Raw genomic sequence first — 57,671 nt, 5'->3', positions numbered from 1 at the left:
GGATTTTTATCGCTCCGCTTGTCGGCGGGCAAGAACCGAAAAAGCAAGGGTTGCTTGTTGATTTGCTCTTCTGGGCGCTTGTTGTCCTTGTCGCCGGCAGCATGATCGGCCAATGGCTTGGCGTCAACGGCTATTTAGGAAACGAATGGTTCCTGTTTGGCCATCAAGGTTGGGAATACATTGAGCTCGGCCGTATTTGGCAAATCATTTTGGTGGTCGGCATGCTCCTTTGGCTGTTCATCGTCTTCCGCGGCGTCAAGCGCGGGCTGAAGCGGGAAAGCGACAAAGGCGGGCTCATCCACTTGCTGTTTTACTCAGCCATTGCCGTTCCGTTCTTTTACATCTTCGCGTTCTTTATCCAGCCGGACACGAACTTTACGATGGCTGACTTCTGGCGCTGGTGGATCATCCACTTGTGGGTAGAAGGCATTTTCGAAGTGTTCGCCGTTGTCGTCATCGGGTTCTTGCTCGTACAAATGAGATTGGTGACGAAAAAGTCGACGGTCAGAGCGCTATACTTCCAATTCACGCTTTTATTGGGCAGCGGTGTCATCGGCATCGGCCACCACTATTATTACAACGGTTCGCCGGAAGTATGGATCGCTCTTGGCGCGGTGTTCTCGGCGCTTGAAGTCATTCCGCTTACGCTCCTTATTTTAGAAGCGTACGAACAATATAAAATGATGCGCGACGGCGGAGTCAACTTCCCGTATAAAGCTACATTCTGGTTCTTGATTTCCACAGCGATCTGGAACTTGGTCGGTGCAGGGGTGCTCGGCTTTCTGATCAACTTGCCGGCGGTCAACTACTTTGAACACGGTCAATTCTTAACGCCGGCTCACGGCCACGGAGCGATGATGGGCGTGTATGGCATGTTTGCGATCGCCGTGCTCCTTTACTCGCTGCGCAACATTGTCAAACCAGAGGCGTGGAATGACAAATGGTTGAAGTTCTCATGCTGGATGTTAAACATTGGATTGGCCGGCATGATCGCCATCACGCTGCTTCCGGTCGGGATTTTGCAAATTAAGGAAGCGTTTGTCAATGGTTATTGGGCATCGCGTTCGCCTTCGTTCTTACAACAAGATATCGTCCAGACCTTGCTGCTTGTCCGCTTTGTTCCGGATACGATCTTTTTGATCGGCGTCGTCGCGTTGCTTGTCTTTGCCATCAAAGTGCTGTTCCATTTGCGCAAGCCAACGCACGGCGAAGGGGAAGAGCTGCCGGTGGCGAATTTGGCGGAAGAAGAATAACAAATAGGCACAGCGGAATGCCGCTGTGCCTTTCATTTGTGAACGTTTTCAACTACTTGCGACATTGATCGGGCTTGGCGTGTTCTTTCTCCTTTTGCTTTTCATGGCAGGGAAAACAGTACAACGTCTCCTTTCCTTCGCTGATGACGCCGTTTAAAAACCCATGCAAACAATGGATTGGCTTGCCGCATTGCGCACAAAAGCCAACAAGCTCTTCCAACCGCCATTTCTCCTTTCACGGGAATTGAAAATGTTCACCAGCCGACTGTGATGCTCGTCACTACCGTCCTAGGTGAAAGCGGCTATGATAAGTATATAATTCATTATACTACAAAGGAGGCCAACGTTATGAGCCAATTTGCTGCAAAAATCCATGCTCCGGATTATCCGCCGCGCGATCGCCATCCCGCGATTTTCCGGCTGTTTGACAGCCTAAAGCCGGGGGAAGTGATGGAGCTTGTCAACGACCATGACCCGCGTCCGTTGCAATACCAATTTATGATGGAGCGTCCGGATCAGTTTACGTGGGAGTACTTAGAGGAAGGGCCGGACGTCTGGCGGGTGGCCATCGGCAAAAAATAACTCATCTAGGATTTCCGTCGGCAGGCGGAAATCTTTTTTTTCGCCGGTTCGTATGGTACGGTAGGAACAGACGAGGTCCGGAAGGGGGATCGTGATGAAACAAACGATTGCCGGAGTGGTGCTGGCCGGCGGCCAGTCGCGCCGGTTCGGGCGGCCAAAGGCGTTCGCGTTGCATCAAGGCGCGCCGTTTTTCGCCTGGTCTGTCGCCGCGCTGGCTCCGATCGCCGATGAGTTGTATCTCATCAGCCATCCGGCGCTTGTCGGCGAGTTTCGTCGGCGAACGGACATCCCGGTGCTGCTCGATGCGGAGCGTTACCGCGGTTCTGGGCCGCTTGCCGGCATTTACACTGCCATGGAACAGAGCCGATCCGATTGGGTGTTCATCCTGCCGTGCGACATGCCGTATATGAACAAGGACGTAACGGAACGGCTCGCCGCCTATGCCGATCCGTCCTTTGACGCCGTCGTCCCGCTCCATGACGGCCGCCCGGAGCCATTGGTCGCCCTGTACCACCGGAGGCTTCGCCCGATGATCGCCAAGCTGCTCGATGCCGGCGAACGACGGATGGTTTCGCTTCTTGACGGCGCCCGCGTCCGCTATGTTGACGCCCAACCGCTTGCCGCGGATGAAACCGTATGGCGCAATGTCAATACGGAGGAAGAGTATCGGTAAGATGAGAGGATCCATCTTTTGCTGATCGGAAGAGCGGTCCTTGACCACCCGGCTCTTCACAACCAAATGTGCTTGATACAGAAAGACGCTCATGATGTGCAAGGTAAAAATGATTTCACCTGTCCAATAACGTTCCGTTGTCAATGAAAGGTCAATGATGAAACGGCAACAGTGCGAAAAAAAAGAACCGAACGACCTCGGATCTTTTGCGTTATTGGACTGGAGGTTGATTTTGGTCCATTGCTTTCGCCAATTCTGCCACTTCGGCGACAGTTAGCCCCGTTCGTTTCGCGACTTCGTGAATCGGCAGGACGTCAAGAAAGTTTTTCGCGATTTCGATGGCTTTTTGTTTTTCGGCTTCTTTGACCGCCTTCTCTTTTTCCTGTTCTAGAAGGCCGGTGAAAAACGGCTGCCACGAGCAAATCAGCGGCATCTCGCCAAAAAAGAAGGCTGATTTCGCCAGGTTTTTCTAACTGAGAAACAGATGGAATAGCACTATTTTGTACTAAATCACCGCCCCTCTAGGATCTCGGTGAAATTCATACGATCGGCGCCTTTTGCGAAAGCGGTCAAGCGCTCTTGATTACAGGGAGAAAGGTGCGCTCGCTCCATCGGTTCCGAAACAAGAAACTCGCCGAAATTCAACGGCGGCAAGCGAAATGCCAAAAAGGCTCCCGCCGCTGGAAGAAATACGAACGAGCCAAACGATACCTCTTATCCAAATCGGAACGTCAACTGCGGGATGCGCTTCATAAAACGACCAAGCCATTCGTCGATTGGTGCCTTGCGCAATCCGTGTCGGATGTGTACATCGGAAATGTCGAAGGAGTCGAGCGATACACGAGAAAGAAAAAGAAAGTCCACCGGAAACAAGCACAAAAACTCTCCAACTGGTCTTTTGGGAAAGTCAAGCAATATCTCGCCGATAAATTAGCCCAACAAGGTATTCGTTTGAAAGAAATTGATGAGTCGTATACAAGTCAGACATGTCCTGTCTGCCAAAAAAGACAAAAAGGTTCCCGGCGAATCTTTGCTTGTTCTTGCGGGTATCAAGAACATCGGGACATTCATGGCGCCCGCAACATTTTGAGCAAGGCGCTCTACCAAGAGATCGTTCCTTGGGATGTGCCAACGACGCTCACGTATCTACGGATTGCGTAAGCAAGAAGTAGTAGACGGGTGGGACCGCCCCATCGGTGACCTACCGATGTTGTTTACCGAATCGGTCGGGAAGACTTCCGATCCTCCTATCGAGCCGAAGAAGACCACCTTCTTCTGCGTTGAAGCTTCTTCGATCGAGTAGTAAGAAACTCCCACCTCTAAGCGAAGTGTAGGTGGGAGAGGTTCATTATTGAAGATACTTCAAATGGTTGTCAATGAATCGTTCGTTGCTTTCGTACTCAAGAAGCAAAATGGAATCGTCTTCGAGAAGAAACACGGTGTCGGCGCGTTTGTCATCTGCCCGTACAGACGGAAATTCGTTCGGCAGCAGCGCTTTGATTCGCGGGAGTCCGTGAAGTCCGTACACATCGAGGGCTTGGTTTTGGTACAATGCACTGAGCGATTTGAACAAAATGCCTTTGGCGTGGTATCTGGCATCGTCTCATCTACATTATATTATACCGCTTGTTCAGACGGCTGTCATCTCCGCTCGTGGCACGATCGCCGTCGGTTGTGGCGCCGCTGTGAATGTGATGGATATCACATAACGCGTCCAGCCATTGCGGTACAATGGAGGCCAAGGAGGGAATGGTATGCGCGATTTCAATGAAAATCCGTTTATTGTGATTTGGGAATTAACCAGGGCGTGTCAATTAAAATGCCTTCATTGCCGTGCCGAGGCGCAATATCACCGCGACCCGCGCGAGTTGACGTTTGAGGAAGGGAAAAAGCTCATTGACGAGATTTACGATATGGATCAGCCGATGCTCGTTTTTACCGGCGGTGATCCGCTCATGCGGCCGGATGTGTACGATTTGGCGAAATATGCGATCGATAAAGGGTTGCGCGTGTCAATGACGCCAAGCGCGACGCCCAACGTGACGAAAGAGGCGATCCGCAAGGCGAAAGAAGTCGGCTTGGCGCGCTGGGCGTTCAGCCTTGACGGACCGAACGCCGAGATTCACGACCATTTCCGCGGCACGAGCGGCTCGTTTGCTTTGACGATCCGTGCGATTCAATACTTGCATGAGCTCGACATTCCCGTGCAAATCAACACCGTCATTTCGCGGTACAACGTTCATGTGCTTGATGAAATGGTGGAATTGGTTGAGAAGCTGAAATGCGTTCTTTGGAGCGTCTTTTTCCTCGTCCCGACCGGAAGAGGAAAAGAATCGGATATGATTTCCCCCGTCGAGCATGAGCGGGTGTTCCGCTGGCTGTATGAAACGAGCAAACGTGTTCCGTTTGACATTAAAACGACGGCCGGCCAGCATTACCGCCGCGTTGTGCTGCAGGCGAAAATGCGCGAAGGAAAAACGGCGAACAACGGCATTCACTACGAAGATGTCTTGAATAAAGGATTAACTGGGCAAGTCGACGGGCTTGGCCGCGCGCCGAGAGGGGTGAATGACGGCAACGGCTTCGTCTTTATTTCCCATATTGGCGACGTCTACCCGAGCGGATTGTTGCCGGTCAAAGCCGGGAACGTCCGGGAAACGCCGCTGGCGGACATTTACCGGCATTCGCCGATTTTCCAAGACTTGCGCAATCCGGACAAATACAAAGGAAAATGCGGCGTCTGCGAATTTCGCCACGTGTGCGGCGGCTCGCGTTCACGCGCTTACGCCGTAACGGGCGACTATTTGGAAAGCGAACCGTACTGCATCTATATTCCGAAGGCGCTGCGAAACAAAGAAGCAAACCGCCGCTAGGCCAACGGGGGCGGCTGTCCCCGGCTTGGCTTGCCGCCCCCGGACGCAGCGGGGGCTTTTTTTTTTTTTTTTTTGCGGCGGCGGATGGATGAATGAGCGAGCGACACGGGCCGCTGGCCTGTGGCAAAAGGGGGGGCTTTGGCGTCTATTCGTGTTTGAGATCGACAATAAACGTTTCCGGCCCGGTCGGTGTCACGCTTCCCCCTTTTGGTTCGAGGCTCGCTTTAACTTGTTTGAACCGTTTGACGTCCTCGCCGGTGATCAAAATGCGCGATGCCCCATGGCGGATCGTCAATAGCTCTCCTTTCATCTTTTTGGCGCAAAACAAATCCATTTGGCTTTCTCCGGCGTATACGGAATGAAAAACAAGGAGAGGAGTGAAACATGGTGCAAAAACGAGCAGCGATGGTTTTTGTCATGGTGTTGACGCTCTTTTCCCTTTTTCTTCCGATCCTCCCGACATCGGCGGCGAGCGGTGTTGTTCTCTTTACGCCGTACACCGGGCTTTCCGTGACGCCGGGGGAGACGATCAGTTATACGGTGAATGTCATTAACAACAGTTCAACGATTGAAAACCTCACGTTTTCCTTTGATCACTTGCCGAAAGGATGGTCGACATCGGTCGTCGCCGGAGGGAGAAACATTGAGCAGCTGTCTGTGAGAGATGGAAAAGAGGAAGAGATCAATGTGGAGGTGACGGTGCCTCTTGATGTTGACAAAGGGGACTACCGTTTTTCACTTGTCGCGAAAGGGGGGAGCGGTGTCTCTAAATTGCCGTTGCTTGTCCGCGTGACGGAACAAGGTTCGTTTAAGACCGAACTGACGTCAGATCAAACGAACCTTGAAGGGCATGCCGATTCGAGCTTCACGTATGATGTCACGCTGAAAAACCGAACGGCCAAAACGCAAAATTACGCGCTAAGTTCGGCGGCGAAAAAAGGCTGGCAAGTTTCCTTCAAGTCAGGCGGCGATTCGATTACATCGGTCAAGCTCGAGCCGAATGAGTCCAAAGACATCACCGTAGAGGTGAAACCGCCGGAACAGGTGAAAGCGGGCATGTACAAAATTTCGATCAAGGCGCAAACGAGCGATACATCGGCCGAGCTGACATTAGAGGCGGTCATCACCGGCACGTATGAGCTGAAACTGACGACGCCATCAGGAAACTTGAGCACGGATGTGACGGCTGGAAATGAAAAGGTAGTCGATCTTGTCGTCAAAAACACCGGAAGCGCCCCGCTTCTAGATGTCAATATGACGGCCGACACTCCGCCTGATTGGGAAGTTGAATTTGACCAAAGCACGATCGCTCAACTGAATCCGGGCGATTCGAAGACAATCAAGGCGAAGATCAAAGCATCGGATGAGGCCATCGCCGGGGATTATGTCGTTAACTTCCGAGCGCAAACCGCGGAAGCGTCGGCGGAGGCTGTGTTTCGGGTTTCCGTCAAAACATCGACGCTTTGGGGCGTCGTAGCGGTGCTGATCATTGTCGCAGTGGCAGGAGGGCTCTACTATTTAGTGAAAAAATACGGGAGGAGGTAAGCATGGAGGCACCTACTGTCATCGAGCTGAACAACCTTTCGAAAAGGTACGGGGACTACCGGGCGGTTGACCGTTTGTCCCTCTCCATTCGCAAAGGGGAGATTTTCGGGCTTCTCGGCCCGAATGGGGCGGGAAAGACGACGACGATTTTGATGATGCTTGGGCTCACCGAGCCGACGTCCGGTTCGGTGAGCGTATGCGGCATCGACCCGGTGCGAAATCCGATTGACGTCAAACGGAAAGTCGGATACTTGCCGGATGATGTCGGGTTTTACCATCACATGACAGGCTTGGAGAACTTGCTGTATACGGCGGCGTTAAACGGCATCCCTCGCACTGAGGCGGAAAAGCGGGCATGGGAGCTGCTCGAGAAGGTGAATTTGACTGATGCAGCCCATAAAAAAGCGGGAAAATACTCGCGGGGGATGAGGCAGCGGCTCGGTTTGGCCGATGTGTTGATCAAGCGCCCGGAAGTGATCATTTTGGATGAGCCGACGCTAGGCATCGATCCAGAGGGGGTGCGTGAGTTGCTGCGGCTGATCCACGATTTGAGCCGCCATGAAGGCATTACGGTATTGCTGTCCTCGCACCAATTGCATCATGTGCAACAAATTTGCGACCGGGTTGGCTTGTTCGTTGATGGGAAATTGCTGGCCGAAGGGAATATGGAATGTCTCGCGCAACAGCTGTTTTTGCAGGATGCCTATGTCATCCATGTGGCCGCTTCACCGCTTGACGCCTCCTTACGGGCCAAAATCGAGGCGATTCCGGGCGTCAACAAGGTGGAGCGAACGGGAAATGGGGTGGACGTCTATTGTCAGACTGACGTGAGCGCTCATATCAGCCGAACGATCGTCGAGTCGAATGCCTCTCTGTTCCATCTCAGCCGCCGTGATTTCGGGCTTGATGAAATTTACCACCGCTACTTTGAGGGGAGGGAGGCACGTGAAGGCAAGTAAGGCCCAACAATGGGCAAAAGACATTTGGCAAGGGGCAAGACGATGGACGGAACGGGTGGAAGGCAAAGCAGCTAGGGAAACAAAGGAAACGGGCGGGACGGTGAGCGCCTTTGGGGCGATGGTGAAGAAGGAACTGGCTGATTACTTGACAAGCTGGCGCATTATTATTTTGGTGGCCATCATTTTATTGACGTGTTTCGGCTCGCTTTACACCGCCATGACAACGATTCGCGAGGCGCTCGATTCCTCGGAAGAGGCGAAAGAAATCGCCAAAGGTTCGTATTTGTTTTTAAAACTGTTCACCGTCTCTGACGGAACATTGCCTTCGTTTATCACCTTCGTTAGTTTTCTCGGACCGCTGCTTGGCATCGCGCTCGGATTTGACGCCATCAATTCGGAGCGGAATCGCGGGACGCTGAGCCGGCTCATGGCGCAGCCGATTCCGCGCGACTATGTGATCAACGGCAAGTTTGTCGCCGCGTTGTTGTTGAATGCGGTGTTGTTTCTTTCCCTCGGCTTGCTTGTGACGGCATTAGGCATTTTGATCTTGGGGATTCCGCCTACTTTCGAAGAGTTTGCCCGCATGGTCTGCTTTTTGTTGCTATGCCTTGTGTATATCGCCTTTTGGCTGAATGTTGGCATTTTGTTTTCCGTCGTCTTCCGCCAAGCGGCGACATCCGCGTGATCGTCGCTCGCCGTGTGGCTGTTTTTCCATTTGTTTTACTCGATGATTGTTGAAATGTTTGCCAAATCGTTTTTGCAATCTAGTTCGATCACATCCGTTGAGCAGGCCGTCGGCCGGCAAGAATTGGTGCTCGGGTTGATGCGTCTGTCTCCGGGCTACCTGTTCAGCGAATCAACGGCAGCGCTGCTTTCACCGGATGTCCGGACGTTGGGCATCGTTACAGTGGAACAAACGGCTGGCGCCATTGCGGGGCCGCTTCCATTTTCGCAAAGCTTGCTGCTCATTTGGCCGCAGGCAACCGCCCTTGTCGCCGCCACCCTTATTTGTTTTGCGGCCGCCTATCTGCTGTTTATGAGGCAGGAGATACGGGCGAGCGGGTGAGCAATCCAAGGTGATGGCGATTCCATAGCCACCTTGATATTTACGTCACGATGGAATGTCCTTGAAGCAATGCAAAAAATCCCCCTACTAGGCAAGTGTCCCCGAAGGATGGGGGCACTTTTTTATGCCATAAATAAAATCATTCATTCAAGAATATTTTTTGTATCGATCCTTTAAGGATAAACGGTCTCCTAGAGCGTCCTCTTTGTTAGTTTTTCTCATACATACAGTGTATGGATAACCCAAAAATAAAGTTAGGGAGCCAATTTTGACAAAACAATGACACCAACAAAAAATGTGATAAACCTCACAAACATTCCTCCTTCGGTCACGTATGATGAAACTACAAACGATGCTTTGCATTTACGAGTAGAGTCGAGGGGAAAAAGGAGGGCTTTTTATGAATAAACAAAAAGCATTGCTGCCGATCACAACATTGGCCATGACGTTTTCATTCGCGGTTTGGGCCGTCTTTTCGCCGCTGGCGAGCACGTTTCAAGAAATGTACGGCCTGACATCGACGCAAAAAAGCATTTTAGTCGCCATTCCGGTGCTGCTCGGTTCAGTCATGCGCCTGCCGCTTGGCATTTGGACGGACCGGATCGGCGGACGAAGGCTGTTTTCGCTGCTGCTGCTGTTTTTAATCGTTCCGCTCATCGGCGCAGGGTTTGCGGATTCGTATGCGATGTTAATGTTTTGGGCGTTTTTCATCGGTATGGCTGGGACATCGTTCGCGATCTCGGTAACGTTCGTGTCGCGCTTGACTCCGCCGGAAAAGCAAGGAACAGCGCTTGGGATTAACGCGATGGGCAACTTCGGCACAGCGGTCGCCAGCTTTTCGGTTCCATCGATCGCTGCCGCTTTCGGGGTTTCGTGGGCGTTTTGGGGAATGATCATTCCGATCGTCATCATGCTTATTCTCGTTTGGTTTTTCACACCCGATATGCCGAAGCCAAAGCAACAAAAAACGATGCGCGAATCGCTGTCAGTGTTGAAATACAAACATACGTGGACATTGTCGCTGTTTTACTTCGTCACATTCGGAGCATTTGTCGCCTTTGGCATTTACTTGCCGTCGCTCCTCGTTGACTTGTATGGGTTGACACCGGTCGATGCCGGGATGCGCGCGGCTGGGTTTACCGTACTCGCCACACTCGCGCGGCCGATCGGGGGCAACCTCGGCGATAAAATCGGCGCCGAGCGGGTATTGACGTTCGTCTACGCTGGAATGACGATCGGCGCGTTGACGATCGCGTTTGGAATGGAAAACATTTGGATAATGACGGTATCCTGCCTGTTATTGGCGGTGATGTCCGGATTAGGAAACGGTGCGGTCTTCAAGCTCGTGCCGCAGCTGTTCCCAGCGGAAACGGGCGCCGTCACCGGCCTTGTCGGCGCATGGGGCGGACTGGGCGGCTTTTTCCCGCCGATTTTAATGGGCATCATCAAAGATGTGACTGGTTCTTACGTGCTCGGGTTTATGCTTCTTAGCTTATTTACGTTGATCTGCTTCTTATTGAATCGAATCGTCTTTGGCAAAAAAGCAGGCGAACCGGCAAATCGGTACGCATCGTAACACCTTAAAGAGGTCAAAAGCATGTGCTTTTGGCCTCTTTTTCATTTGGGAAGACGACGGATTTAACGAAAGAAAGACAAGTGACGGAGGCGGAGATGATCAAGAGGCGAAGGAGGGTTTTCCGTTAGCCAACGTGAGAACGCCCATTATCGTTTTCACAGTAGTGATAAAACGTATTGCTCACTGTTTCACAAACCCTTCAAATATGCGTGTTCATTGGTGATAAAAATCACTAGGGGGAAAGCGAAAATGGCGTACGCTCAAGGTGTAAACGAATTTCGCTAGAGGGGGGAAGAACGATGAACCGAAATGTATATGCAGTGTTGTCGACCGTGTTAGCCGCCTCACTTTTAGCGGCGTGCAACAGCGGGGGGGAACAGGTGAAGGCAGAAAGCAAGAACAAAACGGCAGCCACGCAACAGTCGGAGCCGAATGTTTTAGCGGCGCACAAAGGGGTGAATCAAGCACCGGTGCCGTTAAAAATGGAGCGGGTCGGCCCTCATGATGTCCACATCGAAATGACAGCGCAAATCACCGACATTGAAATTGACAAAGGGAAAATTTACAAAGCATGGACATTTAACGGTCAAGCTCCCGGACCGCTCGTCGTTGTCAATGAAGGGGATACGATCCATTTTACGTTGAAAAATATGGACCCGGTCGTCCCGCACAGCATGGATTTTCACGCCGTTCACGCTTCACCGTCAAAAGATTTTATTGATGTGATGCCGAACAAATCGGGAACGTTCACCTATCCGGCAAATAAACCAGGTGTGTTTATGTACCATTGCGGTACGAAGCCAGTCTTGCAGCATATCGCCAACGGCATGCACGGCGTGATCATTGTCAAGCCAAAAAACGGTTATCCGACCGACAAGGAAGTAGATCGTGAATATGTGCTCATCCAAAATGAATGGTATAAATACAACGATATGAACGATTTCCAAAACGGTGTGCCAAGCTATGTCGTCTTCTCGTCCAAAGCGCTCAAACCTGGTGATCCAAATACGAACGGGGACACATTTACCCTTAAAGAAAAGCCATTATTGGCGAAAGTCGGTGAGAAAATCCGCTTGTATATCAACAATGTCGGTCCGAACGAAGTAAGCTCATTCCATGTTGTTGGTACAGTATTCGATGATGTGTACCTTGATGGCAACCCGAACAACCATTTGCAAGGGATGCAGACGGTGATGCTTCCGGCGAGCGGCGGTGCCGTTGTCGAATTTACTGTCACTCGACCGGGAACGTATCCGATCGTTACTCATCAGTTTAATCATGCACAAAAAGGAGCCGTCGCCATGCTGAAGGTGACCGAAACCGGCGAAGACGACGGCGCGGAAACGAGCGGACATTGATCGATCCTGTTCCACAAACAAGATGGATGCCGCCCAAAGCCTTATATTTCTTAATTATAGAGAGATTGAGAGAAAACGAAGTGATGCATGTCACTTTCCATCAAAAAAGAAAAAAGCGTCCGCAGTTGTTTGTTGGCCGGCGCTTTTTGCATTAAAGGTAAGTCAACGGGTCAAAATGGCTTGATCGTTGCTTTGTCCGGGGGGAACGATCGGATAGACGTTTTCTTCCTCAGCAATATTGAAATCAAGCAAGACTGGCCCATCGTTTGTTAACGCGTTTTTGATGATCCTTTCCGCCTCTTCTTCCGAATCGGCTGCAGATCCTATGGCTCCGTACGCTTTGGCAAGCTTGACAAAATCCGGGGATGTAATCTTTACTGCTGAATAACGCCCTTGGTAAAACAGTTCCTGCCATTGACGCACCATTCCTAAGTAGCCGTTGTTCAAAACGGCGATTTTAATCGGGAATATGTCGAGATCGGGAGCGTATAAATGATCGTTCGGTGAGGGCCGTCCAATAATGACAAGGAGCGGTACAGAATCGCTTAAGGCGGTGGCGATTCCAGTAATGCTGTTTGTGATTCCCGACCCGATGATCGCCACGCCGAGTCTCCCTGAAGCGCGGGCGTAGCCGTCTGCGGCATGAACAACCGCCTGTTCATGTTTCATTTCGATATATGACAGGCAAGGATAAGAGTGTAGCGCATAACGGACAGGCAGCATGCTTTCATGGCAGCAGCCAAACATATGGGTGATCCCTTGAACAGCCAACGATTCGAGAAGTACATCGACTCCAAGGCGTGTAAGAGGATGAACCATTTCGTCACCTTCTTTTTAATTTTCTTATATTTTAAACAACTAATATGCGCAATGTATGTGAATATCGTCACATAGAAATATAAGGAATATCTTTTTTCGTTTCTGCATAATTTGTTCGTTGTTTGGAAATTGTAGGTGAATAGAGGAAATCGGTACAAATAGGGAAGTGAGATGATGAAATGAGCGGACCGTCACTAAGAAAATTGGAAGCGCATCGTTCTATTCATCATGGCGCCTTTGCCGAAGCGAAGCGCCTGACTGAACTGTTGGAAACATTGTATACCGATGGGCGTTGTGAGCATGCCGCTGAAGTGGCGGATGCCCTTGTAGAGCACTGGGAAACACGGATCATTGCTCATGCGGAAGCAGAAGAAGAAGGCTTTTACCGCGAAAAAGCAGAGGAGAGAAAGGAGTTGTCCGAAACGATCGCGCAGCTCAAACGTGACCATGACATGATGAGAACGTTAATTGCTGAAATTAGGCAGCGGTTGTCAGAACAGATTGACCGCGAGGTGTTGACCCGCTTTCACGCATTGCTTCACATTAACCGCATCCATAGCGCTGATGAAGAGGCATTGCTCTTTTAGTTCAAGGGAAAGAAAGGAGAGATAAACCAAAATGAACGAAAAACCTGCCCCGCTTTTGCGCAAACTGAAGTATTTCGGTCGGTCGGGAAAAATCGCCGGCCACGCCGAGTTGTCGCCATACGGGCGGGACGTAGAGAAAACATACCGCCGCCGCTGGCAACATGATAAAGTGGTTCGTACAACCCATGGGGTCAATTGCACAGGTTCGTGCAGCTGGAAAGTGCATGTGAAAGACGGCATAATCGCATGGGAGACGCAGCAAACCGACTACCCGACAACAGGCCCCGATATGCCGGAGTATGAGCCGCGCGGCTGTCCGAGGGGAGCGAGTTTTTCCTGGTATACATACAGCCCGCTTCGCGTCCGCTATCCGTATGTGCGCGGGGTGCTGTTGCGGCTTTGGAAAGAAGCGCTGCAACAAGAAGGTGATCCCGTAGCCGCGTGGAAGTCGATTGTCGAAGATCCGGGAAAAGCGAAACGGTATAAACGCGCCCGTGGAAAAGGCGGGTTCGTGCGGGCGAAATGGGATGACGTTTATACGATGATCGCCGCGTCACTGATGTATACGATTCAAACGTACGGGCCGGATCGCATTTTTGGGTTTTCACCAATTCCGGCGATGTCGATGGTCAGCTATGCGGCCGGGGCGCGGTTTTTGAATTTGATCGGCGGCGCCTTGCTCAGCTTTTATGACTGGTATGCCGATTTGCCGCCGGCTTCTCCGCAAATATGGGGGGAACAGACAGACGTCCCGGAAAGTTCAGACTGGTTTAACTCAAGCTACATGATTGTCTGGGGATCGAACTTGCCGCAAACGCGCACCCCGGATGCCCATTTTTACGTTGAGGTGCGCTACCGGGGGACAAAAGTCGTCGCTATTAGCCCTGACTATGCTGAATTTGTGAAGTTTGCCGACAACTGGCTGCCGGTGCAGCCGGGAATGGACGGAGCGTTGGCAATGGCGATGACCCACGTCATTTTAAAAGAGTTTTATGTCGATCAATCCGCTGATTATTTTTCTGATTATGTTAAAACATACACCGATTTGCCCTTTTTAGTCATGCTGAACAAACAGGGGGATCGTTATACCGCCGGCCGCTTTTTGCGGGCGAGCGACCTTGGCATGCCGCTTCAGTATGCGGAATGGAAAACGATTGTTTGGGATGAGCAATCAAAGACGTTTGCCGTGCCGAACGGGACGATTGGCCATCGTTGGGAGAACAGCGGGAATTGGAATTTGCAGCTGAACGATATGGACAATAAACGAATCGGAATCCGCCCGGCTTTGACGTTCCTTGGCCAGCAAGATGATGTCGTCGTCGTGCAGTTTCCGCACTTTGAGGCAGGAAATAAGACGGTGTTCGAACGCGGAGTGCCGGTCAAGGCCATTAAGCAAAACGGGGAGACGGTGTATGTCACGACAGTATTTGACTTGTTGCTTGCCAAAATGGGCGTCAACCGCGGGCTGCCTGGTGATTATCCGGCCGATTACGATGACATGAAGCCATACACGCCGGCATGGCAGGAGGCGATCACTGGCATTGATCGAAAGACGGCGGCGCAAATTGCCCGCGAGTTTGCCCAAAATGCCCTCGATTCCAAAGGACGCTCCATGATCGTCATGGGATCGGGCATTAACCATTGGTATCATTCCGATACCATCTACCGGGCAATTTTAAACCTTGTCTTGTTGACCGGATCACAAGGAGTTAACGGCGGCGGCTGGGCGCATTATGTCGGTCAAGAAAAAGTGCGCCCGCTTGAGGGCTGGCAGACGATCGCCATGGCCCGTGACTGGGGAGGACCGCCGCGGCTGCAAAACGGGACGTCGTTTTTCTACTTTGTCACCGAACAGTGGAAATATGAAGATCAAAGCATGGATGAACACGTCTCCCCGCTCGTTGACAAGCCGCGCTACCAACATGGCGGCGATTACAATTATTTGGCCGCCCGGCTAGGCTGGCTTCCGTTTTATCCGCAGTTTAACGCCAACAGCATTGCGCTAGTGGAACAGGCGAACGCAAAGACGAACGAGGAAGCGGTTCAATATGTCGTTCAGCAAATCAAAAAAGGAAACATTAAATTTGCCATTGAAAACCCGTCCGATCCGATTAATTTTCCGCGCGTGATGTTTGTCTGGCGCGCAAATCTCATCGGCAGTTCGGCAAAAGGGCATGAATACTTTTTAAAACATTTGCTCGGCACCCATCATGCGAATTTCAGCGAACAAAATGATGACTTGAAAACGAGTGAGATCGTTTGGGATGAGAACGCGCCGGAAGGCAAACTGGATTTAATGGTCAATATCGATTTCCGCATGGCCGGAACCGGACTGTATTCGGACATCGTTCTCCCGGCCGCGACATGGTATGAGAAGTATGATGTCAGCAGCACGGACATGCACCCGTTTGTCCATCCGTTCAATCCCGCCATTGCCCCACCGTGGGAAGCAAAATCGGATTGGGACTTTTTTAAAGGATTAGCCAAAACATTTTCTGAGCTGGCTGTCCGCTATTTTTCTAAGCCGGTGTCAGATGTTGTCGCTACCCCGCTGTTGCATGATACGCGCGATGAGATCGCACAGCCGTTTGGGGTCGTAAACGATTGGAAAGAAGGAGCGGCAGAGCCGGTTCCGGGGGTGAATTTCCCGCGCTTGCATATTGTAGAGCGGGATTATAAGGAAGTATACAACAAGTTTGTGGCGCTTGGTCCGATGGTTCGTGAACAAATCGGGGCGAAAGGGCTCAGCTGGGACGCCAGGGAAGAATACAAATGGCTACTTGATACGCTCGGCTCTTCGGCGTTGGAAGGTCCGTATAAAGATTGTCCGAGTTTGTTGACAGACCGGGATGCTGCCGAAGCTATTTTGGCGCTTTCAAGTACAACGAACGGTTCCTTAGCGCTCAAGGCATGGGGAGAAATGGAGAAAAAGACGATGCAGCCGTTAAAAGATTTAGTCATTGAGCGGGCTGAGGAACATATTACCTTTCAGGCGATCACTGCCCAACCGCGGCAAGTGTTGACCACTCCTGTCTTTAGCGGAAGCGAAACCGGAAACCGTCGCTACTCTCCGTTTACGACGAACGTCGAACGGTTGATTCCTTGGCGGACGTTGACAGGAAGGCAGCATTTTTACTTGGATCATGAGCTTATGTTTGAGTTTGGAGAAGAATTGCCGACGTTTAAAGCGCCGCTCAGAAAGCTTGCTTTTTACGGCCATGACCGGCGTCCGGAAGTCAGCGGCAAAGAACTCACTCTTCGTTATTTGACGCCACACTTTAAGTGGTCATACCACAGCACATACGGAGATACCCTGCCGATGCTGACGATGTTCCGCGGCGGTCCACATGTCTGGATGAACAAAGAAGATGCCGCAGAAGCCGGCATTGCTGACAACGACTGGATCGAAATGTACAACCGCAACGGGGTGGTCGTTGCCCGGGCGGTCGTCAGCCATCGCTTGCCGCGTGGGGTCGCGTTTATGTACCATGTGCAGGAACGTCATATTAACGTGCCCGGCTCGCCAATCAGCAAACTGCGCGGCGGCACGTTCAACAGCCCAACCCGCATCCATGTCAAACCGACGCAAATGATCGGCGGTTATGCACAATTAAGCTATGGCTTCAATTATTATGGACCGACAGGAAATCAGCGGGATGAGCAAGTGATGATCCGCAAACTTGAAAAAAGGGAAGTGGATTGGCTTGAGAGTTAGAGCGCAGTTCGGGATGGTCATGAATTTGGACAAGTGCATCGGTTGCCACACATGCAGCATTACATGCAACAATACATGGACGAACCGCCCTGGGGCGGAATATATGTGGTGGAACAATGTGGAAACAAAACCGGGCATCGGTTATCCGAAAGAATGGGAAAACCAGGACGGGCATAAAGGCGGCTGGGTGCTCAAAGATGGGAAGCTCGAGCTGCGCGCCGGCGGCCGGGTGAATAAACTGTTAAACCTGTTTTACAACCCGAATATGACGGTGATCGACGATTACTATGAGCCTTGGACATACGATTATGAACAGCTGATCAATCGTCCGGAAGGGGAGCACCAGCCTGTCGCCCGGCCTAAGTCACAGCTGACCGGCGAATACATGGACATCACGTGGGGGCCGAACTGGGAAGACGACTTGGCCGGGGTATATGAAACAGGAAAACGCGATCCGAACGTAAAAGGCATTGAAGAAAAAGTGAAATTTGAGTTCGAACAAACGTTTATGATGTATTTGCCGCGCATTTGCGAACATTGTTTAAACCCGCCTTGCGTCTCTTCTTGTCCGTCAGGGGCGATTTATAAGCGGGATGAGGACGGCATTGTGCTTGTTGACCATGACGCGTGCCGGAGCTGGCGGTTTTGTGTGACCGGCTGTCCGTATAAAAAAGTATACTTTAATTGGAAAACGCATAAGGCGGAGAAATGCACGTTTTGTTTTCCGCGTATGGAAGCAGGATTGCCGACAGTTTGTTCAGAAACGTGCGTCGGCCGGCTCCGTTACATCGGCATCGTGTTTTACGATTTGGATCAAGTCGAGGCGGCCGCTTCGGTCCAAGATGAAAAAGAGCTGTACCATGCCCATTTGCGCATCTTTTTAAATCCGTATGATCCAGACGTGATTGAAGCAGCACGTGAAGCGGGGTATACGGACGATTGGATTGAAGCAGCGCAACGCTCACCGGTTTATAAACTTGCCGTCGAGCAAAAGATCGCGCTCCCGCTTCACCCGGAATACCGGACGTTGCCAATGGTTTGGTACATTCCGCCGCTCAGTCCGATCATGGGGGCGTTTGACGGCGGGTTGGACGACATTCATCCGCATGTCATTTTTCCGGCGATTGACCAAATGCGCATTCCAATTGAGTATTTGGCTAATTTGTTGGCTGCCGGTGACACGGAGGTCATCCGCACGGTGCTGAAAAAAATGGTGGCCATGCGCAGCTACATGCGGGCGGTAAACCTAGGAAAAGAGCCAGACCGGAGTATCCTCGAGAAAGTCGGCATGGATGAACATACGGTCAAGGAAATGTATAAGCTTTCGGCTGTCGCGAAATATTCCGACCGTTATGTCATTCCGTCTTCCCATCGGGAAAAGGCCGGCAACGCGTTTTACGGTCAAGGGACGGCCGGCTATGCGTTTATGGAGTCTTGTTCCGGTTGCTCTGAATATGATGCGGAACGTTTTTACTCGTTTGATTGGGGGGATGAGGGTGGAAGAGCATCAGAAACTATGTAAGCTCGCTTCCATTTTGCTGCAGTACCCGGAACGAGAATGGCTGGAAGATGAGCAGCTGTTTTATGAAATTTCCAAGCTCGCCAACCATACAGCCCGCAAACGGTTTTTACAGTTTCTTGACCACGCGAAAACAAAAGCGATCGACGAGCTGTGCGAGCTCTATGTGCGAACATTTGATTTGAGCGATCGAACGACGATGTATCTTACGTACTACTTGTTTGGCGATCAAAAAGAGCGCGGCCAAGCGCTGTTAAAACTAAAAGAAGCATTTCGTCGTGCAGGTTTGGAATTGACAGAGGATGAGCTGCCGGATTACTTGCCGCTTATGCTCGAGTTTGCCGCTGTCGCCCCAGTCAACGATGCGAAAAACGTCCTTCTCGCCCACCACAAAGCCATCAAGGGGTTGGCGGACAGGCTGCAGGAGGTTAACCACCCGTATTTCTTTGTTTTGGACGGCTGTCTTGCAGGCATGGACGCATTTCTGGAAGAAACAAATGGGGCGGATATTCCAATGAGAGCGGAGGAGGCCACATGACGTTGCTTGACCAGTTCCTTTGGGTGATCTATCCGTATATTATGTTGACATTATTTGTTGCCGGCCATATTTACCGTTACAATACTGATCAGTTTGGCTGGTCGGCGAAGTCAAGTGAGTTTCTTGAGAAACGGCGGTTGCGTTGGGGAAGCGTTCTGTTTCATTGGGGCATTCTCTTCGTGTTTCTTGGCCATGTTGCCGGCATTTTAGTTCCAAAGGCATTTTATGAATCAATCGGGATTACAGAGGAGATGTACCATTTTGGGGCGGTCTGGTTTGGCGGCGCCGCCGGGGTCGCGACTGTGATTGGGGTGGTGTTGCTTTTATGGCGGCGGTTGAGCGTTCGCCGCCTTCTCCGCCATAGCAGCAAAAGCGATCTTGTTGTATTGCTGCTATTAACGATAGTCATTTTGACAGGGTTTACAAATACGGTTGGATATACAGCGACCGGTGGGACGTTTGACTATCGGGATACGATCGGCCCTTGGTTTCGCGGTATTTTAACGTTTCGGCCGCTGCCGCAGCTCGTCAGCGATGCGCCGATTGGATTTCAAATTCATATTCTCTCTGCCTTGCTGTTATTTGGCATTTGGCCGTTCACCCGCCTCGTTCATGTATGGAGCGTCCCGCTGACATATTTAAACCGGCATTACGTCGTCTATCGCCGGATGCGGGCGAAAAAAATTTAGTGAAAGAGCAGGGCTGTCCATAAAGAGCCGCTTGGCAACTCTTTTATGACAGCCCGCTAAATTTCATTCAATGCAGCAAATATCTGGTGGGCAATCTTCGCATTGGATTTCCGTTTTTAAATAGTTCAAGTCGTGGATGGTGATTCTCCCCCTCTTCATGGAAATAACCCCATCTTGCTTTAACGCATTGAGCATCCGATTGACGCTTTCGCGTGTCGTGCCGCAAAAGTTGGCTAAGTCTTGGTTTTTTAACGTCACATCAATGAAAATACTCCCATCTTCAAGCGGGACGCCATAGCTGTTGCATAGGCGAATGAGCGTCGAATAGAGCGCCCCTTTTTTGCCGTTCATCATCAAGTCGCGAAACTTCGTCTGCGTCCGCCGGGCATGCTTGCTCATCCAGCGCATATATTCAAGGGTAAGGGTGGGATTGATCAGCAACTGCTCTTCGAGTTCGTTTTTATTCATCACCGCTGCCTCGCCCGGTTCAATCACTTTGGCGGTCAATAAATAGCGCGGGTCGTTCGTAAACAGCGTCAGCTCGCCGACAATTTCCCCGCTTCCACAAATGCGGAAACACATTTCTTTTCCGTCCGGGCAAATTTTGCTTACTTGCACTTTACCGGAAAGAATCAAATACAGCTCATTGGCCGGCATCCCTTCTTGAAACAAAAACGAATGTTTGCGAAGCGGAATCACTTTTTTCGACGATTGCAGCCACGAGCGCAAGAGGGAAAAATCGCGTTTCTCCACTGGTTGGCTTGGCCGTTGCATGATCGACACCTCCATTTGTTCGGCTGCTTCTATTGTAAAAAACATCACAGTGAGGACAGAGTGAAAAAAATCACCGTTTGTCACTTTTTTTGTGCAGGTTGTCACAAATTTTTCTAAACCGGATTTCCCCGCCCATATGATACAATCAATGTGAGCAGTGTCACAGCGTTTGCCTGCTCGTTTCCGTATAGTAGGATGGGGATATAGCAAAGAGAGGTTGATTCATGACATCGTTTTGGTCACCGGTTTGGTTATCGATCAAAGTATCGCTCCTCGCTGGCTTGATTGTCGCGGTCTTAGGGACAGCGGCGGCGAAGCGGATGGCGCGCCGCCGGTTTCGCGGCAAGACGTTGGTGGAGACGGTGTTTATGTTGCCGCTCGTGTTGCCGCCGTCGGTCGTCGGTTTTTTGCTCGTCGTCTTGTTTGGCCGACATAGTCCGATGGGCCAGTGGATCGAGGCGTCGTTTCATACGACCGTACTGTTTACGCCTGGTGCCGCGGTGATGGCCGCCGTGGTCGTGTCATTCCCGCTCATGTATCAGGCGGCCAAAACCGGGCTCGAAGCGGTCGATCCAACCATTGAAGGGGCGGCGCGCATCGATGGGGCGAATGAGCGCCAAGTCTTTTGGCATATTTCGCTGCCGCTTGCCAGACACGCACTATTATCCGGAGCGGTGCTGTCGTTTGCCCGCAGCCTCGGGGAGTTTGGCGCAACACTCATGTTTGCCGGTAATATTCCAGGAAAAACGCAAACGATCCCGACCGCCGTCTATATGGCCATGGAGTCGGGGCGGATGGAGGTAGCGTGGGCATGGGTGGCGGTCACGATCGGATTGTCATTCAGTTTATTGGTCTTTGCGACGAAACTCGGTCGTTTACGAGAATAAACAAAGCCGCCTGGCAACATCATGAGGCGAACGAAACAGAAAGGAGGGAGCGCGATGAGCGAGCGCAACCGAACGAACGTCATGGACCGCCTGTCCCGCCCGCTTCGCGACTTGCGGTTATCAGTGATCGACCAATGCAATTTTCGCTGCGTCTATTGCATGCCGGCCGAAGTGTTCGGGCCGAATTTTCGCTTTTTGGCGGAAGGCGAGCTGTTGACGGTCGAGGAAATGGCGCTTCTTTCGGAATGCTTTGTCGAGCTTGGCGTCGAAAAAATCCGCTTGACGGGCGGCGAACCGCTCTTAAGGCGCGATTTAGACGCGCTCATTGCGCGGTTGTCTGCGATTCCCAGCCTGCGCGATATCGGCTTGACGACCAACGGCGTCCATTTAGTGAAATGGGCGCAGCGGCTGAAAGAAGCCGGGCTAAAGCGCGTCAACGTCAGCTTGGATGCGTTGGATGATGACATTTTCCGCAAAATGAACGGCATCGGCGTCGGCGTCGCCCCGGTGTTAAAAGGTATCGAAGCCGCCCGGGCGGCAGGGCTCGGCGTCAAGGTGAACATGGTCGTCAAAAAAGGGTGGAACGACTCGCAAATCGTGCCGATGGCGGCCTATTTCAAAGAACAAGGCATTCCGCTCCGCCTCATTGAATTTATGGACGTCGGCACAACGAACGGCTGGGATTACTCCCATGTTGTGACGAAAAAAGAGATGTATGAACAAATCAACGCCATACATCCGCTCGAACCGGTTGAAAAAGCGTACTTCGGCGAAGTGGCGAGCCGCTATCGCTACGTCGGCACGGAGGTGGAAGTCGGCTTTATCGCCTCAGTGACGGAAACGTTTTGCCGCAGCTGCACGCGGGCGCGCATTTCTGCGGACGGGAAGCTGTATACGTGTTTGTTTGCCTCGAAGGGCGTATCGTTGAAAGACAATCTGAGAGCTGGGGCGACGAAAGAGGAACTGAAGTCGTTGATCACCGCGGTTTGGAACCAGCGGACAGATCGCTATTCAGAAGAACGGACGGAAGAAACGGCGAAACAACGGACGAAAATTGAAATGTCGTATATCGGTGGGTAACAAAGAAGCAGGGCCGCTCTTTCCAGCGAAGAGCGGCCCTGTTCTTTATCGTTCAATGCGCCTGCCTTTGCCTTAGAAATGGGGGAAGGGTTTGCTTGCTTATGCCTTCACCGCTGCCAGCACGCGCGGGAAGAGGACGTTGTTTTCTAAATGGATGTGGGTAAACAAATCTTCTTCGAGCGCCGCCAGTCGATTGTAAACGAGCCGATACGTGCCGCACGCGTCTTCCGGCGGGGTGAAGTCGTTGGTGATGTCGCGAATGTCTTTGATCAAATCGCCGGCGACCTCATGCTCATTGACCAGTTCGCGAACGGCCTGCTCGACTGCCTCCCGGTTTTCCGGCGAGGGGTTGTCGGCAAATTGGAAAATGAGCGGGAATGCTCCTGTTTCTTCTTTAATCAAGTGTTGCTCGAGCTCCGTTTTTAACTCATGAAACAGTTTATGCACGCGGGAAAGGTGCGGGTGGTGCATGCCGTGTACGCGCAATACTTTTGTGACATATGGGCTGAGCTGCGGCAGTTCCTCGTTCAAATAGCGGTGGTGCGTGTTGATGATATGATCGACCAAGTCGGTCAGCGGCGCTTCGCTCCAGTTTCCGGTCGGCTTGTTTTGCGCCTCTGCATAAAGGGTGTTCAGCTCGCGAAGGAGCGCTTCGCCATCGAGTCCGCGCTCTTCGATCGCTTCTTTTAACGGGCGCTGTCCGCCGCAGCAAAAATCGATGCGTCGCGCTTTAAACAAATCAGCCGCTTTCGGAAATTGAGTGACAATATCGCCAATCAATGATTGTTCAGTAAACCGCTGTTCCATTCATCATCCCTCCATTGATCCAATCGTTACAGCTTCAGCATACCGTGTTTTCCACAAAGGTGTTGTGACGGATCTCACATACGTAAAAAAAAGTGGACATCGATCTATGTGACAAACATCACAACAGCCCGTTTCTTCTTTATCGTACAATGAAAAAAAGCAGACTTTTGCTGATTCTTTTCGGAGGCGGTGTCTGCTTTCATGGACGAGAACGGACATGTTCAGCAGAGAACATACAGCGTGTTGACAACAGAAGCCAATCAAGAGCAGGAAAAGGGGAGACAAATATGTGGGCGTTGGTGAAGGGAAGGCAGTGGGAGGAGGAAAAAACAGAACTGGAGCGGCAACTCGCTGAGATGAAAGAAGAGCTCACGAGACAAAAGGAAGCCATTCATGAGACGGTGGCAGACCTGCTTGGGGAGCTGCAGGAAATCGTTCACCAGCACGAGGTGGTCAACGGGCAACACCATGTATTAGGCCAACTGGTTGACCGAACGAAAGAAAAGGTTGATAATGTCAGTACGCTCAGCAAGTCATCATATGCGATTTCCGACCGTCTGTGCGAACAAGGGAACGCGTTGGCGGAGACAGCGGGCCAGATGGTCGCAGCCGCAAAAGAAGGCATCCGCATGTCGGAAGAAATGGAGCAGGCGATGGGGCGGCTCGGCAGTGAGATGGAAACGACATCGGCCGCGATGCATCGGTTGCGCGGCCGCTCGCAAGAAATTGAACAAATTGTGAAAGTGATCAAAGAAATCGCTGGACAGACGAATTTGATTGCGTTAAACGCCTCGATCGAAGCCGCCCGCGCCGGGGAGCATGGCAAAGGGTTTTCCGTTGTCGCTGCTGAAGTGAGGAAATTGGCTGAGCATACGGCGGACAGCACCGAAACGATTCACCAGCTAACTGACGCTGTGCAGCACGAAATCGAGCGATCGCTCGAGCAGACGGAAGTCATTTCGTCCTTGATCGAAACGGTTGTCCAAATGAGCATCCATACAGCGCGGAAATGGTCGGCGATGATGGAGTTGATCGATCGAGTCGAAAATCGGGCCCAAGACGTGCTAAACTATATTCAGGAACAATACCGCTATGCGGATAAAGTGAGGCAAGAGCTCGAACAGTCGGCCGCTTTGTTCGGCGAGACGCGGGAGATGATTTTGCAACATATCGCCGATGCGAGCGTCGTTGATGAAAAGTTGGCGGGAGGCATAAAACAACTGCAACAATGGCAACAACGGTAAAAGAAAGATTATCGTTGCCGCCAGGCGTATGATCGAAAGGAGAGAGAGAGATGGTTGAAAGACGAACCCCGATTCCTGTAGCGGAAGCGATCGATCGGGTGATGCGTTACGCCGGAGTGGGAGAAGAGGAAACGGTGCCGCTTCGCCAGTCGTATGGCCGCTATTTGGCTGAAGATTTGCGCGCTGACCATGATGTGCCGCCGTTTGATCGCTCCCCGTATGACGGATTTGCCATTCGCGCCGCCGATTCGGAAGGAGCGGGGCTGGATCGTCCGGTCGAGTTTGAAGTGATCGAAACGATTGGCGCCGGACAAGTGGCGGAACAGCCCGTTGGTCCGTTTCAAGCGGTGCGCCTGATGACCGGAGCGCAAATTCCACAAGGGTGTGATGCGGTCGTCATGTTGGAGCTGGCCAAACAGTATGAACGGGATGGAAAAACGTATATGTCGATTAAGCGCCCGTTCCGCCCTGGCGACAACATTTCATTTCAAGGAGAAGATGCCAAAAAGGGACAACCGCTCGTCGAGAAAGGAACGCGCATCAATCCGGGAGTGGCGGCGCTGTTGGCGACGTTTGGCTACGCCGAAGTGAAGGTGGCGAAAAAGCCGCGGATCGGCTTGTTTGCAACCGGCAGCGAGCTGCTTAACGTTTCTGAACCGCTCGTTCCGGGAAAAATCCGCAACAGCAACGCCTACATGATTGAAGCACAGGCGCTCAAAAGCGGCGCTGAGCTGATCTATTTTGGCCAGCTGGCCGACGACCTCGACGCGTGCTTTCACGCCGTGCGCGAGGCGCTCGACCAAGTGGACATGCTCGTGACGACCGGCGGCGTCTCGGTCGGCGATTACGACTATTTGCCCGCCATTTACGAGCGGCTGGGGGCGAACGTTTTGTTTAACAAAATCGCCATGCGCCCGGGGAGCGTGACGACCGTCGCGGAGTGGAATGGCAAGCTGCTGTTTGGCCTCTCCGGCAATCCGTCGGCGTGCTACGTCGGCTATGAACTGTTTGTCCGCCCGGTCGTGCGGACGCGCTTGTTTTCCCCCAAGCCGTATTTGAAAAAAGTGAAGGCCACGCTCGGCGCCGATTTTCCAAAGCCGAATCCGTTCACCCGCTTCGTGCGCAGCCGAGTCGAAGCGATTGACGGCCGGCTGATCGTCAAACCGGTCGGCATGGATAAGTCGAACATCGTCACCTCGCTCGCGGCGGCCAACGCCTTGATGGTGCTGCCGGGCGGGACGAGAGGGTTCGCTAAGGATGACGAGGTGGACGTATGGCTGCTCGATGATGATGAGGGATCGAGCGAATGAACGTCTGGCAAGTTGTCGGCTATAAACATACGGGCAAGACGACGCTCGTCGAAAAATGGGTGGCGGCCGCCGTCCGGGAAGGATGGCGCGTCGGGACGGTAAAGCATCACGGCCATGGAGGCGAGCCGGCACGGCCGGAAGGCGTCGATTCCGTCCGTCATGAGCGGGCCGGGGCGGTGGCGACAGCGGTGGAAGGGGATGGGCTGTTGCAGCTGCATCTCCGCCGCCCGTTGTGGCGGTTGGATGATGTGTTGGCGCTTTATGCGCCGCTTCGACTGGATCTCGTGCTGGTCGAAGGCTATAAGCAGGCGCCCCATCCGAAAGTCGTGCTCGTGCGCTCCGAGGAAGATTGGGCGTCGCTTCAGCACCTCGCCAACATCCGCGCCGTCATCGCCTGGGAGCCGCTTTCCCGGCCGCTGCCGCACCCTGTGTTTTCGCTGGCTGATGAGGCCGCATATATCCCATGGTTGATGAATGAGGTGAGAAGAGGGACATGACGGAATCGTTGTTTGCCATCACGTCTGAACCGATTTCGGTCGAAGACGTGATGAAAAAAGTGATGCGCCCGGAAGCCGGCGCGGTCGCCGTGTTTGCCGGCACGGTGCGTGAATGGACGAACGGCAAGCGGACGCTCTTTTTGCAATATGAAGCGTACGTGTCGATGGCGGAGAAAATGCTGGCGCAAATCGGGGCGGAAATTGCGGAGAAATGGCCAGGGGCGAAAACCGCCATCACCCACCGGATCGGGCGGCTTAAGATCGGCGACATCGCCGTCGTCATCGCGGTTTCCTCGCCGCACCGCGCCGAAGCGTATGAGGCGAACCGCTATGCCATTGAGCGGATCAAGCAAATCGTGCCGATTTGGAAAAAAGAGCAATGGGAGGACGGAAGCGCCTGGGTGGGCGACCAGTTGGAAACAACGGCGTATCCGTCCGGAAAACCGGAGGTGAAAGAGGAATGATCCGTCTATTGTTTTTCGCCCATTTGGGCGAGCAAATCGGCGAGCGGGAAGTGATGTGGCCGCACGTTCCGGAAACGGTGAAAAAACTGAAAGACGAAGTGGAAGAGCGCTATGGCGTCTCGCTCGGGCGCGTCATGACCGCGGTCAATGAGGAGTATGTCCGCGACGAAGCGCCGCTTCACGCCGGCGACACGGTCGCCTTTATTCCACCGGTAAGCGGAGGATGAGACGGATGGCGAACAAAAGCAAATGGGTGATGCCAAAACAACACGGCGCCTGGGCGATGCTCATCATCCCGTTCTGGCTCGGGGCGTACGCCGGTGGGCTTTCGTGGATTCACGCGCCGCTCTTTGTCGCCTGGCTTGCGCTCTATTTGGCGACGTATCCGCTCTTGATGGCGGTGAAAACGAAGCGGAAAGAGCCGTACGTGCCCGCCGCCGCCCGCTATGGCGCCATCGCCGCGCCGGCTCTGGCCGTTTCCCTTTGGCAGCGGCCGGCTCTTGTTCTCTTTGGCTTGGCGATGATTCCGTTTTTCCTAGTAAACATCTACTACAGCAAGAAAAAGAACGAGCGCGCTTTCTGGAATGATGTTGCGGCCATCGCGGCGTTTTGCGTCGGCGGCTTGGGCGCCTTTTATGTCGGGCGCGGGGAATTGACGTTGGAGGCGTTCGAATTGGCCGCATTTTCCTTCCTTTTTTTCATTGGCAGCACGTTTTACGTCAAAACGATGATTCGCGAAAAGAAAAACGAGCGGTACAAATGGCTGTCATGGGGGTACCATGCCTTGTTGATTGCCGGTCTCATTGCCATCGGCGAGACATTTGCCGTTTTGGCCTACGCGCCGAGCGCCATTCGCGCTGTCTACTTATACGGAAAATCGCTGCCGATCATGAAACTAGGCATCTTGGAAATCGCCAACGCGGCGTACTTTTTCATTGCGATGATCGTGCTCTACTCTTGAGCGAACCCCAAACGGGAGGCATCCATGACCGTTTGGGGTTTTTCGTTTGGTTAGGCGGGATTGCTTTTTTATAGCCGTTTGCGAAAGAAACAGATCCGTCCGAGGCGTATCAAGGGGCGGCGTTTCAAGAAGCGCTGCGGGCGCTGGAGTACGTGAAACGAACCCGGGGGAATCGGGCTGTTGATTGGGGAGCCGGGGGCGGGCAAGACGTTCGCCCTTCGGGCGTGGAAGGAATCGTTGTCCCCTTCGTTGTATCATGTGGTCTACTTCCCGTTATCGACCGGAGGCGTGATGGATTTTTACCGTGGACTGGCCTTGGGATTAGGAGAGGAACCGAAGTACCGCAAGGTAGACCTCTTCCGCCAAATCCAGCAGGCGATCGAGCGATTGCATCATGAACGACGGATCACGCCGGTGTTCATTTTGGACGAGATGCATTTAGCAAAGGATGCATTTTTACAGGACATCGCCATCTTGTTCAACTTTGAGATGGATTCGACCAACCCATTTGTCTTGATGTTGGCCGGGCTGCCCCATTTACAGGGGAAGCTGCGGCTCAATCAGCACCGCCCTCTCGATCAGCGGATCATCATGCGATGCCGGATGGGGCCGCTGGAGAAGGAAGAGGTGGCGGGCTACATCGAGCATCGGATGAAACAGGCCGGGGCGAAGCATCCGATCTTCACCCCATCGGCGTTAGAGGCGATTGCCCTGCAATCACGTGGTTGGCCTCGTGTCATCAACACGTTGGCCACGACGTGCCTGTTATACGGGTATCAGCTGAAAAAGGACGCCATTGACGAAGAAGTGGTGCGCATGGCCGCAGAGGAAATGGGGTATTAGCACGAAAGGGGCCGAATCGGCCTCTTTTGTGCTTTCTCTTTTCCATCGGTCCATCAGGCGCGCTGGAAATCTTCATCTGAAAGAGCGTGCAAACGTTCCGAAAGAATGTGCAAAATCCGGAACAATCCGCAAAAATTTTGCACATTATTTCCGAATCCGCCTGAAATAATTTGAAAAAGGGATTCTGAAATAATGTGCTAATTTACATTTTTTAAAGGTACGGTCTCTGCAAAAACGTATAGTTGGGACCCATACGAGTGGGAATGACCGGAGCAATCAGGTCTTTTTATTTTTGTCTAACCGTTTTAATGAAATAAAAAAACCGATTTCCCAGTCAGGGAATCGACTTCGAAAAATCTTATTTCAACTAACCCACCTAATAGTTTAAGAATATTTTTTATGGTTCACTAATCCCCATTGCCAATAGCAAAAGAAAAGCAACGGCCAAAACCGCTCCATTTCCTATCAAGCTGATAATTAGCAGAAAGAAACGTTTAGTCATCAAACACGATAACGCCGCGAATAAAATACCAATAATTGATAAGATACCATAAATTATGATCACGAAATAAATATCAGCATTTGGACCTCTTTCGACATAGAAAATAATGATACTTATAATTACAGGCAACGTAACTATTCACCCCAGTGCTAGTGTATAAAAAAGCCCAGCACAAATAGGGCATTTCGGTCATAGAAAATGCCCTAGGTAGCGGAAAGAACTCGATCGATCGTTTCGCCTGCCAACAGAAGACATAATTAACCAAGTCGCCAATCCGTTTCAAAAAGCAATGATTGTCTGCATGAGCCGGCGCATTGCGGTGGATTTGTATAATTATCTGAGAGAGATTCCAGAATGCCCTCCTGTTGAAGTGATTATGACAGGGGATGTATCAAAGGATCCTAAAGAGTGGCGCGAAGTCCAGCCGGGAAGCAAATATGCGCATATTAAATCGAAAAAAGAACAAGAAGAAGTGAAAGCCAAACTTCGTGATCCAGAAGATCCGTTGAAATTTGTCATTGTCGTTGATATGTGGCTGACAGGAATGGACGCCAAACCGCTTTCTTATCTTTATGTTGATAAGCCGATGAAGGGACATAACCTGATGCAAGCCATTGCCCGTGTAAACCGCGTGTTTCCGGGGAAAGAAGGCGGTGTCGTCGTTGATTACATTGGCATTGCCACCTCTCTGAAAGAAGCAACTCATAAATATACGCAAAGCGGCGGTACGGGAAGTCCTACTTATGATATTTCCGAAGCCGTTAACATCTTTATGAATCATCTGGAGACAGTAAGGGGATTTATTCCAAGCAAGATTGATGTGCAAAACTGGCGGGCAAAACCAAAGATAGAGCGCGAAGACTTCATTGCAGATCTTGTTAACATTCTTTTAAATCGAGATCCCGAGGAATATATCCAAGCAGCCACCAAACTAGAAAAATCGTATCAGTTGGTGAAACATCAGCCGGAAGTACTTGAACTTGCAGATGAAGTCATGCTCTATTTAATGATGAAAGCGCAGCTTCGCAAACATTTACGCCCGTCTACTCGAGGATCTAAGGAAAACAAAACATTAGAAGAGCGATTATCAGAACTGATTGACAATAGTCTATTAGCGAAAGAAACTGTTGACATTTTCCAAATAGCAGGGATTGAACGCCCAGATATCAGCATATTGGACGAAGCGTTCTTAGCAGATTTAACGAAAAAAGAGCATGTAGACTTGCGCTTAAAGTTGTTGAAAAAACTTTTAGAGGACCAAATCAAAGTGACATTTAGCCAAGGAAGCCCACAGTCAAAGGCGTTAAGCGAACTTCTAGAGAAAACGTTAAGGGATTATCATAATCGTGTTATTCAGGCTGCCGATGTGGTCAGGGTTATGATTAACATGCGCAAAGAAATGGAAGAAGAAATACGCAGGCGACACGACTTGGGGCTGTCAGAGGAAGAAATTGAATTTTACAAAGCAATCACGGCTATGGAGCAGGAAGCGTTCTCAAACGAGTTTCTTGCGAGTTTAATCCATAAGGTGGTCAACGCCTTAAAGAAACAATTAGCCGTAGACTGGACGAGTCCTCACCGCCGCGATGTCTATGCCAAAGTGAAATTAGCTGTCAAGCAAGTGCTCATGAAGGAGAAAATTACGGGACAACAATTGCAGTTCTTAACAAATAAGTTCATGGAGCAAGCAGAACGACAATATAAAAACTGGCCGATGAATGCGTGATCATGCAATAAATGGTCTATTTGATGAATGGAGCCTAAAAGTTATGCAGTCGGCTAGTAACAGGTGTAGATTTCACTATAAGCAAGCATTACGATTTTTTGCAACCTTTTTCGTTCTAGCATCGAGCTTTTGAAAGCCAGTTCTGTCGGGAAAATTTTTATTTGTTTTAGTCGCCTCTCGTTTTCTTATGTGTCAGGGGAACTGAGGGGCGATTGATTCACCTGGTCATTGTTCAGAACAGGTGCACTAGCGTATAAATTCTGTAACTAAACCGCTATTTTAGTATAAAATAGGGATGCAAGTTACTGTCTATAAATATTAGGAGTGTATACCAATGAATGAGGCCAAATATTCTGTCCTGCTATTTTCATCTGATATTCGGCAAATACGAGCAAGTGAACTTCGGCAATATATCCAAAGCGGCCGCAAGGTGTATTTGCTTGCGTTTGATGATCCGCAAGAATTATTAGAGGATCCGATTTTGCATGAAGCATATAAGAAAGAATTGCTCCAAGTTTCTATTGTTCGCTATGCACCAGAATGGGAACGGGTATGGGCAGTGATTGAAGATGGCAAAGTTAAAGTTAATGACTCTCAATTATTGGATTATCTTGATCAAAACAGTGCTTTTAATAAAGGGCAGTATGAACTCGAACATGCCTATAGCCGCGGACATTATATTGTGAAGGCAGGAGCAGGCACGGGAAAAACGACGACGATGATCAACCGGATCATGTTTCTCAAGCATATGCAAGGGGATCTCAATTTGCGTTCAGTTGTCATGATCACGTTCACAAACGAAGCTGCTTCCAATATGCGTTCAAAGTTGTTAGAAAAGATAAAAAACTATTACGATTTGACGAAGGATAAAAAATATTTAGAGTGGATGGAAGAAGCAGGACGGATGTTTATCGGCACCATTCACTCGTTTGCTAGGGAGTTTCTCGTGACAGAAGGGCAAACGCTAGGTTTTTCGCGGTTGATGGAAGTGAGGAGTTATAAACATGAGCGGAGACGGCTGATCGAGAAGTATATTGACCAGTTCTCGGTTGAATGCCCGGAGATATACGAACGTTTTCGGCATATTCCCCACTATCAAATCATTCGTTCTTTTATCGTTATGATCGAGCAGCTGCATAACAAATCGCTTTCTGTTGAAGCGATTGGGCAGCTTGATTTCGGGACAGACAGCTGTGGGTTTCATGAATTTGCCGATTATGTCATGAAACGTGTTATTCGGGAGCTTGATGAACAGAAAAAGACGGAGGAAACGTTGGAAATTAGTGATTTAATCAGCCGTCTAGCGTCGCTTAAGAATCTTTCTTCCGATCAACTCGATTTGCCGATCCGTTATTTATTTGTCGATGAATTCCAGGATACGGATGAATCACAGACGGCATTCATCAGTTGGTTGGCAGAGAAGTATGGTTGTCAGTTGTTTGTGGTTGGGGATGTGAAGCAAAGCATTTATCGGTTCCGAGGCGCGGACTATACGGCGTTTCTTCAATTGCAACAACAGCTGGAAACAGCCGATCAAGTGTATAAAGAGTATTCGTTGCAAAAGAATTACCGATCATCACCGACATTATTAACACAATTGAATGCCTTATTTCAGAAATGGACAAAAGTCGTTGAAAAGTTTCCTTTTGATGATACGGACAAGCTGATTCCGGCGAAAGAGGAAGGTTGCAAAGAGGGAGAAGAAGGATTAGTTGCGTTAGATATGGGTGATCCCGCTCTAAAATGCTTGCTTCACCGTTTGTATCGCGAAGATGTTGCCATCTTAGTCCGCTCAAACCGTGAAGTTTTGGAAATGGTGGATAGAGTTGAGAATATGGGGTTCTTTTGTGAAGCAACTATGTCAGGAACTTTTTACCGTTCATTGCCAGTAAGGGAATTTTACCTGTTGATCCGGAGGTTTACCCACCCGTATGTTCCGAAGGATCGTTATCTCTTTCACCAAAGCTCTTATGGAGAGAATGAACTGACTATCGCCAGAGTGTTATCAGCTTATACGCCGGAAACGTCTTTTATTCTTGATTTATTGCAGACATTTGACAATATGGAACGGTGGGAATGCCAATGGAACACATCATCCGCCCTTGCTGTGTTGCAAAACATCATTGATGAAGTTCGGCCGCATGAAGTCTTTCGGCTGCGCTACTACAACCAGTTGAGATCCCGATTTCCTGATGGAGATGTGGAGATGCATCGGAAAGAAGCCATTGCGAAAATGAAGGAATACAAAATGAACTTGGACCGCCTTATTTTTTTCATCAAAAAGGAATTTGGCGATTTTCGCGCATCTTTCTATGATCTGGAGAAATTTTTAGCAATCAAAATGGCAACAGATGCTTCGGAGAATGAGCTGAAAATAACGAGGGGGGTCAATCACCGGATCAAAGTGATGACCGTCCACAAGGCAAAAGGATTGGAGTTTGACTATGTGCTCATGCCATTGACGCGCCATCCGTTTATTAAGCAAGGGGAAACGGATGTGATGTTAATTTCCGATCGAGCGCAGTGGAAACTCGGATACAGCATTCGTTGGGATGATATGGAGTTTGAAAATAATTATTACAATGAATACGCCAGATCAGAAAAGAAAGAATTGATCGGCGAAGAAGCTCGACTGCTGTACGTAGCGTTGACGCGGGCGCGAAAGGCGGTTTATGTAAACAGCTCTTCCCAAATGAATCCATATCAGGCGCAATGTTGGAGCGACTTGTTAGAAAGCGGGGAGATGTTGGTTGTTTAAAGTCAAGTACTACCAGCACACAACACATTTTTACGAACGGTTCAGAATCCGGGAAGGCGAAATCCATCTTACGCAAAGTACTGCGTTGGCACAGTATTTGAGAAGTGTCACCGGGGCATCGAAAAGCCAAGTACTGGCATATCATTCGTTTGTAAGGAAGCTGTTTCCTAATTGGAATCATCCGCATACTGAAATCTATTTGCGGTCGATGATACGCCAATACATTCATCAACATGCTTCGGAAGAATCGATGGACTATTTAGAGAAGAAGGTTCGCGATTTTTATTTATCTCTCCGTTTTTTAATCGAAATGGGGATGACGCGGTTGTTTGACTTTCCGAGCGTGCAGCTGAAGGAAGAACAAAAATTTCTGATTGGCATGTTCGAGCAGCTCAGACATGACCCTATCGTCGTCAGCTATCGGCAAGAACGAGCCCATCTGACCAAGAAAAAAATAGCGGAGACATTGAATATTGATACTGACATTCATACCGTATGTGTTCATCATTTCGATTACATTGATGCTGTACGGATGATGATGTTTTATCAATTGCAACAAATAGGATTGCATGTCATATTTTATATTCCATTTAATCCCCATGCTCCAAATGTTTATCAAACATGGCGTAAAATTTATGAGCGGGTGAGCGGAAGCGAGTATAGCCGTTGGGAATGCGTCGAGAATTCCCAGCCGCGCCGAGGCGCGAAATTTGCTCGCTATTTGGGCGATCGTTTTCTAGATCAGGAAGATCCATTGCGCCACGTTCGTTTTCTCACTTTTGGTCATCCGACAGAATTTAAAGAGTATTTGCAAAAACACCCGATTGTAAAAAACCATAATGAAGTAGTCGCTAAATATGAAAAAGACTTAAACATATACACAAATTGCACCAGAAACGATCATTTTTACGCCAGCCGCTATGGACAATTTTTCTTGTCTTTGCAAAACTGCAGAAAAACAAACGATGGCATTGTCTTAACTTATGACGATTACGTCAACATGATGACGTCAGGGTGGGTGCAGTCTGGACATGTAAACGGCACGCAAGCATTGACGTTGCTGATTGATTTGCGCAGTTATATGGACGGCGTGGGGAGTTTTCAAGAGATCATGGAACGCCTGCAAGCGCTTGTTGATCTTCAGGAAGTCAGCCGCGTATTTGATGAAACTGCGAAGGAACAGGCGGGGAGCCACCGACTGAAGCGTTATTTAAGCAACCCGTTTCGCTGTTTTCCATATGTGCATCAGTCTAGATACCGAATCTCTGTCAAGCAGTTGATTGAATGCACAAAAGATTTGGCTCGAAAAGTGAACCGTCTGCTATTGGGGGAAAGGGAAAAGAGAAATGTCAGGGTGTATATTAAAGAACTGAACGACATCTATGTGGCTGTGAGCGGCCAGTGGGAACCTAGTGCTAAACAAAAGATGGAAAAGTTATTTTCCGTTTCTATTCCTGCTGACTGGGAGTTTACGATGGAAGAGTTATACCAGTTTCTCACATTGCACTTAGGTACAGAGGAAGATGAGGAAGACGATGATCAAGACAGTCCACAAATTGTAAACATTGACCAGTTGGTTGGAAAAACGTTGATTGCACATAACATTCACGTAACAGACTTATCGTTGCGAACGTTTCCTTGGGAACAGTCTGAAATGCCCCACTTATTGACGCATAGTTGGTTGAAAGAATGCATTCGCCGTTCATTTGTTGCTGCGAATCGAATCATGCGGATGAATGCGCTTGTAGTTGATTATTATTCACGGAATGTTACAAGAAATACTGCACTATATTCCATTTATCATCTTCTAGCGTACGGTAAGGGACAAATTACTTTTAGCTATATTAAAGATTTGTACGAGCATGACGGACCAAGCATTTATTTCACTATCTTACAGGAATTGTATGGGCAAACGGAAGAAGTTGCAGAGGAGCAACCCGAGGAGTGGAAATGGGAAGAAGAGACCGTTGTCCAAGAGGAGATGCCGAAAGAACCGTTACAGGCTATTCCCGATTTGTTATGGTTGGACAGCGACTTTTGCCAACGGAAATTCTTTTTCAATGCGTTTGTTGAACATCATCCAATTTACGAAAGCGATTTTCATCAGCAGCAAGCTTTTGCGATCATCGGCAAACTTCTTGCTGAACAAGGGGATGGAGAAGCGCTGGTGCGGGAGACCATATTCCCTTTATTTCCGCAATGGACAAATGCGCACAAGCAGAACTTGTTGGATACAACCTATCCCTCCAGCCTAAGAACGTATAAATCATATCAGAATATTTACTATCCAAAGGCAATGAAGCGGCTTCAACGCTTGGGAAGCAAATATATGGTCACAAAAAATTGGAAAGCGAAATATCAATATGACCATGACACCTTCCGAATTGACGAGCATATAAAAGAATTTCTTGCAAGTGTTCAAACAAAGGAAATCGAAGCAAGAAGCGGACAACATTGCCGCATGTGTCCATTCCTGCATGTTTGTAAGGACGGTGAATATGTCATCGATGCAAACGACAGCTGATCTCCGTAAGAAACGTCTAGACTTTGCCAGACGATCAGCGCGAGCTTGGCAAAATTACTTCGATGCCCATGGTCTGTTGCCTAATATTACGCTAAGCCCTGAACAAATTTCCGTTGTCCAGCAAGACGAAGACCAAATGTTGATCAACGGTTCGGCAGGCACCGGCAAAAGCCTGACATTAATTTATAAGTTGCTAAAAGTCATGGAACAGGAAAATGAACCGAAGCGCATTTTATATTGTTCGTTTAATACGATGCTTGTTGAAGATGCCAGAAAACGAATCGAACAGTCGAGCAAGTTTCATGAGATCAAAGACAAACATACCTTGCATATGGAAACTTTTCACTATATGGCGGCAAGGATTTTAAGGGAAATTGGTTTTCCAAACGCAGAGTTTTTGCGGATCAACCTTGAAAACTTGCGGCGCTATGAGGACGCCATTACACGCCGTACGATAGCGCTTGTAGATACGTTTATGGAAAGCGAAGAATATAAAAAGTTGCCGCTGGAACAAAAACTTTATAAAACCCATGCGGGTACGTTTTTAATGGATGAAATTCTTTGGATGAAAGCGAACGGTTTTGTCACAGAAGAATCGTACTATCATTGTGAACGGGCGGGAAGGGGAAACATCCCGCGATTAACCAAAGAGCAGCGCCGAACGATTTTCTATTTGTATAAGGAATATGAGAAAATGTTAAAAAAACAGTTTCACGATCATTTAGATTTAGAAGATTATGCTTTGTTGCTGCTGAAATATTTTGACGATATTCCCGATTCATTGAAGTACGACTATATTTTTGTCGATGAAGTTCAGGATTTGCAGGCGATGCAATTAAAGGCCTTGGTCGGATTGGCCAAAAAATCAATTGTTGTCTCCGGCGATCCAAAGCAACGTATTTACAAACGAAGCCCGTTCTCTTATCGGGATTTAGGGTTGCACATCGAGGGGAGAAAAACGAGAAACTTGCGAACAAACTACCGATCAACAAAACAAATCATGAAACTGGCGAGCAGTTTGGAGTTCATTGATGCAGAAAACGACCGTTTGGATGATCAACGTTTTGTGAGGGAAGGAAAAAAACCGTCGATTTACTTTTTCCAGAGCTCGAAAGAACTGAGTTGTCATCTAGTGAACCAAGTAAAAGTGATTCAGAAAAACGATTCGGATGCGACAATTGCTGTTATCCACCGCCATGATGGAGATACATATGCGATTAGTCAATGTTCGGTTCTTATGGAATTAAAGAAACACTTTGATGTCATCACCTCATCCCAATATGGAAGAAGATTTGACTTGAACAAACAAAAAAAGCCGATTTTGTTTACAGATGCATATAGTGTCAAAGGACTTGAGTTTGATTATGTATTTTTGATTCATTTTGACCGTGATCATTATCCGAATAAAAAGAGGATTGAAGAGTTGGATAAACGAGCCGGCGACAATAAAAATAGTGACGGCTACAAGGCGGATTTTGAAGCTATACTCAATGATGAAAAGAAAGTTCTTTATGTTGCAATTACTAGGGCGAAAAAAGAAGTGCAGTTGATGTATACTGGCCGCAACTTTAGAAGTATTTGTCCTTTTGTAAGAAATTTCTATAAAGAAGATTACGATGCCTTTGGCTTTGATTCAAGTATATATTCCAAGTAAGGAAGTGGTTTGTTTGGCAACGATTCAGTTTGAAATCAAAAAACGAATTGCGACGTTGTCTAGTTCGCCCAAAGGATGGAATAAGGAACTAAATCTTGTGAGCTGGAACGGATATCCTCCGAAATATGATATACGGGATTGGGATGCCTCACATGCGAAAATGGGCAAGGGAGTTACCCTTTCAGAAGCGGAAGTGAAGGAGTTATATTATGCCTTAAAACAGCTGTTTGAAAAGAATTCATCTGAAAACTCTAGCATACAAAATGGGGATTGGCGGAAACGAATCGATGAATGGGCGGAGAGCTCGCCGTTATTTATTCAACAAATCAAGAATGTACTAATATTCATGAACGAAAAAGGGTACCCTGTCGAGAAGCAAAGGCAATTACTAACGGGGATACAATCGGCATCATCTGAAGAAGCGTTGCAATACGAAATAGAAAGCATTAGCAGCATTTATCCTTCATTCCATAGGGAGTTTATTATCCTGGTTCGAAAGTTAGAGCCGGAGGAACTGGAACGGTTGTTTTTATATATTTGTCATCGCTAGAAAAGGTGAGGAATTCGAATAAAAAATGGTGGGATGATCTGAGTGGGGGACCGCAATGAACTTATTCTGTTTTTGGCTGGAAAAGGCATCTCATCGATCGGATGGCGCGGTTGGAAACCCAAAGACATGTGTTCAACCAAAAGAACAGTTGCTGAAAAAGGCAAATGAAGTGCCCAGCGAGGCCAAGACGACATCGAGAGCAAGTCAAACATCACAAAAACGTTGCCTATGCCTCGGAAATCTAACAGCTTCTCGGGGCGAACCGGCTCGATGCGAATGATCTGTTCGTCTCAACTGGGGGATTTACATGCACCGTTTTTCCAATTATAATGATATTTAGAATAACCGCTGCCGTTCGGATGGATGGCAGGTCAAGAGAGAGGGGCGGCATCGCCGCTCCTTTTGTATTCATTGCCATGGACGGGAGGGAATGCGTTGTATTCGCGAATTGCCTTATTTATTGATGGTGGATATCTCGACCATGTGTTGAAATGGCATGGAAAAGCCAAAATCGATTACAGCAAGCTTGCTCAACAAATGGCTCAAGGCCATCTGCTTTTACGAACGTACTACTACCATTGCCTTCCCCATCAATCATCCTATCCATCTCTAGAGGAAAAAGACTATTTCTCCCATGCACAACGTTTTTTCAAAAGACTAAACCGGCTTGGTAGTTTTACCGTCCGGGAGGGAAAGCTAGCATTTCGTGGCATTGATGAGCGTGGGTTTCCAGTGTTTGAGCAAAAAAGGATCGATGTGATGCTAGCAACCGATTTGGTTATGCATAGTACGAAGAAATTAATCACTCATGCGGCATTGTTGACGGGGGACAGTGATTTTTTGCCCGCGTTGCAAATCGCACAATCAGAAGGAGTGCATATCACTCTTTATTATTCCGACGGAAATGATGAGATTCGGCCACACGACGAACTGCTAGATCTTGTCGATGACAGGAAAGTAATCGATGCGGAATTTCTCCACAGCATTCGACGGGAATGAGAAGGCGATTGTGTACAAACTGTTATTTCCGAAGGGCGCGTTTTTGATTTCAGCCGCCTATTTGAGAAATGCCACCGCAACTCCAAAATGAAAAGCTCCTCGCCTATTTGAACGACAACGCCATCCCGAGCGAAAAATCGCCGTTTGACCATATCCTTTACGATTCCGATGTGGAAGAGCGGTTCGCCAAACGTTTTGAACACGATGAGAACGTAAAAGTGTACGTCAAACTGCCGAGTTGGTTTAAAATTGACACACCGATCGGCTCCTACAATCCCGACTGGGCGCTTGTCATCGAAAAGGATGGAGAGGAAAAACTGTACTTCGTCCTCGAGACGAAAGGACAGGAATGGGAGGACGAACTGCGTCCCGGTGAAGCAGCGAAAATTGCCTTCGCCCGCAAACACTTCCAAGCCATCGGAACAGACGTGGAATTCATCGGACCGGAGAATGATGTCGAGCGGTTTATGTTACGAGCCTTAAGCCGTTGAAGGTGGGGACAAAACAGAAGCCAAGCGGGCTTCTGCTTTGTCTTAGCATCACATTATGAATTGACCCGGTTGAATGCAAAATCTTTGAGACATCCAAGAGCACATTCCCGAGCAGCAACAGGGCGCTAGTGTATTGCACACTTAGAGAAATAGGAGTTGATAAAAAATGAGCTTCAAAGCGGAAGCGTTATGTGTTCTCATCGCTTCGCCATCGGTATAGAAAAGGGAGCGGCACCGCACCGCTCTTTTTGTATTTTTGATTGGTCGACAAAGTTCGACGGCAACGTTTTACAAAAGTTGATACAATCAAATCAACTGAATCTTTTTATCTATGACAAAGGGAGGGGACACGGATGGCGACGATTCGTAAAGCGGATTACGGCAGCAAGCGCGCAGATGTATTGGATGGGAAAGATCATACGATCAAAATTGAACGAAATCGATTAAGCAGTTTGTAATAGACGGAGAACACCGATGGGCGGGCTTATTCTATATGGTTTTTTCGTTTTTGCTCATCTTATAATGGTATTGCATATAGTGGGGAGCTATCTGCTCGTCTTTTAAGCGCCTGTTTTTAGAAAATGTTTGCTTCGCGAATGGAGCGATTTCTTTTTACAAAAAAGGGGGAAATCCAATGGCAAAATGGTGGATGATCCGCGCGGGCGACCGCAATGAACTGATTCCGCTTTGGCTGGAAAAGGGCATCGCATCGATCGGCTGGGCGCGGTTAGGAAACCCAAGGCATTTTTCATCAAAGCAACAGCTTCAACAGAAGGCAGACGAAGTGTTTAACGAGGCCAAACCGAAATCAAGAAATAGCTGGGTTAATCAAGTGTGGCGTTTCAGCCATGAAATTAAAAAAGGCGATCGTGTGATCACGTACTCTAAAGAAAGAAGAGAATACATTGTCGGAACGGTCACAGAGGAGCATGTGTACGATCCTGACATCGGGCACCCGAATTATCCGAACATCATTCGGGTCAACTGGGAAAACGCCCGGATCTCAAGAGATTCATTGCCGCAGGCGGCGAAAAACAGTTTAGGCTCTACCTTAACAGTTTTTCGGGTCGATGAGTGGGGGGATGAAATCGAACGACAATTGAGCAACCCGTCATTAGCTTCCGTCGATAAAACCATTGAACCGGAAGAGGACGAAATCGTCGAAGATCTTGTTGGAAAAGCGTTGATGATGATCCAGGACAAAGTGGACAAGCTTGATCCGTGGCAAATGCAAGATTTAGTAGCAGGCTTGCTTCGGGCTATGGGGTACAATGTGCAAGTCAGCCCGAAAGGCCCTGACGGTGGGGTGGATGTGTTGGCCTATAAGGATGCATTCGGTTTTGAAAAACCAATTATTAAAGTGCAAGTTAAGCATCGCAAAAGTGCCGCTTCGGCTCCAGAAATCCAGCAGCTTCTCGGGGCCAACCCGATTGATGCCAATTGCCTGTTCGTCTCAACAGGCGGTTTTACTTCCCATGCAGAGGCAGTCGCCAAACATAATTCCGTTAAACTGATTGATTTGGAAGAACTGGTCAACTTGATTGTCCATTGGTACGAGAACATGCCAAATGATGCGAGAGCGCTGTTGCCGCTGCAGAAAATGTATGTGCCCGAATCTTGACAAACATAAGGCTTCATCCCTGCTTGGCAAGTGCGAGAGGATGAAGCCTTTAGTGATGATCGACATGTTTTTACTCTAAAACGCTGCGATATTGATCGTACACTAGCGAGGTCAAACTAATCTTGTCTAAATAACGAACAGGGCACAAGAAGGTCACGGTGATGACCCCAGGATGTCGGCCAATTTCGATGGCGCCGGTAATCGTGGCACGGTTCATCACCTCAGGGACAGAGATGCCTAACGTTTTCGCTGCCCGCTGCAACCCGTTTTCTGTTGCCTCATTTAGGTTGGCACCTGTCCCGACAAAGGAAATCGGCAACGATTCTTCCAACTTGTTTACCCCCCATGATTGTGCCAAATCGAGGGCGATCTCTTTTTCTTTTTTTGTCAATGGCTTTGCCAAGTAGGGGAGGTCCTCAGCAACAGGAAGAAGAATCGGTCCGTCAATGGTCAACCCTTTGATCACTTTCACTTGAAGGGTGACGATGCCAGATACGTCGGTCGTATGCCCAGCAATTTCCCCGTCGCCCTGCATGGCATGCATATCACCGAGATAAACACCTCCGCCCCGCACTTTCACAGGGCAGATCAACACGGCGCCTTCGCGTACACGGTTAATGTCCATATGTCCGTCCGTGCGATCTTCCAGCTGTTCTTTCGTAATCCCGTATTCATGTGGGGCGTTGATCAGAAATTGGCCAAAGTCGCCAGCGTTATGTGAATCCGGTAGCGGACGCGCCGGGGTGGTGCCGAGCTGTCCGAGGAACGGGCGGAGTCTGGCCACCGTTCCGACTAAGTCATGGGGCGCAAACGTGACGATCGGGTTTTGGACGGAGTTGTCGGGTGTCGCCATGTAGTACCGTCCTTGTCGAGCGATGTGTTCTGCCGCTTCTTTATGCACGGTCACGCCGATTTGTCGGTTTGGATCAAACGTCATCGTATAGCCGTTCGTAAATACAAATGGAGTCACGTCCGCGCCACAATTCGCGCACCGAATGGCTTCCGGGCCGATCCCCTCGATTTTCGTTTCCGGGTACATCGTTCCGCACTGTGGGCATTTGACAGCAACGAACGGATCGCCGACAAACCGACCTTCCATTGGTTTATCATTTCCTGAGGATGTGGCGATAGAGGTGACGCGAATCGATTTGATCTTAATCGCAATGGCGTCTCCTACTTCAGCGCCTTCGACAAAAACGGGCTTTGTCACTTCATGGCCACCGCGGATGCAAGGAGTGATCATCGGTCCCCAGCAGCCAGGAGTAGTATTGGCGACAATGTATCCCCCATCCTGCACGGGGCCAAGCATGTTTCCATGAGGGTCTAAGATGCCGTTAGTGAACTCATTGACAAACACGGTTTGTTTCGCTTCCATGGCGTTCCCCTCTTTACTTTTAGATTTTAGGATTGGTTACATAGGAACCTTGGATCGCTGACAACGAACCTTCGACGGGTGATGTCTAACTACATTTTAGGAAATTCAGTAGAGTATTGTCAAAATAATCGGGTGTATATTTATTATATTTTGTTAAGTCAAAATATTTTGGAATTTAATTCTTGTAATGTATAATAATTTTAGAAGGGAGGAAACGAAATGAGCAATAGCATAGAAAAGAAATTAAGAGAAAAAGGGATTAAGTGTTCAGAACAGGAATTGATGATGCTTGAGCATCAGTGGAAAGCCATTCAGCAACTAAAACAGGGAGTCGAAAAACTTGGTTTGAATGAGGCAGATATTGGAGTCGTTCACCAACCGGGAGGTGTGTATCGTGGAAAAACGGCTAAATACGAAAACAATCTCTGAACTTTCCCCTCTTCTAAAAAACAAAGAAGTTTCACCTGTTGAGCTCGTTGACGATGTACTCGAACAAATTGAAACATTAAACAATAAGCTGAATGCCTATATAGAGGTGACAGCAGAGAAAGCACGCAAGCAAGCTGAGTTGGCGGAATCGGAAATCCGATCTGGAAATTACCGCGGCCCGCTACATGGCATCCCTATAGCAATCAAAGATATTCTTTACGTAGCTAATGAAACAACAACGATGGGGTCAAAAATTCACCGAAACTTCCGGCCAACTTACAGTGCGACAGTAATCGAGAAGTTGACGGAAGCGGGAGCAGTGTTTCCTGGAAAAACAAACTTGCATGAGTATGCTTGGGGAGCAACGAACAATAATCCTCATTTCGGACCTGCCCGAAATCCTTGGGATCCTGAACGCATTCCCGGAGGCTCAAGCGGAGGATCGGGGGTCGCAACGGCGGCGCATATGACGATTGCTTCCCTAGGAACAGATACCGGTGGTTCGATTCGAATTCCTTCTTCGTTTTGCGGCATTGTCGGTTTAAAGCCCACCTATGGACTAGTAAGCAAATATGGTTGTTTCCCGCTTGCATGGTCGTTGGACCATATCGGTCCGATGGCGAAAACGGCGAGGGACGCTGCCTATATTTTAGAAGCCATGGCAGGATACGACCCAAAAGATCCTACTTCCACCGATGCCCCTGCAACGAGTTATTCCACACAATTCATGGAGTCTGTTAAAGGTGTAAAAATTGGCATAGAACCGTACTTCTTTGATCATGTGGATGAAGGAGTCGAAAGAGCGGTTAAACAGGCGATTGCTTCTTTGGAACGCGAAGGTGCTGTTGTAGAAACCGTGCGAATTCCAACATTGCAATATGCGCAGTATGCGGAAATGATCACGATTCTTTCAGAAGCCAGCGCTATTCATCACAATCATTTAGTAGAAAGGGAAGAAGATTTTGGCGATGATGTCCGTTTCCTTTTAAAGCTTGGAGAACTCCCTTCCGCTGTAGACTACTTGGAAGCGCAACAAATTCGTTTGAAATTGGATCACGAGTTCATGGAAATATTCAATAAGGTAGATGTTTTGATCACCCCAACCATTCCGTTTCTCCCTCCCAAAATCGGGCAGGATACGGTATGGATCAATGGAGAGGAAGTAAACTTTCTTGACCATATCATCCGTTTTACAGGACCGTTTAACTTGACGGGCTTGCCTGTTGTAACGGTGCCATGTGGTTTTGTTCAAGGACTTCCTGTAGGGATGCAAATCATCGGCCCAGCCTTTGGGGAAGGAACGATATTAAATGTTGCTGATGTGTTTGAAACGTTGCATCCTGAGCTGAAATACCCGCCGGCCGTTCTAAGAAAGTAAAAGCAAACGCTGGTCGTGGCGATGTACTTACTGAAGGGCGGTCTCAAAAGGTGATGATGACATAACTTTTTGAAGCAGCCTTTTTCAACTGAGTGTTTTTCACTCGCGTTCGCTGCTGTTTGTATGACGGGGAGCAAGCACAAAACGGAGAGCTTTTTTCCTGGCTCTCCATTTTTTATGTCTTCCATGCAGGATTTTCGCCTCGTGCTCACGAATGATAGTTGGTGAACATCTTCATCGTGAGGTGATCGGATGGCCATTGACCATGACCGATTGTTCAAAGAGCTGATCCAGACGTTCTTCGAAGAGTTTTTCCTCCTCTTTTTCCCCGACATGCACGAGCATATCGATTTCCGCCATTTGTCCTTTTTGTCCGAAGAACTGTTCACTGATGTGACCGCAGGAGAAAAATACCGCGTTGATCTGTCGGCCGAGACGAAGCTGAAAGGGGAAGATGGACTGATCATCGTTCATGTGGAGAATCAAAGCTGCGTGCAGTCGTCCTTTCCGGAGCGCATGTTTGTCTATTTCAGCCGTTTGTTTGAAAAATACCGCATCCGCATTGTTCCCATTGCCGTCTTCAGCCATGATGCCCTCCGTGATGAACCGTCCGTGTTTTCGATTGAGTTTCCCTTTGGCGAGGTGTTGCAGTTCCGCTTTTTCCCGATGGAGCTGCGCAAGAAACATTGGCGGGATTCTATTCGGCATGACAATCCGATTGCGGCTGCGCTGCTTGGCAAAATGGGGTATACTGAAAGTGAGAAAGTTGAGTTGAAAAAAGAGTTTTTGCGCATGTTGGTGCGGTTGGAGCTGGATGAAGCGAGGCAGCGGCTGCTCTTGGGCTTTTTTGAAACGTATGTGAAGTTGTCGGAGGAGGAAGAGCAACAACTGCAAAGAGAAGTGAAGGCGATGGAAACGAAAGAAAAAGAGAACGTGTTGGGGCTGATCATTTCCTATGAGCAAAAGGGAAGGAGGGGTTGGAAGAAGGGATGGAACGTGGAATTCAACAAGGAATGAAACAGCTGATTCGTAACATGGAGCGCAAAGGAATGACGGTGGAAGACATTGCTCGGTTGGTGGATCTTCTAGAGGAAGATGTTCGGGGATTGCTTGAAGAGTAGGGAAATAAAAAACAAGGGGATGGCCATGGGGAATAAGAAGGTTGGTGACGACAAGCGGCCAATTGATCGTCGTATGGACGGCATGGCCTAAGGATGCCGAAGGGCCGCTGCGTTTGTGAAGACCGTGACCGCGGAAGCGCCTTGCTTGATTACGAAATTTGGCCGCCTTTCATCCTACGGTTTCCATTGCGGGATGAAAGACGGTGTTGTTTCGCATCTTCTTGTGAGGGAGGAAGAGAAAAGTTGGATTTCCGTGATATCCCGCAACTCATTGCCCGAATGCTCATGGAAGTGATTCAAACGCATATACCGCACCAATGGATATACACCGCTGAACCATTCATCAATCCATACAACGGCAAGATCAGCTATGACTATTCCGGTGAAGTGAGGAAAATGAAGAAGGAAGAGTTCGCCGAGCTTGTCCGGTCGCTGGGGAGAAGTAAGGGCTCGCGATTTTATTGTTCTCCGTTAGATGAGTTGTTAAACAACGTTTACATTGATCAATGGGTGCCGACGTATATGTCTAACTATGGAAAGCGTTGGGTGACATACTGTGACTTGCTTAGGGAAACATTTGATCAATGGAAGTACAGCCACTTTGAGATTTATGACGAGGACGGGAATGAGGTCAATGAAGATCTCAACTTGCAACTTGATGAAATATTCGAAGATTTTTTAGAGAATACTTCGCACGAGCCATTTGTTAGAGAAATTGAAAAAACGATTGCCTAATACGATGGATGTCACCTTGGAATGTTTCGGGTGTAGATGGCTTATATGACGCTTTGGCGGCATGGAGCCGTCTTTTTTGCTGCTATGAAATGATTTCGTTTGTTTTTCATCAGTCTTCTTGAAAAATCTCTGCGTTTTTTCTCGAGATGGTGGCGAAATATTCAACGATTTTGTAAAATTATTGTGAAGGGCGATTGCGGATGGTCGTGTTGATGTCATGAATATGCAACGGTGCATTGAATTATATTAATATATTTTTGTTAAAATCGATAATAGTGACATACTATTAATCAATTGTGTTATAATAAATTTTGTAATCGCCCTCAAAAACAAAAGGGGTATCGGTGGAATCATTTCGAGCGATCGCTCGATGCTCTTTTACAACTATTCATGGATAGGGATGGTAAACATGGGCAACAAACAAGGAAAAACGGATGTCATTTTAATCGGCGCTGGCATTATGAGCGCGACGTTGGGGACACTCTTGAAGGAATTGGCGCCAGAGTGGGACATTGTCGTCTTTGAAAGACTGGAAGAGGCAGGAGCGGAAAGCTCCAACGAATGGAACAATGCTGGAACGGGGCATGCGGCGCTTTGCGAGCTGAATTATACCGTTGAGAAGCCTGATGGATCCATTGACATCAGCAAAGCCATCAAAATCAATGAGCAATTTTACGTTTCCTTGCAGTTTTGGGCTTATTTAGTGAACAGTGGGGTGCTTCGTGATCCAAAAGAGTTCATTCGTCCGTTGCCTCATATGAGCTTCGTGCAAGGGGAAGACAATGTCGCATTTTTGAAAAAGCGGTATGAAACAATGGTGAATAACCCGCTGTTTAAAGGTATGGAATTTTCTGATGATCCGAAAAAGTTGGCCGAATGGATACCGCTCATGATGGAAAATCGCGTTGTGAACGAGCCGATCGCAGCTACGCGGATCGAATCAGGAACAGATGTGAACTTTGGGGCACTGACGCGCAAACTGTTTGAGCATTTAAAACGGAAAAATGTCGAGATTCATTACCGTCATCATGTTGATGACATCAAGCGGACAAGCGACGGTCTATGGGAGTTAAAAGTGCGCGATTTAGATAGCGGCGCTGTTGAACGTCATGTGGCCAAATTTGTCTTCATTGGTGCTGGGGGAGGAAGCCTCCATCTGTTGCAAAAATCCGGCATTCCGGAAGGGAAAGGGATTGGCGGATTCCCGGTCAGTGGATTGTTTATGGTGTGCAACAATCCGGATGTGGTTGAGCAGCATCATGCGAAAGTGTACGGCAAAGCGAAAGTCGGCGCGCCGCCGATGTCGGTTCCGCATTTGGATACGCGGTTTATCAACAATCAAAAAATGTTGTTGTTTGGACCGTTTGCCGGCTTCTCGCCGAAGTTTTTGAAAAACGGGTCAATGCTCGATTTGTTTACATCAGTCAAACCTCACAACTTGTTGACGATGTTGGCGGCCGGCGTGAAAAATATGGCGCTTACGAATTATTTGATCCAGCAAGTGATGTTATCGAAAGAACAGCGTATGGAGGAATTGCGCGAGTTTGTTCCGACGGCGAAAAGCGAGGAATGGGATGTCATTGTTGCCGGTCAGCGCGTGCAAGTGATCAAAGATACGGAAGCTGGAGGCAAAGGAACGTTGCAATTTGGTACAGAAGTCGTTCATGCGGCTGATGGTTCGATTGCGGCGTTGCTTGGCGCCTCGCCGGGCGCTTCGACCGCCGTTCATGTTATGCTAGAAGTCATTGCGAAATGTTTCCCGGAACGAATGAAAGAGTGGGAGCCGAAGGTGAAAGAAATGATCCCTTCCTACGGTGCATCGCTCATGAAAAACGAACGGCTTTTGCATGACATTCAAGTTTCCACAGCGGAAATGCTCGGTTTAGGCGAAGGATCGGCACTGCAGCTCGTTTGAATGTGTGTGATTCAGTAGCTTGCCGATATGTGGCGTTTACTGCCATAAACAACAAGCTGCCCAAAGACAAAGGGCAGCTTTTTTTGGCAGGACTTTTTTCTTGTTGTCCGCAGCTGCATGGAAGGCCGAAATGGGTTATACTGTATAGACAAACGGACGGGAAAAGACGGGCGTTGTCGATGATTATCGGCCTGACCGGTGCCGCGGTTTGTTTGATGATTTTTGAACGGGGCTAGTTAAGGTGTCAGACAACTTTGTCGCGGTAAACGAATAAGTTAGGTCAGACGTCATTCTTCCCTGTGGTGAACAGTGAGGACTTGCAGGTTTCATAAAGGGGGTGGTGTAATGAGGTGGGTGTCGTCGTTGGAGAAGCGTCATTTTTTAACTTCGTTTTTGCAAAATTACCGCTTAAAACATCCGGATGCCCGGTTTGTGCTCAAGTATTTGCTGCAGCATCCGCATTTGCTTGAAAACGTCCATTTTACGGAAAACGAGCAAAAGCAGGCGCGATGGCTGATGATTTCGGCTGCCACGGCCGAGGAAGAGGGGCTTGTGTTTTATCGGCGTGGCCAAAAAAGCACAAGCTTGGCGGCGATTATGGGCGATTTGGCGCTGCGCCCGAATGAGCCGCTGTACTTGACGCTTCACTTTCCGGGAAAAGCAAGAAATTTTTCGTATCTCCGGCTGATTGATCACCGGGCCTTTGAAAATGTTCGGCGGCATGAACGGCATGAAAAAATGGCGAAAGCGGCCGAGCAAGTGTTGGATGAAGCATTAAAGCGCCATGAAGTGTCACGGTTGAGGCTGCAAATTGACCAAGCGCTTGACCGCAAAGACATGGATTTGTTTCAAAAGCTGACGGAGCAACTAAAAAAATATGAAGGACAAAGCTGACGGGCGGTTCTCAGCTTTGTCCGGGCGGCGCAAGGCTTCATCGCATTCGCAGTGGACAACAGGTCTTGTTGCGGAATGGATGAGCCGGCTTGGTTGTTCACCATTCATTTCGTGCACCGTGACGCCACTAGGGGAGCGGGACGATGGCGCTTGTCACATCGTAATCGCTTGGGTTGAGTTCCGTCGGTAAACCGAGAGCGAGTTTCGCCAACTCTCTTCCTAAATAGGGGCCGACGGTGAGCCCTGAGGAGCCGAGGCCGTTGGCGATATACAGTCCAGAAACACCCGGCATCGCCCCGAAGATCGGGAGAAACCCAGGCGTGCGCGGGCGGAATCCGACTCGTGTTTCGACGTATGTACAGGTGGAGAGACCTGGTGCGATCGCAAGTGCTTTGTCCAATAATTCGTGCATCCCCCCAGCGGTAGGGCGGACGTCCAGACCTGCTTCGTCTTCATGCGTCGTTCCGACCACCATTCTTCCTTCTGGAAAGGCGAGCATATACTGATTGCCTGGCGGCATGACAACAGGCCAATGGGATGTGTCGCGGTTCGGATAGTCCAAGTGGATAAGCTGCCCTTTTTGCGGTGTGACAAGCAGCTCGATACCAAGAGGACGAAGCAGCTCGCTAGCCCACGCGCCGGCTGTGACGATGACCCCTTCGGCGGCATAGGTCGCCCCATCCGCCTCTACACCGATGATGCGCGCACCTTGATGGAGGAGCCGGGCATTTCCGCGGATGTAGATGGCCCCGAGCGTTTGGGCCGCGTTAAGAAGCGCATCGCGCAGCGCCCGGCCGTTGACGCGCGCCCCCCCGCTCACATAAATGGCGTGATACCCTTCAGATAGCGGCGGAAACAGCTCTTTTGCTTCCTTCGGCCCAAGCCGCACGATGTCTCCGATTTCCGGTGCTTCCTCCCGCCGTTTGCGCGCACGCTCTTCCATCTGTTCAAGCTTTTGTTCATCTGTATGCAGGCAGAGCGCGCCGACGCGTGCATAGCCGGTTTCCGTTTCCCCGTGTGATAGCAGCTCCTCAATGAGGGAAGGGTAAAACTTCGCTCCGTTTTTTGCCAGCTGATACCATTTTTTGTTGCGGCGCTGCGACAGCCAAGGGCAAACGATCCCCGCCGCCGCATCGGTCGCCTGCCCTTTGTCCTTGCGGTCGATGATTGTTACGGCAGCCCCTTCTTTCGCTAAGTGGTAAGCCACCGCCGCACCTAAAATGCCAGCCCCGACAACAATGTACGATCCCATATTCACACCTTTTCCTTTTTTCTACTAGCATACCATATGTAGTGCAAACGGAGAAGCTGCAGGGGGAGCTTGAACGGCTGATCGGTGATCACGAATGCCGAAAAGCTCTCCCTTCGTGAACTACCCGCCACCTACGCTTCGCTTGGAGGTGGAGGCTTCAAGCGACTTGTGCGTGTTCGCTGAACGGTAAGCCACACACAAGAACCCTTTACGCTTTCCTTCGCTCCGAAGGCGTCCGTTCTAACCATAGATGACCACATCAGTTGGCGATCGCCAACCGACATTCATCTCCCACCTACTCATTGGGCTTTGCTCTGCACATTCCTTGAGGTGGGAGACTTCTGTCGGAAATTACGTTAAAAGCTGCTAGGCATATTTTTTCCATAAAAAATTTCGTCCATTTCCCTTCTCAGTTTGGCAGCTGTTTCTTCTACTTCTTGTCTCGGTAAGGCGTCTTTCGTATACCCGAAGAGATAGTTGTCTAAATCAAATTGCCGCAGTTTGCATTTTGTATGGAAAATGTTCTCTTGATAAATGTTCACATCAATCATGTCGTACTTCTCGCGAATGGTTTCTGGAATATAATTTTGAATCGATGTAATGTCATGGTCAATAAACCATTTGGATCCATGAATGTCGCGCGTAAACCCGCGCACGCGGTAATCGATGATCATAATGTCGGCGTCAAACGACTGAATCAAATAATCGAGCGCTTTTAACGGCGAAATTTCTCCACAAGTGACGACGTCAATATCAGCGCGAAACGTACTGATTCCATCACTTGGATGGTATTCTGGGTATGTATGGACGGTAATATGGCTTTTATCAAGCGAAAGTACGACCGCTTCAGGCAGCGGCGCCTCGGCTTGCGGAACTTCCACCACCGGCCCCTCGGAAACGAGCATCGTCACACTCGCGCCTTGCGGAACGTAATCTTGTTTGGCGATGTTTAGCACATGGGCGCCAATGATCTCGGCGACGTGTTTCAAAATGCTGGTCAGCCGTTCGGCGTTGTATACGTCGTCGATGTAGGAAATGTACGCTTCCCGCTCCTCGGGTGCTTTCGTATAGCAAATGTCGTACATATTGAAGCTGAGCGATTTGGTCAAATTGTTAAATCCGTGCAGCTTCACGCGCGGCGTGTCGTTCATGGCTTCAGTCATTCCTTTCGTTTTTTCTTAATTTGTCCGATTTGCGGCAAATGTAGTGAACATTTTGTGCAGAAAGAAATGAGTTCCAACTTCCCGCCGCTAGACGGGTTTGACTGTTCCGGAAAAGCTCTGCCTTTAGGATCAGGATGCCAAGAGGGCGGACAAACGGCAATGATATCGAAAAAGGACGTCATCGAAAACGGTGTGAACATCGTAAGCGCCCGATGGACAAACGGATCAAAAAAGGACGCCCGTTCAGCCGTGGCATGGCCGTTTGGGGACGTCCCGCTTCAACTGGCTTGTTTCGCCTCATAGTCTCGAATCACCGAACGGATGATATGCAGTGAATCCCACTCTCCGCCGGAAAAAAAGACAATCGGGTATTTTTTTGGAAACAGGAGCGCTTGAATTTGTTTTGGCGGCATTCCATTTTCGTATAAGTCAATAATGGTATCTTGCAGTTCGAGCAAATAGTCAAGCTTCCGCCGAAGCGCCTCGCGTCCGTTTGGGAGGTAGCCCGCGTGGGCGCAGAAGACGTCACCGAAGTCGTACGTCAACACATGCTGCAAGGAGGCGATGATCGCCGGAATGTCCTCCTCGCGCAAGATGACTTTCGTTTTCTCTTGACAGTACAAGTCGCCGCTAAACAGCTGGCCCGTTTCGCGATTCAAAAAGACGACATGGTCAATCGCATGGCCAGGTGTCGGAATCACCTCCCATGTGGCGTTTCGAGAAGAAAACGTGGCGTCGATGGGCTCGGCAGCAAACGGGTCGCGCTTTCCCCAAAAGATTTTCCGATACAACGGATAGTCCGCCTTTTGCCGGCAGTAGTCGATCATCGGTTCATTCATATAGATGGACAATCCCATCGTTTGTTGCAAAAACGCTGCACAACCGGTATGGTCTTCATGAAAATGAGTGATCACAACTTGGTCGATGTCGTGCTGTTGAAAAAACGAGGCGAACTCGCTTTCCATCGATTTGGCCCCGGTATCAATGAGAACGCCGTCAACGATGAAGCAGCGGACCGTAAGCCGAACGCCTTGAAACGAAGCGGTCGCTTTGGCGATGTGCACGTTGTTGACCATTTCGGTTTCAAATCGTTTTTTGATGATTTTATGGATCCACATGGCGAGCGTTCCTCCCTTTGTGTGCAGATGCTGGCACCATTATACCACAAAGAATGAATGTTCATTCAATTTTGTATTACAAGTGATTCGGGATGATAAAAATGAGCCGGTAGTGCCGAAGAATAGGCAGAACACTCAACAGGTAGTAGAGTGCAAGAAGAAGGGCCGCAGGATAAAAGTCTCCACAACTTTTGCTTATTGCATCATACTTTTTCTCTTTCTTCATATGAATGTTTTGCAGGGGCAGGTCTCTTGTAATTTCGCTAAAGGATAGACGAGCGATAACTCCATCTGCTAACTTTCTGGAATAAGAAGGATCGAGGGCAGACGTCTTCGTCTCAAGAGTTTTCCCTGCTTGGGCTGGATAGCGGCGGGCGGCCGTTGTTCTGCTGCGGCGGAAATGAAAGGGCTTAGCGCAACTCTTTATTTAAACGGGGGATTGTTATGAAGCGGGTAGGAAAGGACGATTTTGTCTCCGGTTTTGTTCCACATCACAACCATGGTTCGGTCGATTATACCTCCATCGAAGGTGGGCATGTCCATCAATGTTTGGATGTTACGTCGCCGCCGATTGTTACGGAAGACGGGAACCATATTCACTATGTTGAAGGGTATGTATTGTACGAAGACGGCCATACCCATTACTACCGTGCATATTCGGGGCCGGCCATTCCGGTCGGAAACGGAATGCACGTCCACTATTATGATTTTTACACATCTGAAGACGCTGGACACCGCCATCGCGTCACAGGAGTTGACAAACCGGCGCCCGGGACGCGGTGAACATTCAGGCGAAGCAACCGTTTGACAGGTTGCTTTGCTATTTTTATGGCATGGACCGTCCTTTTTGCCCATAGATTATGAAAGGAGGGGGGACAAAGTCAGGAGGGAGAGAGCATGCAATTTTACTATGGCCCACATATGCCGCTGCGTATTTTGGATGAAATTGAATTTTGGAAGCACCAAGAGGAGGAACATACAGTAGTGATTCGTGAGCTTGTGTCCGGATTGGAAGCACGATATGTAGATGCGTTGAAGAAGTGGGAAGAGGCCTTATCGGTTACGCACCAACAAGCGGTCCGCTATATCGAATCGGTGATCCGGGTCGGTTATTATGTTCCGGAACAACTGCATCAGCAAGTGCTCCATTTCGTTTCATTCTGCTTGCAACAAAGTCTTCAATTCATCGAATTGTGCCGACAAGTGAAAACGAAAAGTGCGGCCGTCGCCCAAAATCCGACGGCGAAAGTCGTGTTAGACCATATTATTCGCGAATCGGAGTATTTTATCGGCATCGCCCAGCTGTTGTTGTACGGAACCCAACCAGCGCCGGCTGCGCCGCGGGCAAATTCGGAAGCGACACCTGGCGACGAAAAGTAGTATAAATAGAATCACGGACTTTATGATGAAAGGCAGGGGGGCATCGTTGTGATTGTCACGACCACCCATACGATTGAAGGAAAAGAAATTGAAGCGTATTTAGGCATTGTGGCAGGGGAAGTTATTCTAGGCGCCAATGTCGTTCGCGATTTTCTCGCCAGCATTACCGATATGATCGGCGGGCGCAGTGGGGCGTATGAAAGCAAGCTTGCTGAGGGAAGAGAATTAGCCATTCGCGAAATGGTGAATAAAGCGGCGAAGCTCGGGGCAAACGCGGTCATTGGCATTGATCTTGATTTTGAAACATTGCGTGATGGCATGATGATGTGCATTGCGACTGGGACGGCTGTGAAGGTGAAATAGCGGCGTAGCGGATTCCGAGGCAATAGCCGCATACAAAAAAATAAACATCGCAATGATCAGCGGTGGACGATGCTCCCCGCTTTTTTTCATGGCCAATGATTGACAACGATCACAAGATGAGCATATAATGCATATATATGAACATATGCTCATATGTTAATTAATATAAAGGCGAGGGAATGGCAGTGAAAACGGAAGATCATCTGTTTTTAGAAGCGGAAACAGTCGATGAAGTGTCGCGTCTATTTAAAGCATTAGCGGATCCCACTCGGATTAAAATGTTGCATTTGTTGTCGCAGGAAGAATGCCATGTCGGCCATATCGCGGAAGTGCTCGGCATGTCGCAGTCGGCCGTTTCCCACCAGCTGGCGTTGCTTCGGACGTTGCGGCTCGTCAAATACCGCCGCGAAGGGAAGACATTGGTATATTCTTGCGATGATGACCATGTGATTTCATTGCTAAAACAGGCGATTGACCATGCACAACACCGGTGAAGGGGAGTCGGGTTATGCATCACCATGCGCATGGCCATTGCGGCCATCATCACCATGGCAGGGAAGGAAATCGAAAAGGGTTAGCGATCGCTCTTGGCATAACGGCGGGCATTATGGTTCTAGAATTTGTCGGCGGACTTGTAACGAACAGCCTTGCCCTTCTTTCGGATTCGGGGCATATGCTGAGTGATGCCGCTTCGCTTCTGCTGAGTTTAGTGGCAGTGTGGCTGGCGGCGAAGCCTGCCTCTCCAAAGAAAACGTACGGATTGTATCGGTTCGAGATTTTAGCAGCGCTTGCCAACGGCGTAACATTGGTGGTGATTGCCGCTTGGATTATTTGGGAAGCGGCAGGGAGATTGGTGAATCCTCCCGACGTAGCGAGCGGACCGATGATGGCGGTGGCTGCCGTTGGATTGTTGGCGAATCTTGTGAGCGCTTGGGTGCTGATGCGCAAAGGGGATGTCAAGGAGAATGTCAATGTCCGCAGCGCGTATTTGCATGTACTCGGCGATGCGTTAGGTTCGGTCGGGGCGATGGCGGCAGGGCTTGTCATCTGGCTGTTCGATTGGTACGCGGCCGATCCGCTCATTTCCATCGCGGTGGCGGTTTTGATTCTAAAAGGAGCATTTGCCGTAGTCAAGCAGACAGTGCATATTTTAATGGAAGGAACGCCGGCGGCGATTGACCATGCGGAAGTGAAGGCGGCGCTCTCGGGCATTGATGGGATGATGTAATAATCCAAAAAAATCTCGGAAAATGGAGGTTCATTAGTGTTCTTTCTCTTTTTTTGACCACATTTTGACCACGAAAAAATTATAAATTTTTTATTCCAGATGTTCAAAGTTATTATCAACGTATATGTGAAATGCAAATTGAATTAGAATCAGAACTAAAACAGCAAGAGTGGGGAATGACAGATTTTCGCTTAACCGACCCAGATGGTTACTATTTAAGAATCACTTCACCTAAAAATTGAGGGGGAAGAATGGTCAAACCAACAAAAGCAGGACGATTGCCCTGCTTTTTTGATGTAATTTTGATGTCAATTAATAGCTTGTTAAGAAGGGGGGTTTTCTTCGCTCCAAACTTTTTGTTAACCATTTCTGAGATGTAACTTGTATTTAGAACATCTGTCCTTTCATACAATTTCATACAAATTACTAAGGAAGATAAGCTTGCATTAATGTATATATAACCCATGGTGCTAGATAAACTTGAGCAAGCATAAAAATAGCCCTTGCTGGCGGATCTCCTGTAGAATGAAAGTGCGACCTGCCATTCGAAAGGAGAATCCCCATGCAAGAGCACTTTCATTTTACTACAGATCGAGCCAAGATTCAAAAGCAATATGCCGCCATTTTCGTTTTTGTTTCTGCCCAACTTTCATGCATTCAGGTGCATCTTCACCGTCGAAATCGCCATTTGGTAAAGCAAGAGGACGCTGTCATCATCGCCATTCATCTTTTAGGAAAGCTGCTCGGTTTTACATCCGAACGGGCATGGCATCGTTTTGTCACGGGAAATTTGTTCACAAACGGCTCGTTTCTTGAACGCTCCCGATACAACCGCCGTTGCCGGGCGCTTGGTTTCGCCATCAAATGGATCCGTCATGAGCTGGCAAAACGCGGTCAACATCATGCCTATGCCGTCGTTGACAGCTTGCCGCTCCCGTTGTGCCATACCGCAAGAATGCATCGCGTCAAACGATTTCAAGAGATGGCAGACATCGGATATTGCGCTTCCAAAAAGCAATGGTACTACGGATTGAAGCTGCACCTTCAAGTGACTGATCAAGGGCTGCCGATGGGATATGTTGTCACCGAAGCGTCTTGTCACGACCGGGTGGCCGCTGAAACCGTCATGACGCAAATTCCACATCCGTATAACCTCGGTGACAAAGGGTATATCAGCCAAACGCTGCAAAAGAAGCTGTACGAAGAGCACCGAGTCGCGTTTTGGACGCCCGTCCGAAACAATCAGCGAATTCGCCAATCGGATGCATGGAAACAATGGATGAAGCGAAAACGTAAAGTGGTGGAAACCGTGTTTTCGATTTTAGTCGATTCGTATCGGATCACCAAGATTCGCGCGAACTCGGTTTCTGGATTTGAAACGGCACTGGATGGTATTTTACTGGCTTACTCACTTGTTGTTCTCGGGCTAGTTGAGCGCTAGCGCTCAACTAGCACCACGGGTATATATAAAGTTACAACTGTAAAACTCTGCATAGAAAAAAGTAGTTTTATATTATTTCTCATCAGATGTAGGATTTTAAAGTTTTTTCATTTTATGGGCTTATTTTCTTGACATAATACCACTAGTTACCTTTCGTCTATCTTAAGTAATGTAATTAAAATATAACTTCAGTGTTGATATAATCGCTATCTTTTGTGTCGATTGTGCTCGATAATTGTAGAAATATTTTGCTTGTTTTAAAATTTTTGGTTATTTATAATATTTCTTGAAAGGGGGGTGAGCGTATGGTAACTATTCACCCCAGTGCTAGTGTATAAAAAAGCCCAGCACAAATAGGGCATTTCGGTCATAGAAAATGCCCTAGGTAGCGGAAAGAACTCGATCGATCGTTTCGCCTGCCAACAGAAGACATAA

General features: G+C 49.1%; 47 protein-coding genes and 9 pseudogenes (1 of these 56 running past the window's edge). 45 read left to right on the top strand and 11 right to left on the bottom strand.

Annotation, left to right across the window (positions count from 1 at the left end):
• From B9L21_RS12110 to B9L21_RS12100, 3 genes are all read left to right on the top strand, one after another.
• A protein-coding gene (locus tag B9L21_RS12110) for a nitric-oxide reductase large subunit (protein WP_063166585.1) crosses the window boundary here: on the top strand, positions 1-1,253 show its 3' portion. Its footprint begins 1,111 nt before the window's first position; 1,253 of the gene's 2,364 nt are visible here — the last part of the coding sequence; its start codon lies beyond the left edge, outside the window; the stop codon is at positions 1,251-1,253.
• Between the two features lie 348 nt (positions 1,254-1,601).
• Positions 1,602-1,835 (top strand): DUF2249 domain-containing protein, encoded by a 234-nt coding sequence (locus B9L21_RS12105; protein WP_063166584.1) that lies wholly within the window; start codon positions 1,602-1,604, stop codon positions 1,833-1,835.
• Between the two features lie 94 nt (positions 1,836-1,929).
• The gene (locus B9L21_RS12100; protein ID WP_063166583.1) at positions 1,930-2,508 is read left to right on the top strand and encodes a molybdenum cofactor guanylyltransferase; all 579 of its coding nucleotides are present in this window, start codon (positions 1,930-1,932) and stop codon (positions 2,506-2,508) included.
• A 211-nt stretch (positions 2,509-2,719) separates the two neighbouring features.
• Here the strand turns inward: B9L21_RS12100 and B9L21_RS12095 are convergent.
• Positions 2,720-2,893 (bottom strand): annotated as a pseudogene (locus B9L21_RS12095) (transcriptional regulator); the annotation flags it as partial.
• 152 nt (positions 2,894-3,045) lie between these two features.
• Between B9L21_RS12095 and B9L21_RS12090 the strand changes: the two are divergent.
• A complete protein-coding gene (locus B9L21_RS12090) occupies positions 3,046-3,669 on the top strand; it encodes an RNA-guided endonuclease InsQ/TnpB family protein (protein WP_301336376.1) in 624 nt (207 codons plus the stop codon).
• A gap of 193 nt (positions 3,670-3,862) precedes the next feature.
• Here the strand turns inward: B9L21_RS12090 and B9L21_RS12085 are convergent.
• Positions 3,863-4,084, bottom strand: a pseudogene (locus tag B9L21_RS12085) (transcriptional regulator); the annotation flags it as partial.
• Positions 4,085-4,262: 178 nt separating this feature from the next.
• On the opposite strand from B9L21_RS12085, the gene B9L21_RS12080 reads away from it, so the two are divergent.
• A complete protein-coding gene (locus B9L21_RS12080) occupies positions 4,263-5,381 on the top strand; it encodes a TIGR04053 family radical SAM/SPASM domain-containing protein (protein WP_063166580.1) in 1,119 nt (372 codons plus the stop codon).
• 145 nt (positions 5,382-5,526) lie between these two features.
• Here the strand turns inward: B9L21_RS12080 and B9L21_RS12075 are convergent, their stop codons facing one another.
• A complete protein-coding gene (locus B9L21_RS12075; RefSeq protein WP_063166579.1) occupies positions 5,527-5,715 on the bottom strand; it encodes an anti-sigma factor in 189 nt (62 codons plus the stop codon).
• A 50-nt stretch (positions 5,716-5,765) separates the two neighbouring features.
• On the opposite strand from B9L21_RS12075, the gene B9L21_RS12070 reads away from it, so the two are divergent.
• The 5 genes and pseudogenes from B9L21_RS12070 (at position 5,766) to B9L21_RS12050 (ending at position 11,885) form a co-directional block, all read left to right on the top strand.
• On the top strand, positions 5,766-6,926 hold the full coding sequence (locus B9L21_RS12070) for an NEW3 domain-containing protein (protein ID WP_225995663.1): 1,161 nt from the start codon (positions 5,766-5,768) through the stop codon (positions 6,924-6,926).
• A 2-nt stretch (positions 6,927-6,928) separates the two neighbouring features.
• Positions 6,929-7,885: an ABC transporter ATP-binding protein gene (locus B9L21_RS12065; RefSeq protein WP_063166578.1), complete on the top strand. Its 957-nt coding sequence runs from the start codon at positions 6,929-6,931 to the stop codon at positions 7,883-7,885.
• Positions 7,872-8,951 (top strand): annotated as a pseudogene (locus B9L21_RS12060) (ABC transporter permease). Before B9L21_RS12065 ends, B9L21_RS12060 begins: the two are co-directional and overlap by 14 nt.
• Positions 8,952-9,351: 400 nt before the next feature.
• Positions 9,352-10,527, top strand: coding sequence for an MFS transporter (locus tag B9L21_RS12055; protein WP_063166577.1), 1,176 nt, complete (start codon positions 9,352-9,354; stop codon positions 10,525-10,527).
• A 299-nt stretch (positions 10,528-10,826) separates the two neighbouring features.
• Positions 10,827-11,885, top strand: coding sequence for a multicopper oxidase domain-containing protein (locus tag B9L21_RS12050; RefSeq protein ID WP_063166576.1), 1,059 nt, complete (start codon positions 10,827-10,829; stop codon positions 11,883-11,885).
• Positions 11,886-12,047: 162 nt separating this feature from the next.
• Here the strand turns inward: B9L21_RS12050 and B9L21_RS12045 are convergent, their stop codons facing one another.
• The gene (locus B9L21_RS12045) at positions 12,048-12,704 is read right to left on the bottom strand and encodes a thiamine pyrophosphate-binding protein (protein ID WP_082816572.1); all 657 of its coding nucleotides are present in this window, start codon (positions 12,702-12,704) and stop codon (positions 12,048-12,050) included.
• Positions 12,705-12,883: 179 nt separating this feature from the next.
• Here B9L21_RS12045 and B9L21_RS12040 point away from each other — a divergent pair, with 179 nt between their 5' ends.
• From B9L21_RS12040 to narI, 5 genes are read left to right on the top strand one after another with little or no spacing between them, the layout of a single operon-like run.
• Complete coding sequence (locus B9L21_RS12040; protein ID WP_063166574.1) at positions 12,884-13,291, top strand: hemerythrin domain-containing protein; 408 nt, start codon at positions 12,884-12,886, stop codon at positions 13,289-13,291.
• 31 nt (positions 13,292-13,322) lie between these two features.
• The gene (locus tag B9L21_RS12035; RefSeq protein ID WP_063166573.1) at positions 13,323-17,006 is read left to right on the top strand and encodes a nitrate reductase subunit alpha; all 3,684 of its coding nucleotides are present in this window, start codon (positions 13,323-13,325) and stop codon (positions 17,004-17,006) included.
• Positions 16,996-18,528, top strand: a complete 1,533-nt coding sequence (narH, locus tag B9L21_RS12030) for a nitrate reductase subunit beta (protein ID WP_063857362.1) — start codon at positions 16,996-16,998, stop codon at positions 18,526-18,528. Before B9L21_RS12035 ends, narH begins: the two co-directional genes overlap by 11 nt.
• Entirely contained in the window at positions 18,503-19,063 is a 561-nt protein-coding gene (narJ, locus tag B9L21_RS12025; protein WP_063166572.1) for a nitrate reductase molybdenum cofactor assembly chaperone, read from the top strand. The genes narH and narJ overlap by 26 nt, the downstream gene beginning before the upstream one ends.
• Positions 19,060-19,752: a respiratory nitrate reductase subunit gamma gene (narI, locus tag B9L21_RS12020; RefSeq protein WP_063166571.1), complete on the top strand. Its 693-nt coding sequence runs from the start codon at positions 19,060-19,062 to the stop codon at positions 19,750-19,752. Before narJ ends, narI begins: the two co-directional genes overlap by 4 nt.
• 63 nt (positions 19,753-19,815) lie before the next feature.
• Here narI and B9L21_RS12015 read toward each other — a convergent pair whose 3' ends face one another.
• Entirely contained in the window at positions 19,816-20,526 is a 711-nt protein-coding gene (locus tag B9L21_RS12015; RefSeq protein ID WP_063166570.1) for a Crp/Fnr family transcriptional regulator, read from the bottom strand.
• Between the two features lie 224 nt (positions 20,527-20,750).
• Here B9L21_RS12015 and modB point away from each other — a divergent pair, with 224 nt between their 5' ends.
• Together modB and moaA are read left to right on the top strand one after the other, a co-directional pair.
• Positions 20,751-21,413, top strand: coding sequence for a molybdate ABC transporter permease subunit (gene modB / locus B9L21_RS12010; protein ID WP_063166569.1), 663 nt, complete (start codon positions 20,751-20,753; stop codon positions 21,411-21,413).
• Between the two features lie 54 nt (positions 21,414-21,467).
• The gene (moaA, locus tag B9L21_RS12005) at positions 21,468-22,493 is read left to right on the top strand and encodes a GTP 3',8-cyclase MoaA (protein ID WP_063166568.1); all 1,026 of its coding nucleotides are present in this window, start codon (positions 21,468-21,470) and stop codon (positions 22,491-22,493) included.
• Positions 22,494-22,592: 99 nt separating this feature from the next.
• On the opposite strand, the gene ric is transcribed toward moaA, so the two are convergent.
• On the bottom strand, positions 22,593-23,300 hold the full coding sequence (gene ric / locus B9L21_RS12000) for an iron-sulfur cluster repair di-iron protein (RefSeq protein WP_063166567.1): 708 nt from the start codon (positions 23,298-23,300) through the stop codon (positions 22,593-22,595).
• 287 nt (positions 23,301-23,587) lie between these two features.
• Between ric and B9L21_RS11995 the strand changes: the two genes are divergently transcribed.
• The 15 genes and pseudogenes from B9L21_RS11995 (at position 23,588) to B9L21_RS11915 (ending at position 41,444) form a co-directional block, all read left to right on the top strand.
• Positions 23,588-24,544: a methyl-accepting chemotaxis protein gene (locus B9L21_RS11995; RefSeq protein WP_063166566.1), complete on the top strand. Its 957-nt coding sequence runs from the start codon at positions 23,588-23,590 to the stop codon at positions 24,542-24,544.
• Between the two features lie 50 nt (positions 24,545-24,594).
• Positions 24,595-25,854, top strand: coding sequence for a gephyrin-like molybdotransferase Glp (glp, locus tag B9L21_RS11990; protein WP_063166565.1), 1,260 nt, complete (start codon positions 24,595-24,597; stop codon positions 25,852-25,854).
• Positions 25,851-26,351: a molybdopterin-guanine dinucleotide biosynthesis protein B gene (gene mobB, locus B9L21_RS11985; RefSeq protein ID WP_031405159.1), complete on the top strand. Its 501-nt coding sequence runs from the start codon at positions 25,851-25,853 to the stop codon at positions 26,349-26,351. The genes glp and mobB overlap by 4 nt, the downstream gene beginning before the upstream one ends.
• Positions 26,348-26,815, top strand: coding sequence for a molybdenum cofactor biosynthesis protein MoaE (locus tag B9L21_RS11980; RefSeq protein ID WP_063166564.1), 468 nt, complete (start codon positions 26,348-26,350; stop codon positions 26,813-26,815). Before mobB ends, B9L21_RS11980 begins: the two co-directional genes overlap by 4 nt.
• Positions 26,812-27,042, top strand: a complete 231-nt coding sequence (gene moaD, locus B9L21_RS11975; RefSeq protein WP_063166563.1) for a molybdopterin converting factor subunit 1 — start codon at positions 26,812-26,814, stop codon at positions 27,040-27,042. The genes B9L21_RS11980 and moaD overlap by 4 nt, the downstream gene beginning before the upstream one ends.
• 5 nt (positions 27,043-27,047) lie before the next feature.
• On the top strand, positions 27,048-27,776 hold the full coding sequence (locus B9L21_RS11970) for a YwiC-like family protein (RefSeq protein ID WP_063166562.1): 729 nt from the start codon (positions 27,048-27,050) through the stop codon (positions 27,774-27,776).
• Positions 27,777-27,850: 74 nt separating this feature from the next.
• Positions 27,851-28,619, top strand: a pseudogene (locus B9L21_RS11965) (ExeA family protein); the annotation flags it as partial.
• Between the two features lie 761 nt (positions 28,620-29,380).
• A pseudogene (locus tag B9L21_RS11950) lies at positions 29,381-30,847 on the top strand (type I restriction enzyme endonuclease domain-containing protein); the annotation flags it as partial.
• 334 nt (positions 30,848-31,181) lie between these two features.
• Positions 31,182-33,605, top strand: coding sequence for a UvrD-helicase domain-containing protein (locus tag B9L21_RS11945; RefSeq protein WP_063857335.1), 2,424 nt, complete (start codon positions 31,182-31,184; stop codon positions 33,603-33,605).
• Positions 33,598-36,129 (top strand): PD-(D/E)XK nuclease family protein, encoded by a 2,532-nt coding sequence (locus B9L21_RS11940; protein ID WP_225995661.1) that lies wholly within the window; start codon positions 33,598-33,600, stop codon positions 36,127-36,129. The genes B9L21_RS11945 and B9L21_RS11940 overlap by 8 nt, the downstream gene beginning before the upstream one ends.
• Positions 36,104-37,783 carry a UvrD-helicase domain-containing protein gene (locus B9L21_RS11935; RefSeq protein WP_225995660.1) on the top strand — a complete coding sequence of 560 codons (1,680 nt, stop codon included), beginning with the start codon at positions 36,104-36,106 and terminating at the stop codon, positions 37,781-37,783. Before B9L21_RS11940 ends, B9L21_RS11935 begins: the two co-directional genes overlap by 26 nt.
• A 13-nt stretch (positions 37,784-37,796) precedes the next feature.
• Positions 37,797-38,006 (top strand): annotated as a pseudogene (locus tag B9L21_RS17955) (YdbC family protein); the annotation flags it as partial.
• Positions 38,007-38,768: 762 nt separating this feature from the next.
• Positions 38,769-39,332 carry an NYN domain-containing protein gene (locus B9L21_RS11925; protein WP_033008850.1) on the top strand — a complete coding sequence of 188 codons (564 nt, stop codon included), beginning with the start codon at positions 38,769-38,771 and terminating at the stop codon, positions 39,330-39,332.
• Between the two features lie 83 nt (positions 39,333-39,415).
• Positions 39,416-39,823 (top strand): annotated as a pseudogene (locus tag B9L21_RS11920) (type III restriction endonuclease subunit R); the annotation flags it as partial.
• A gap of 634 nt (positions 39,824-40,457) precedes the next feature.
• The gene (locus B9L21_RS11915; RefSeq protein ID WP_063857339.1) at positions 40,458-41,444 is read left to right on the top strand and encodes a restriction endonuclease; all 987 of its coding nucleotides are present in this window, start codon (positions 40,458-40,460) and stop codon (positions 41,442-41,444) included.
• Positions 41,445-41,514: 70 nt separating this feature from the next.
• On the opposite strand, the gene B9L21_RS11910 is transcribed toward B9L21_RS11915, so the two are convergent.
• Positions 41,515-42,819 (bottom strand): acetamidase/formamidase family protein, encoded by a 1,305-nt coding sequence (locus B9L21_RS11910; RefSeq protein WP_011230887.1) that lies wholly within the window; start codon positions 42,817-42,819, stop codon positions 41,515-41,517.
• A gap of 219 nt (positions 42,820-43,038) precedes the next feature.
• On the opposite strand from B9L21_RS11910, the gene B9L21_RS11905 reads away from it, so the two are divergent.
• From B9L21_RS11905 to B9L21_RS11880, 6 genes and pseudogenes are all read left to right on the top strand, one after another.
• Positions 43,039-43,248: a hypothetical protein gene (locus B9L21_RS11905; protein ID WP_014195569.1), complete on the top strand. Its 210-nt coding sequence runs from the start codon at positions 43,039-43,041 to the stop codon at positions 43,246-43,248.
• Positions 43,214-44,626 (top strand): amidase, encoded by a 1,413-nt coding sequence (locus tag B9L21_RS11900; RefSeq protein ID WP_011230888.1) that lies wholly within the window; start codon positions 43,214-43,216, stop codon positions 44,624-44,626. Before B9L21_RS11905 ends, B9L21_RS11900 begins: the two co-directional genes overlap by 35 nt.
• A gap of 252 nt (positions 44,627-44,878) precedes the next feature.
• A pseudogene (locus B9L21_RS11895) lies at positions 44,879-45,747 on the top strand (Rpn family recombination-promoting nuclease/putative transposase).
• A 243-nt stretch (positions 45,748-45,990) separates the two neighbouring features.
• On the top strand, positions 45,991-46,482 hold the full coding sequence (locus B9L21_RS11890) for a hypothetical protein (protein WP_011230891.1): 492 nt from the start codon (positions 45,991-45,993) through the stop codon (positions 46,480-46,482).
• A gap of 400 nt (positions 46,483-46,882) precedes the next feature.
• On the top strand, positions 46,883-48,397 hold the full coding sequence (locus B9L21_RS11885; RefSeq protein ID WP_192927659.1) for a malate:quinone oxidoreductase: 1,515 nt from the start codon (positions 46,883-46,885) through the stop codon (positions 48,395-48,397).
• 345 nt (positions 48,398-48,742) lie between these two features.
• Positions 48,743-49,291, top strand: coding sequence for a YpiB family protein (locus B9L21_RS11880; protein ID WP_063857341.1), 549 nt, complete (start codon positions 48,743-48,745; stop codon positions 49,289-49,291).
• Positions 49,292-49,418: 127 nt separating this feature from the next.
• Here B9L21_RS11880 and B9L21_RS11875 read toward each other — a convergent pair whose 3' ends face one another.
• From B9L21_RS11875 to B9L21_RS11865, 3 genes are all read right to left on the bottom strand, one after another.
• Positions 49,419-50,543: an NAD(P)/FAD-dependent oxidoreductase gene (locus B9L21_RS11875; protein ID WP_063857342.1), complete on the bottom strand. Its 1,125-nt coding sequence runs from the start codon at positions 50,541-50,543 to the stop codon at positions 49,419-49,421.
• A 356-nt stretch (positions 50,544-50,899) separates the two neighbouring features.
• Positions 50,900-51,694 (bottom strand): adenosylmethionine decarboxylase, encoded by a 795-nt coding sequence (speD, locus tag B9L21_RS11870; protein WP_063857375.1) that lies wholly within the window; start codon positions 51,692-51,694, stop codon positions 50,900-50,902.
• Positions 51,695-51,984: 290 nt separating this feature from the next.
• Entirely contained in the window at positions 51,985-52,824 is an 840-nt protein-coding gene (locus B9L21_RS11865) for an MBL fold metallo-hydrolase (RefSeq protein WP_063857376.1), read from the bottom strand.
• Between the two features lie 444 nt (positions 52,825-53,268).
• On the opposite strand from B9L21_RS11865, the gene B9L21_RS11860 reads away from it, so the two are divergent.
• From B9L21_RS11860 to B9L21_RS18285, 6 genes and pseudogenes are all read left to right on the top strand, one after another.
• Entirely contained in the window at positions 53,269-53,607 is a 339-nt protein-coding gene (locus B9L21_RS11860; RefSeq protein ID WP_063857377.1) for a YmaF family protein, read from the top strand.
• Positions 53,608-53,721: 114 nt separating this feature from the next.
• The gene (locus B9L21_RS11855) at positions 53,722-54,204 is read left to right on the top strand and encodes a DUF2935 domain-containing protein (RefSeq protein ID WP_063857378.1); all 483 of its coding nucleotides are present in this window, start codon (positions 53,722-53,724) and stop codon (positions 54,202-54,204) included.
• Between the two features lie 48 nt (positions 54,205-54,252).
• Positions 54,253-54,567, top strand: coding sequence for a YbjQ family protein (locus tag B9L21_RS11850; RefSeq protein WP_063857379.1), 315 nt, complete (start codon positions 54,253-54,255; stop codon positions 54,565-54,567).
• Positions 54,568-54,752: 185 nt separating this feature from the next.
• Positions 54,753-55,061 carry an ArsR/SmtB family transcription factor gene (locus tag B9L21_RS11845; protein WP_413229275.1) on the top strand — a complete coding sequence of 103 codons (309 nt, stop codon included), beginning with the start codon at positions 54,753-54,755 and terminating at the stop codon, positions 55,059-55,061.
• Between the two features lie 14 nt (positions 55,062-55,075).
• A pseudogene (locus B9L21_RS11840) lies at positions 55,076-55,792 on the top strand (cation diffusion facilitator family transporter); the annotation flags it as partial.
• A 134-nt stretch (positions 55,793-55,926) separates the two neighbouring features.
• The gene (locus tag B9L21_RS18285) at positions 55,927-56,037 is read left to right on the top strand and encodes a hypothetical protein (protein ID WP_366663858.1); all 111 of its coding nucleotides are present in this window, start codon (positions 55,927-55,929) and stop codon (positions 56,035-56,037) included.
• On the opposite strand, the gene B9L21_RS17715 is transcribed toward B9L21_RS18285, so the two are convergent.
• A complete protein-coding gene (locus B9L21_RS17715) occupies positions 56,007-56,441 on the bottom strand; it encodes a hypothetical protein (protein WP_192927660.1) in 435 nt (144 codons plus the stop codon). The two genes, B9L21_RS18285 and B9L21_RS17715, sit on opposite strands and share 31 nt — an antisense overlap.
• Here B9L21_RS17715 and B9L21_RS11830 point away from each other — a divergent pair.
• A complete protein-coding gene (locus B9L21_RS11830; RefSeq protein ID WP_033025756.1) occupies positions 56,358-57,236 on the top strand; it encodes an IS982 family transposase in 879 nt (292 codons plus the stop codon). The two genes, B9L21_RS17715 and B9L21_RS11830, sit on opposite strands and share 84 nt — an antisense overlap.
• The last annotated feature ends 435 nt before the right edge of the window (positions 57,237-57,671 follow it).

Source organism: Geobacillus uzenensis (assembly GCF_002217665.1).
GTDB lineage: Bacteria > Bacillota > Bacilli > Bacillales > Anoxybacillaceae > Geobacillus > Geobacillus subterraneus.
Note: the sequence above shows the minus strand (reverse complement) of the source record. Positions and strands in the feature narration are given on the sequence as shown.

Bases quoted from the DNA above. Each gene is read 5' to 3' on its own strand.
- B9L21_RS12105 (WP_063166584.1), top strand. From the start codon at position 1,602: ATGAGCCAATTTGCTGCAAAAATCCATGCTCCGGATTATCCGCCGCGC.
- B9L21_RS12100 (WP_063166583.1), top strand. From the start codon at position 1,930: ATGAAACAAACGATTGCCGGAGTGGTGCTGGCCGGCGGCCAGTCGCGC.
- B9L21_RS12080 (WP_063166580.1), top strand. From the start codon at position 4,263: ATGCGCGATTTCAATGAAAATCCGTTTATTGTGATTTGGGAATTAACC.
- B9L21_RS12075 (WP_063166579.1), bottom strand. From the start codon at position 5,715: ATGGATTTGTTTTGCGCCAAAAAGATGAAAGGAGAGCTATTGACGATC.
- B9L21_RS12070 (WP_225995663.1), top strand. From the start codon at position 5,766: ATGGTGCAAAAACGAGCAGCGATGGTTTTTGTCATGGTGTTGACGCTC.
- B9L21_RS12065 (WP_063166578.1), top strand. From the start codon at position 6,929: ATGGAGGCACCTACTGTCATCGAGCTGAACAACCTTTCGAAAAGGTAC.
- B9L21_RS12055 (WP_063166577.1), top strand. From the start codon at position 9,352: ATGAATAAACAAAAAGCATTGCTGCCGATCACAACATTGGCCATGACG.
- B9L21_RS12050 (WP_063166576.1), top strand. From the start codon at position 10,827: ATGAACCGAAATGTATATGCAGTGTTGTCGACCGTGTTAGCCGCCTCA.
- B9L21_RS12045 (WP_082816572.1), bottom strand. From the start codon at position 12,704: ATGGTTCATCCTCTTACACGCCTTGGAGTCGATGTACTTCTCGAATCG.
- B9L21_RS12040 (WP_063166574.1), top strand. From the start codon at position 12,884: ATGAGCGGACCGTCACTAAGAAAATTGGAAGCGCATCGTTCTATTCAT.
- B9L21_RS12035 (WP_063166573.1), top strand. From the start codon at position 13,323: ATGAACGAAAAACCTGCCCCGCTTTTGCGCAAACTGAAGTATTTCGGT.
- narI (WP_063166571.1), top strand. From the start codon at position 19,060: ATGACGTTGCTTGACCAGTTCCTTTGGGTGATCTATCCGTATATTATG.
- B9L21_RS12015 (WP_063166570.1), bottom strand. From the start codon at position 20,526: ATGCAACGGCCAAGCCAACCAGTGGAGAAACGCGATTTTTCCCTCTTG.
- modB (WP_063166569.1), top strand. From the start codon at position 20,751: ATGACATCGTTTTGGTCACCGGTTTGGTTATCGATCAAAGTATCGCTC.
- moaA (WP_063166568.1), top strand. From the start codon at position 21,468: ATGAGCGAGCGCAACCGAACGAACGTCATGGACCGCCTGTCCCGCCCG.
- ric (WP_063166567.1), bottom strand. From the start codon at position 23,300: ATGGAACAGCGGTTTACTGAACAATCATTGATTGGCGATATTGTCACT.
- B9L21_RS11995 (WP_063166566.1), top strand. From the start codon at position 23,588: ATGTGGGCGTTGGTGAAGGGAAGGCAGTGGGAGGAGGAAAAAACAGAA.
- glp (WP_063166565.1), top strand. From the start codon at position 24,595: ATGGTTGAAAGACGAACCCCGATTCCTGTAGCGGAAGCGATCGATCGG.
- mobB (WP_031405159.1), top strand. From the start codon at position 25,851: ATGAACGTCTGGCAAGTTGTCGGCTATAAACATACGGGCAAGACGACG.
- B9L21_RS11980 (WP_063166564.1), top strand. From the start codon at position 26,348: ATGACGGAATCGTTGTTTGCCATCACGTCTGAACCGATTTCGGTCGAA.
- moaD (WP_063166563.1), top strand. From the start codon at position 26,812: ATGATCCGTCTATTGTTTTTCGCCCATTTGGGCGAGCAAATCGGCGAG.
- B9L21_RS11970 (WP_063166562.1), top strand. From the start codon at position 27,048: ATGGCGAACAAAAGCAAATGGGTGATGCCAAAACAACACGGCGCCTGG.
- B9L21_RS11945 (WP_063857335.1), top strand. From the start codon at position 31,182: ATGAATGAGGCCAAATATTCTGTCCTGCTATTTTCATCTGATATTCGG.
- B9L21_RS11935 (WP_225995660.1), top strand. From the start codon at position 36,104: ATGTCATCGATGCAAACGACAGCTGATCTCCGTAAGAAACGTCTAGAC.
- B9L21_RS11915 (WP_063857339.1), top strand. From the start codon at position 40,458: ATGGCAAAATGGTGGATGATCCGCGCGGGCGACCGCAATGAACTGATT.
- B9L21_RS11910 (WP_011230887.1), bottom strand. From the start codon at position 42,819: ATGGAAGCGAAACAAACCGTGTTTGTCAATGAGTTCACTAACGGCATC.
- B9L21_RS11905 (WP_014195569.1), top strand. From the start codon at position 43,039: ATGAGCAATAGCATAGAAAAGAAATTAAGAGAAAAAGGGATTAAGTGT.
- B9L21_RS11885 (WP_192927659.1), top strand. From the start codon at position 46,883: ATGGTAAACATGGGCAACAAACAAGGAAAAACGGATGTCATTTTAATC.
- B9L21_RS11880 (WP_063857341.1), top strand. From the start codon at position 48,743: ATGAGGTGGGTGTCGTCGTTGGAGAAGCGTCATTTTTTAACTTCGTTT.
- B9L21_RS11875 (WP_063857342.1), bottom strand. From the start codon at position 50,543: ATGGGATCGTACATTGTTGTCGGGGCTGGCATTTTAGGTGCGGCGGTG.
- speD (WP_063857375.1), bottom strand. From the start codon at position 51,694: ATGAACGACACGCCGCGCGTGAAGCTGCACGGATTTAACAATTTGACC.
- B9L21_RS11865 (WP_063857376.1), bottom strand. From the start codon at position 52,824: ATGTGGATCCATAAAATCATCAAAAAACGATTTGAAACCGAAATGGTC.
- B9L21_RS11860 (WP_063857377.1), top strand. From the start codon at position 53,269: ATGAAGCGGGTAGGAAAGGACGATTTTGTCTCCGGTTTTGTTCCACAT.
- B9L21_RS11855 (WP_063857378.1), top strand. From the start codon at position 53,722: ATGCAATTTTACTATGGCCCACATATGCCGCTGCGTATTTTGGATGAA.
- B9L21_RS18285 (WP_366663858.1), top strand. From the start codon at position 55,927: ATGCAAATTGAATTAGAATCAGAACTAAAACAGCAAGAGTGGGGAATG.
- B9L21_RS11830 (WP_033025756.1), top strand. From the start codon at position 56,358: ATGCAAGAGCACTTTCATTTTACTACAGATCGAGCCAAGATTCAAAAG.